This is a genomic window from Enterobacter sp. JBIWA003, assembly GCF_019968825.1.
In the GTDB taxonomy this organism is placed as follows: domain Bacteria; phylum Pseudomonadota; class Gammaproteobacteria; order Enterobacterales; family Enterobacteriaceae; genus Enterobacter; species Enterobacter quasiroggenkampii.
The window spans coordinates 1,087,371-1,145,041 of record NZ_CP074170.1 but is presented as its reverse complement, the minus strand read 5'-3'; the positions used below and the strand labels follow the sequence as shown (position 1 = coordinate 1,145,041).

54 protein-coding genes (2 of these 54 cut by a window edge) are annotated in these 57,671 nt (G+C 55.9%); 22 read left to right on the top strand and 32 right to left on the bottom strand.

The features are described from left to right. Both KGP25_RS05420 and queC read left to right on the top strand, forming a co-directional pair. Positions 1-724 carry the 3' portion of an SgrR family transcriptional regulator gene (locus tag KGP25_RS05420; RefSeq protein ID WP_045909772.1) on the top strand. Its footprint begins 977 nt before the window's first position, so only the last 724 of its 1,701 coding nucleotides appear in the window; its start codon lies beyond the left edge, outside the window; the stop codon is at positions 722-724. A gap of 66 nt (positions 725-790) precedes the next feature. Continuing rightward, on the top strand, positions 791-1,486 hold the full coding sequence (gene queC / locus KGP25_RS05415; protein ID WP_155020534.1) for a 7-cyano-7-deazaguanine synthase QueC: 696 nt from the start codon (positions 791-793) through the stop codon (positions 1,484-1,486). 2 nt (positions 1,487-1,488) lie between these two features. On the opposite strand, the gene KGP25_RS05410 is transcribed toward queC, so the two are convergent. The 11 genes from KGP25_RS05410 to bolA form a co-directional block, all read right to left on the bottom strand. Beyond that, entirely contained in the window at positions 1,489-1,818 is a 330-nt protein-coding gene (locus tag KGP25_RS05410) for an addiction module antidote protein (protein WP_028012165.1), read from the bottom strand. Continuing rightward, positions 1,805-2,158, bottom strand: coding sequence for a type II toxin-antitoxin system RelE/ParE family toxin (locus KGP25_RS05405; protein WP_069720235.1), 354 nt, complete (start codon positions 2,156-2,158; stop codon positions 1,805-1,807). The genes KGP25_RS05410 and KGP25_RS05405 overlap by 14 nt, the downstream gene beginning before the upstream one ends. A gap of 47 nt (positions 2,159-2,205) precedes the next feature. Then, positions 2,206-2,604 (bottom strand): YbgC/FadM family acyl-CoA thioesterase, encoded by a 399-nt coding sequence (locus tag KGP25_RS05400; RefSeq protein WP_024906822.1) that lies wholly within the window; start codon positions 2,602-2,604, stop codon positions 2,206-2,208. Between the two features lie 99 nt (positions 2,605-2,703). Further along, positions 2,704-3,084, bottom strand: coding sequence for a helix-hairpin-helix domain-containing protein (locus KGP25_RS05395; protein WP_045909776.1), 381 nt, complete (start codon positions 3,082-3,084; stop codon positions 2,704-2,706). A gap of 148 nt (positions 3,085-3,232) precedes the next feature. Further along, positions 3,233-5,104 carry a peptidylprolyl isomerase gene (ppiD, locus tag KGP25_RS05390; RefSeq protein WP_223540077.1) on the bottom strand — a complete coding sequence of 624 codons (1,872 nt, stop codon included), beginning with the start codon at positions 5,102-5,104 and terminating at the stop codon, positions 3,233-3,235. Positions 5,105-5,316: 212 nt separating this feature from the next. Continuing rightward, positions 5,317-5,589, bottom strand: coding sequence for a nucleoid-associated protein HU-beta (gene hupB, locus KGP25_RS05385; RefSeq protein WP_002444653.1), 273 nt, complete (start codon positions 5,587-5,589; stop codon positions 5,317-5,319). A gap of 210 nt (positions 5,590-5,799) precedes the next feature. Further along, entirely contained in the window at positions 5,800-8,154 is a 2,355-nt protein-coding gene (lon, locus tag KGP25_RS05380) for an endopeptidase La (protein ID WP_045400678.1), read from the bottom strand. A gap of 182 nt (positions 8,155-8,336) precedes the next feature. Then, positions 8,337-9,611: an ATP-dependent protease ATP-binding subunit ClpX gene (clpX, locus tag KGP25_RS05375; protein WP_045909778.1), complete on the bottom strand. Its 1,275-nt coding sequence runs from the start codon at positions 9,609-9,611 to the stop codon at positions 8,337-8,339. A 126-nt stretch (positions 9,612-9,737) separates the two neighbouring features. Continuing rightward, positions 9,738-10,361 (bottom strand): ATP-dependent Clp endopeptidase proteolytic subunit ClpP, encoded by a 624-nt coding sequence (gene clpP, locus KGP25_RS05370; protein ID WP_008503317.1) that lies wholly within the window; start codon positions 10,359-10,361, stop codon positions 9,738-9,740. Between the two features lie 260 nt (positions 10,362-10,621). Then, positions 10,622-11,920: a trigger factor gene (tig, locus tag KGP25_RS05365; RefSeq protein WP_008503318.1), complete on the bottom strand. Its 1,299-nt coding sequence runs from the start codon at positions 11,918-11,920 to the stop codon at positions 10,622-10,624. A gap of 330 nt (positions 11,921-12,250) precedes the next feature. Continuing rightward, on the bottom strand, positions 12,251-12,568 hold the full coding sequence (gene bolA / locus KGP25_RS05360) for a transcriptional regulator BolA (protein WP_021241655.1): 318 nt from the start codon (positions 12,566-12,568) through the stop codon (positions 12,251-12,253). 305 nt (positions 12,569-12,873) lie between these two features. Between bolA and KGP25_RS05355 the strand changes: the two genes are divergently transcribed. The 8 genes from KGP25_RS05355 to KGP25_RS05320 all read left to right on the top strand — a co-directional run bounded on the left by KGP25_RS05355 (position 12,874) and on the right by KGP25_RS05320 (position 21,749). Further along, complete coding sequence (locus KGP25_RS05355; protein ID WP_028017643.1) at positions 12,874-13,452, top strand: lipoprotein; 579 nt, start codon at positions 12,874-12,876, stop codon at positions 13,450-13,452. A gap of 46 nt (positions 13,453-13,498) precedes the next feature. Continuing rightward, complete coding sequence (gene ampG, locus KGP25_RS05350; RefSeq protein WP_223540076.1) at positions 13,499-14,974, top strand: muropeptide MFS transporter AmpG; 1,476 nt, start codon at positions 13,499-13,501, stop codon at positions 14,972-14,974. 479 nt (positions 14,975-15,453) lie between these two features. After that, positions 15,454-16,401: a cytochrome o ubiquinol oxidase subunit II gene (cyoA, locus tag KGP25_RS05345; RefSeq protein WP_008503322.1), complete on the top strand. Its 948-nt coding sequence runs from the start codon at positions 15,454-15,456 to the stop codon at positions 16,399-16,401. A gap of 16 nt (positions 16,402-16,417) precedes the next feature. Then, positions 16,418-18,409 carry a cytochrome o ubiquinol oxidase subunit I gene (cyoB, locus tag KGP25_RS05340; RefSeq protein WP_014168864.1) on the top strand — a complete coding sequence of 664 codons (1,992 nt, stop codon included), beginning with the start codon at positions 16,418-16,420 and terminating at the stop codon, positions 18,407-18,409. Then, positions 18,399-19,013 carry a cytochrome o ubiquinol oxidase subunit III gene (locus KGP25_RS05335; protein ID WP_008503324.1) on the top strand — a complete coding sequence of 205 codons (615 nt, stop codon included), beginning with the start codon at positions 18,399-18,401 and terminating at the stop codon, positions 19,011-19,013. Before cyoB ends, KGP25_RS05335 begins: the two co-directional genes overlap by 11 nt. Next, positions 19,013-19,339, top strand: coding sequence for a cytochrome o ubiquinol oxidase subunit IV (locus KGP25_RS05330; protein WP_006176899.1), 327 nt, complete (start codon positions 19,013-19,015; stop codon positions 19,337-19,339). Before KGP25_RS05335 ends, KGP25_RS05330 begins: the two co-directional genes overlap by 1 nt. Positions 19,340-19,350: 11 nt before the next feature. Next, the gene (gene cyoE / locus KGP25_RS05325) at positions 19,351-20,238 is read left to right on the top strand and encodes a heme o synthase (RefSeq protein ID WP_013095848.1); all 888 of its coding nucleotides are present in this window, start codon (positions 19,351-19,353) and stop codon (positions 20,236-20,238) included. A 149-nt stretch (positions 20,239-20,387) separates the two neighbouring features. Further along, positions 20,388-21,749, top strand: a complete 1,362-nt coding sequence (locus KGP25_RS05320; protein WP_223540075.1) for an MFS transporter — start codon at positions 20,388-20,390, stop codon at positions 21,747-21,749. Between the two features lie 31 nt (positions 21,750-21,780). Here the strand turns inward: KGP25_RS05320 and KGP25_RS05315 are convergent, their stop codons facing one another. Then, positions 21,781-22,272: a YajQ family cyclic di-GMP-binding protein gene (locus KGP25_RS05315; protein ID WP_023334701.1), complete on the bottom strand. Its 492-nt coding sequence runs from the start codon at positions 22,270-22,272 to the stop codon at positions 21,781-21,783. A 121-nt stretch (positions 22,273-22,393) separates the two neighbouring features. On the opposite strand from KGP25_RS05315, the gene panE reads away from it, so the two are divergent. Together panE and yajL are read left to right on the top strand one after the other, a co-directional pair. After that, positions 22,394-23,305: a 2-dehydropantoate 2-reductase gene (gene panE, locus KGP25_RS05310; protein WP_023616113.1), complete on the top strand. Its 912-nt coding sequence runs from the start codon at positions 22,394-22,396 to the stop codon at positions 23,303-23,305. Further along, a complete protein-coding gene (gene yajL, locus KGP25_RS05305; RefSeq protein ID WP_048225880.1) occupies positions 23,268-23,861 on the top strand; it encodes a protein deglycase YajL in 594 nt (197 codons plus the stop codon). The genes panE and yajL overlap by 38 nt, the downstream gene beginning before the upstream one ends. Before the next feature lie 120 nt (positions 23,862-23,981). Here yajL and thiI read toward each other — a convergent pair whose 3' ends face one another. Next, a complete protein-coding gene (thiI, locus tag KGP25_RS05300) occupies positions 23,982-25,430 on the bottom strand; it encodes a tRNA uracil 4-sulfurtransferase ThiI (RefSeq protein ID WP_048030084.1) in 1,449 nt (482 codons plus the stop codon). A gap of 191 nt (positions 25,431-25,621) precedes the next feature. On the opposite strand from thiI, the gene xseB reads away from it, so the two are divergent. From xseB to KGP25_RS05280, 4 genes are all read left to right on the top strand, one after another. Continuing rightward, positions 25,622-25,864, top strand: a complete 243-nt coding sequence (xseB, locus tag KGP25_RS05295) for an exodeoxyribonuclease VII small subunit (protein WP_045909783.1) — start codon at positions 25,622-25,624, stop codon at positions 25,862-25,864. Beyond that, positions 25,865-26,764, top strand: a complete 900-nt coding sequence (gene ispA / locus KGP25_RS05290) for a (2E,6E)-farnesyl diphosphate synthase (protein ID WP_196345865.1) — start codon at positions 25,865-25,867, stop codon at positions 26,762-26,764. It begins immediately after the preceding gene. Between the two features lie 24 nt (positions 26,765-26,788). After that, positions 26,789-28,651 carry a 1-deoxy-D-xylulose-5-phosphate synthase gene (gene dxs, locus KGP25_RS05285; RefSeq protein ID WP_048030083.1) on the top strand — a complete coding sequence of 621 codons (1,863 nt, stop codon included), beginning with the start codon at positions 26,789-26,791 and terminating at the stop codon, positions 28,649-28,651. Between the two features lie 61 nt (positions 28,652-28,712). After that, positions 28,713-29,687 carry an aldo/keto reductase gene (locus KGP25_RS05280; protein ID WP_223540074.1) on the top strand — a complete coding sequence of 325 codons (975 nt, stop codon included), beginning with the start codon at positions 28,713-28,715 and terminating at the stop codon, positions 29,685-29,687. A 62-nt stretch (positions 29,688-29,749) separates the two neighbouring features. Here KGP25_RS05280 and thiL read toward each other — a convergent pair whose 3' ends face one another. The 5 genes from thiL to nrdR all read right to left on the bottom strand — a co-directional run bounded on the left by thiL (position 29,750) and on the right by nrdR (position 33,355). Then, positions 29,750-30,721, bottom strand: coding sequence for a thiamine-phosphate kinase (thiL, locus tag KGP25_RS05275; RefSeq protein ID WP_223540073.1), 972 nt, complete (start codon positions 30,719-30,721; stop codon positions 29,750-29,752). Between the two features lie 77 nt (positions 30,722-30,798). Further along, a complete protein-coding gene (gene nusB, locus KGP25_RS05270) occupies positions 30,799-31,218 on the bottom strand; it encodes a transcription antitermination factor NusB (protein WP_006809908.1) in 420 nt (139 codons plus the stop codon). 21 nt (positions 31,219-31,239) lie between these two features. Beyond that, positions 31,240-31,710, bottom strand: a complete 471-nt coding sequence (gene ribE, locus KGP25_RS05265) for a 6,7-dimethyl-8-ribityllumazine synthase (RefSeq protein ID WP_006176874.1) — start codon at positions 31,708-31,710, stop codon at positions 31,240-31,242. Between the two features lie 87 nt (positions 31,711-31,797). Beyond that, on the bottom strand, positions 31,798-32,901 hold the full coding sequence (gene ribD / locus KGP25_RS05260; protein WP_223540072.1) for a bifunctional diaminohydroxyphosphoribosylaminopyrimidine deaminase/5-amino-6-(5-phosphoribosylamino)uracil reductase RibD: 1,104 nt from the start codon (positions 32,899-32,901) through the stop codon (positions 31,798-31,800). Positions 32,902-32,905: 4 nt separating this feature from the next. Continuing rightward, positions 32,906-33,355, bottom strand: coding sequence for a transcriptional regulator NrdR (nrdR, locus tag KGP25_RS05255; RefSeq protein WP_008503337.1), 450 nt, complete (start codon positions 33,353-33,355; stop codon positions 32,906-32,908). Between the two features lie 152 nt (positions 33,356-33,507). Here nrdR and KGP25_RS05250 point away from each other — a divergent pair, with 152 nt between their 5' ends. Then, positions 33,508-34,047, top strand: coding sequence for a DUF3251 domain-containing protein (locus KGP25_RS05250; RefSeq protein ID WP_045909789.1), 540 nt, complete (start codon positions 33,508-33,510; stop codon positions 34,045-34,047). Positions 34,048-34,317: 270 nt separating this feature from the next. Continuing rightward, entirely contained in the window at positions 34,318-35,196 is an 879-nt protein-coding gene (locus KGP25_RS05245) for a nucleoside-specific channel-forming protein Tsx (protein ID WP_025912622.1), read from the top strand. 88 nt (positions 35,197-35,284) lie between these two features. Here KGP25_RS05245 and KGP25_RS05240 read toward each other — a convergent pair whose 3' ends face one another. The 7 genes from KGP25_RS05240 to queA form a co-directional block, all read right to left on the bottom strand. Continuing rightward, positions 35,285-35,965 carry a YafY family protein gene (locus KGP25_RS05240; protein ID WP_032646151.1) on the bottom strand — a complete coding sequence of 227 codons (681 nt, stop codon included), beginning with the start codon at positions 35,963-35,965 and terminating at the stop codon, positions 35,285-35,287. Between the two features lie 14 nt (positions 35,966-35,979). Further along, entirely contained in the window at positions 35,980-36,345 is a 366-nt protein-coding gene (locus tag KGP25_RS05235) for a VOC family protein (RefSeq protein WP_008503341.1), read from the bottom strand. 142 nt (positions 36,346-36,487) lie between these two features. Beyond that, positions 36,488-37,459 (bottom strand): protein translocase subunit SecF, encoded by a 972-nt coding sequence (gene secF / locus KGP25_RS05230; RefSeq protein WP_048225871.1) that lies wholly within the window; start codon positions 37,457-37,459, stop codon positions 36,488-36,490. 10 nt (positions 37,460-37,469) lie between these two features. Then, on the bottom strand, positions 37,470-39,317 hold the full coding sequence (secD, locus tag KGP25_RS05225; RefSeq protein WP_072052285.1) for a protein translocase subunit SecD: 1,848 nt from the start codon (positions 39,315-39,317) through the stop codon (positions 37,470-37,472). A 27-nt stretch (positions 39,318-39,344) separates the two neighbouring features. Further along, complete coding sequence (gene yajC / locus KGP25_RS05220; protein WP_003859109.1) at positions 39,345-39,677, bottom strand: preprotein translocase subunit YajC; 333 nt, start codon at positions 39,675-39,677, stop codon at positions 39,345-39,347. Positions 39,678-39,699: 22 nt separating this feature from the next. Next, positions 39,700-40,827 carry a tRNA guanosine(34) transglycosylase Tgt gene (gene tgt / locus KGP25_RS05215; protein ID WP_003859110.1) on the bottom strand — a complete coding sequence of 376 codons (1,128 nt, stop codon included), beginning with the start codon at positions 40,825-40,827 and terminating at the stop codon, positions 39,700-39,702. Between the two features lie 53 nt (positions 40,828-40,880). Continuing rightward, positions 40,881-41,951 carry a tRNA preQ1(34) S-adenosylmethionine ribosyltransferase-isomerase QueA gene (gene queA, locus KGP25_RS05210; RefSeq protein ID WP_045909793.1) on the bottom strand — a complete coding sequence of 357 codons (1,071 nt, stop codon included), beginning with the start codon at positions 41,949-41,951 and terminating at the stop codon, positions 40,881-40,883. Positions 41,952-42,043: 92 nt separating this feature from the next. On the opposite strand from queA, the gene acpH reads away from it, so the two are divergent. Continuing rightward, on the top strand, positions 42,044-42,625 hold the full coding sequence (acpH, locus tag KGP25_RS05205) for an ACP phosphodiesterase (protein ID WP_115874336.1): 582 nt from the start codon (positions 42,044-42,046) through the stop codon (positions 42,623-42,625). 127 nt (positions 42,626-42,752) lie between these two features. Next, positions 42,753-43,355, top strand: coding sequence for a peroxiredoxin C (locus tag KGP25_RS05200; RefSeq protein ID WP_223540071.1), 603 nt, complete (start codon positions 42,753-42,755; stop codon positions 43,353-43,355). Between the two features lie 43 nt (positions 43,356-43,398). On the opposite strand, the gene KGP25_RS05195 is transcribed toward KGP25_RS05200, so the two are convergent. The 7 genes from KGP25_RS05195 to phoB form a co-directional block, all read right to left on the bottom strand. Further along, complete coding sequence (locus KGP25_RS05195) at positions 43,399-44,784, bottom strand: DUF3999 domain-containing protein (RefSeq protein WP_223540070.1); 1,386 nt, start codon at positions 44,782-44,784, stop codon at positions 43,399-43,401. After that, the gene (locus tag KGP25_RS05190; RefSeq protein ID WP_223540069.1) at positions 44,781-47,396 is read right to left on the bottom strand and encodes a DUF2339 domain-containing protein; all 2,616 of its coding nucleotides are present in this window, start codon (positions 47,394-47,396) and stop codon (positions 44,781-44,783) included. The genes KGP25_RS05195 and KGP25_RS05190 overlap by 4 nt, the downstream gene beginning before the upstream one ends. A gap of 86 nt (positions 47,397-47,482) precedes the next feature. Continuing rightward, positions 47,483-49,300, bottom strand: a complete 1,818-nt coding sequence (malZ, locus tag KGP25_RS05185; RefSeq protein ID WP_223540068.1) for a maltodextrin glucosidase — start codon at positions 49,298-49,300, stop codon at positions 47,483-47,485. A gap of 162 nt (positions 49,301-49,462) precedes the next feature. Further along, complete coding sequence (proY, locus tag KGP25_RS05180; protein WP_008503261.1) at positions 49,463-50,836, bottom strand: proline-specific permease ProY; 1,374 nt, start codon at positions 50,834-50,836, stop codon at positions 49,463-49,465. Positions 50,837-50,917: 81 nt separating this feature from the next. Further along, positions 50,918-52,237 (bottom strand): branched-chain amino acid transporter carrier protein BrnQ, encoded by a 1,320-nt coding sequence (gene brnQ, locus KGP25_RS05175; RefSeq protein ID WP_223540067.1) that lies wholly within the window; start codon positions 52,235-52,237, stop codon positions 50,918-50,920. Positions 52,238-52,646: 409 nt separating this feature from the next. Beyond that, positions 52,647-53,942 (bottom strand): phosphate regulon sensor histidine kinase PhoR, encoded by a 1,296-nt coding sequence (gene phoR / locus KGP25_RS05170; RefSeq protein ID WP_045909799.1) that lies wholly within the window; start codon positions 53,940-53,942, stop codon positions 52,647-52,649. A 21-nt stretch (positions 53,943-53,963) separates the two neighbouring features. Beyond that, the gene (gene phoB / locus KGP25_RS05165; protein ID WP_008503265.1) at positions 53,964-54,653 is read right to left on the bottom strand and encodes a phosphate response regulator transcription factor PhoB; all 690 of its coding nucleotides are present in this window, start codon (positions 54,651-54,653) and stop codon (positions 53,964-53,966) included. 187 nt (positions 54,654-54,840) lie between these two features. Between phoB and sbcD the strand changes: the two genes are divergently transcribed. After that, positions 54,841-56,046 (top strand): exonuclease subunit SbcD, encoded by a 1,206-nt coding sequence (gene sbcD, locus KGP25_RS05160; RefSeq protein ID WP_223540066.1) that lies wholly within the window; start codon positions 54,841-54,843, stop codon positions 56,044-56,046. Then, positions 56,043-57,671, top strand: the 5' portion of a protein-coding gene (gene sbcC / locus KGP25_RS05155) for an exonuclease subunit SbcC (RefSeq protein WP_223540065.1). It continues 1,503 nt past the right edge of the window; 1,629 of the gene's 3,132 nt are visible here — the first part of the coding sequence; its start codon is at positions 56,043-56,045; its stop codon lies beyond the right edge, outside the window. Before sbcD ends, sbcC begins: the two co-directional genes overlap by 4 nt.

Here is a 57,671-nt window from a genome sequence, read left to right as displayed (position 1 = left end):
TGAACTTGAAAGCCTGCGCCTGGTGACGAACAGTACCAGTCTTGGCTTTTGCTATCTCACCCTGAAGCAAAGCCCGCGGCTGAGTGAAATGCAGGCACGACGGCTCATCAACATCATTCATCTCTCATCGCTTCTGCATACGCTACCGCTTAACGAGGGGCTGATTACCCCAACAGAGGAATTACTGCCCGGATGGGCGATCCCTCAGTGGTCGGATCTGGCACATGTCCCCCTGCCGGAGACCTTAACCCTGATTTACCATTTGCCAGTTGAGTTGCACACGATGGCGCGTCAGCTAAAACAGTACCTTGCACAGCAGGGCTGCGAGCTAACGGTTATCTTTCACGACGCAAAAACCTGGGACGGATGCCAGCAACTGGCGGACGCGGATCTCATGATGGGTGACAGGCTGATTGGCGAAGCGCCGGAATATACGCTTGAGCAGTGGCTACGCTGTGATGCCCTCTGGCCACACCTGCTGAGCGCGCCGCAATATGCCCATCTGCAGGCCACGCTGGATGCGGTACAGACTCAGTCTGATGAGCAGGCCAGACATGCCGGACTGAGGGCCATTTTCTCCGGACTCATGGAAAAGGCGGTGATCACCCCACTGTTCAATTATCAATACCAGATCAGCGCCCCGCCGGGTGTCAACGGCATACGCCTCAACACTCGCGGCTGGTTTGACTTTACCGAAGCCTGGCTGCCCGCCCCCAAAGCGTGAAGAAGCTGGTCGCCGTCGTGGTCAGACGGTAACATAACGTTTTTACCGTAACAGTCGAGATGATTTATGAAACGTGCCGTCGTCGTGTTCAGCGGAGGACAAGATTCTACTACCTGCCTGGTTCAGGCTCTTCATCAGTACGATGAAGTTCACTGTGTGACTTTCGATTATGGTCAGCGTCATCGCGCTGAGATCGACGTTGCCCGTGAACTGACCCTGAAACTGGGGGCACGCGCGCACAAGGTGCTGGACGTTACGCTGTTAAATGAACTGGCCGTGAGTAGCCTCACCCGGGACAGTATTCCCGTCCCGGACTACGAACCCGATGCCAGCGGCATTCCGAATACCTTCGTGCCGGGCCGTAATATCCTCTTCCTGACCCTGACGGCGATCTACGCCTACCAGGTGAAAGCCGAAGCGGTGATCACGGGCGTGTGTGAAACAGATTTCTCCGGCTACCCGGACTGTCGTGATGAGTTCGTGAAGGCGTTAAACCACGCCGTCAATCTGGGGATGGCGAAAGAGACGCGCTTTGAAACCCCGCTGATGTGGCTGGATAAAGCCGAAACCTGGGCGCTGGCGGACTACTGGGGCAAGCTGGACCTGGTTCGCAGCGAAACCCTCACCTGCTATAACGGCATCAAAGGCGACGGTTGCGGCCAGTGCGCCGCCTGTAATCTGCGCGCGAATGGGCTGAATCACTATCTGGCCGATAAAGCCGGCGTGATGGCCGCTATGCAGAAAAAAACCGGGCTTAAATAGGGCTACTTAACCGTGCTGTCGAACAGTTTCACGCCGGCAGCACGGGTGACTTTCATCAGCGTTGTCAGCGTTGGGTTGCCGTTGTCTGATAAGGTTCGGTATAGCTGCTGACGAGACAGGCCTGATTTAGCAGAAATTTCTCCGATGCCACCTCGTGCTTCGATCACCTGGCGGAGTGCAATGAGATAGGCAGGGATCCCCTGGTCTTCATAGATTTCTTCCAGGGCTGTTTGCAAATAACGCTGAGCGTAGGAAGGATTCTCTCGTAGCATTTTCACAACAGCATCATGATGGCTAACAGAACTCGAATATTTTCGTTCAGTGGCGCTCATTCGATTGTCCTTTTATTTGATGATCTTTCCAGTAATCTATTGCCAGTTTGATATCCGCTTTTTGGCTCTTTTTGTCACCACCGATAAGTAACAATAAAACCTGCCGATTCTCTACTGCAAAATAGATTCTGTAGCCGGGGCCACTGTCGACTCGCATCTCCCAAACACCTTCCCTGAGGTATCTGTAATCGCCAAAATTACGTTTTATTGCACGGTTGATCCGCATAAGGATCCGGAAAACCGTATCCGGATCCCTTCTATTCATTCTGGCTACCCACTCCTCAAACGGCACTTTCCCGTCACGGGTCCGGTAACGTTCAACAACGTAGTCCCTGTCCATTATTCTATCCCTGAAAAACTCTTTTGTCTTTTATAAAAGACAAATTCCTACGCGATCATCAGCTCCAGCTTTTCGCGCAATTCCCCTTCCAGCGGCAGCGCTTTCTGCGTTTTCAGATCGATGCAGACAAAAGTAATCAGCGCATCAGCGACCACCTGCCCTTCGGGATCGAGCGTCACCACCTGGCTTAACACGCCGCTTTTGCCATTGATCTGCTGCACCTGGCTGGTCACCGTGAGTACATCGCCCAGCACGGCCGGACGACGGTAGTTGATGTTGATATTGACGACCACGAACGCGATGTTATGCGCGGTCAGCCACTGAAAGCTTTCGCTGTTTTCCAGCCCGTCCCAGCGCGCTTCCTCAAGAAACTCCAGGTAGCGGGCATTGTTCACATGCTGGTAAACGTCGAGGTGAAAACCGCGTACTTTAATTTTTGTCTGCATAGCGCAATAGCCTTTACTGTTATTGTAGGATGAGAGGTCATAACTGGTATGACCTCTTTATCCTGGCAAATTTTTGCCGCAGTGCAAGAAATTGCGTGATTACAACGTCAGGTGTGAGAGGTTGCGCTCAACCAGCGCGCTCCCCATGCCCGGAACCTGTTTGAGATCGTCGACCGTTTTGAAAGGACCATACTCTTCACGATAGCTGACGATAGCCTGCGCTTTTTTCAGTCCGACGCCATTCATCACGCGGGCGAGATCCTCGGCAGAGGCTGAATTGATGCTGACCCGCGTACCATCATCGTCCGCATTTTTACCGGCTTCGGTCGCTTTAGTCTGCCCTTGCGCCGGCATCGCTGCGTCGGATTTGCTCTGTGTCGTCTGTTGTTTGGCGGCAGGCGTCGCCGCCAGCGCCCCCGCGCTCATCCCGGTGGTGGCAATAGCCAGCGTAATTAACAGTGCTTTGATTCCACATTTCATGCTGTTATCTCCTTGTTTGTTGACAGCCCCGTCACGATAGCCGCCCGAGAAAACCGGCACAAACAGCAGAGTGCAGAAATGGAAAAGGCCGCGAAAGCGGCCTTTAGTTATTGCAGAGCGTTACGAAAATCTGCGAGCAGATACGTAATTATTGCTGCTGAGTGATGATGTCGCCCAGCTTAATTTTGGCATCTTTACGCAGGTTGCTCATCATGGCTTCGAAGGCAATCTGAGCATTGTTCTGGGTAATCCCCTGGACCATCGCCTTCTTCTGCGCGTCTGGCAGGGTACCGGCTTTCACTTCATCCAGCGCCAGCAGAACGACGTTACCCTGCGCATCGGTGGTAGTACCGAAGCTTGGCTTGTCCTTCGCAGGCAGAGTCAGGCCAAACGCGGCCTGGCTGATTGGATCCTGACCGGTACGGCTCAGCGTTTTCGCTTCACCGAAGCTCAGGCCAGCCGCTTTCAGCGCATCCTCTTTACCCGCTTTCAGATCGGCCAGAATCTTCTCAGCATCCAGCTTCGCCTGCTGTTCCGCTTTGTTGTGCTTAACCTGAGCGACGACCTGATCCTTCACTTCCGCCAGCGGTTTGACCGCTTCTGGCTTGTGCTCGCTGACGCGCAGCACAAACGCACGATCGCCATCGACGGTAATGATGTCAGAGTTACTGCCCGGCGTGCCGTTCTCGCCGACCAGACCACCGTTGAAGATGGCATCTGAAACCGGTTTGAAGTTCAGCTCTTCCGGCAGGTTGTCACGGCCAAACCAGCCCGTCTCAACCGCTTTCACCCCAGCCGCCTGCTCGGCACCCGCCAGAGATTCGTTGTCGTTGCTGGCAGCATCGCTCACCTTCTGCTGCAGTGCATAGTAGGCATCCAGCGCTTTTTCCTGTTTCACTTTCGCCGCGATATCGTCGCGAACCTCAGCCAGCGGCTTGGTTTTCGCCGCGGTGATGTCGTCCAGACGCACGACCAGGAAACCTACGGAAGATTTAATGACGCCAGACAGTTGGCCTTTCTCTTTCAGGCCGGCATTTTTCAGCTCGTCCGGCGTGGTCGCGTCTTCCAGCCAGCCCATATCGCCGCCGTTTTTCGCAGAGATAATGTCGGTGGATTTCGCTTTCGCGACGGTCGCGAAATCAGCGCCTTTGTTCAGCTCATCCAGTACCGCTTTGGCATCCGCCTCGGTTTTGGTCTGAATCACGCTGTAGCGGTTACGCTGCGGCTGTGTGAACTGATCCTGATGCTGGTCATAGTAAGACTGGATTTCCGCGTCAGACGCGGTTTCCTGCAGCGCGGCCGCATCCAGCTTGATGTAGCTCACACGGAACTGCTCTGGAGAAACAAAGGTATTCTTGTTCTGCTCGTAATAAGCGTTAACGTCAGCGTCGCTCACCTGCTGTTTCGCGGCAAGGGCGTTCACATCAATGGTCGCTTCACGTACAACGCGCTGCTGTGCTACCAGCGCGGCCAGTTCATCCGTTTCACCTTTGAGCATGAAATCAGTGCCGACAACGGCATTGATGAGCTGCTGAGTGGTCAGCTGGTTACGCAGAGCCTGCGCGTACTGATCGGCCGTCATCCCCATCTGGTTAACGATGCTGTTGTAACGCGCGTTGTCGAATTTACCGTTAGACTGGAAGGCTTGCGTGGAGAAAATGGCTTTTTTCACCTGCTCATCGCTGATGCCAAGGCCCAGTTTTTTGGCATACTGATCCAGCAGCGCTTCGTCGATAAGACGGTTCAGAGTCTGTTGGCGCAGGGTTTTCATGTACCCTTCGTTCGCTGCCAGTTCAGAGAATTGGTTGCCCAGCTGTTGCTGCATACGGTTACGTTCACCGGCAAAAGCATTCTCGAACTGACCGCGGCTGATCTCCTGGCCATTCACTTTTGCGGCATAGTTCGCGCCACCGCCAATAAGGTAACTGCTCACGCCGGTCAATATGAACGACACGATAATGATACCGAAAATAATCTTGAGCACGAGACTGTTAGCAGCCGTGCGTAAGCTGTCCATCATGGTGTAACAACACTCCGCTGTAGGTGACTGGTTACCTGACGCTGACGGAAAATCCTGCCCGTCGCGCGTAAAGTCGTATTGTGACAAGAAAACGGGGCGATTGTCAGCCCACAACTCGCATAAACTCGCACAAATCAGGTCTGGACAAACAAAAAAGGCACATCAAACGATGCGCCCTTGTACTATCCGGCTTCCCTGAAACGGGAAAGCAATCAGTTTACTGCGTCTTTCAGCGCTTTACCTGCACGGAAACCCGGCACTTTAGCGGCAGCAATGGTGATCTCTTTACCGGTCTGAGGGTTGCGGCCAGTACGGGCAGCACGCTCTTTAACAGCAAAAGTACCGAAGCCTACCAGTGCAACGTCGTCCCCAGCCTGCAGAGATTCAGTAACAGAAGCAATTAATGCATCTAACGCACGTCCAGCTGCAGCTTTAGAAATATCAGCACCAGCAGCAATTTTGTCAATCAGTTGAGATTTATTCACTGTTCTCTTCCTCTCTTTATAATTTATATCGCGCCTGAATCCTTCACAACGCGACCGCGCAGCAGTTATATCAGGCCTGCCATGACCTTACAACACCCGTTGTTGATGGCTGACCTAATCAGCAATCTAAATTAGCTATACAAAAAAAGGCTGGCAAGTGCGAAATGACTTACCAGCCTTGTTTTTATTGACGCTCTTTGCGCGAGGTCACTATTTTGCGGTTACAACCTGCATTCCTGACGGTTCATTCTGCAATGCGAGACTAAGAACTTCCTCAATTCGCTTAACAGGATGAATCTGCAGGTCGGCAATCACGTTGTCCGGAATCTCTTCCAGATCGCGTTTATTTTCGTAAGGGATCAATACGGTTTTGATCCCACCGCGGTGTGCCGCCAGCAGTTTTTCTTTTAAGCCGCCAATCGGCAGAACCTGGCCACGCAGCGTAATCTCACCGGTCATCGCCACATCGGCACGCACCGGGTTCCCTGTCAGGCAAGAAACCAGAGCGGTACACATGGCAATACCCGCGCTTGGACCATCTTTCGGCGTCGCCCCTTCAGGTACGTGCACGTGGATGTCGCGTTTTTCGTAGAAATCAGGGTTGATCCCCAGTTTCTCCGCGCGCGCGCGCACCACGGTCAGCGCCGCCTGAATGGACTCCTGCATCACTTCACCCAGCGAGCCGGTGTAGGTCAGTTTACCTTTACCCGGTACACAGGCGGTTTCGATGGTCAGCAGATCGCCGCCCACTTCCGTCCATGCCAGACCGGTCACCTGGCCAACGCGGTTTTCGTTGTCCGCGCGACCGTAGTCGAAGCGCTGAACACCGAGATAGGCATGCAGATTATCGCCGTTAATCACAATGTGTTTCAGGCTCTTATCCAGCAGCAACTGTTTCACCGCCTTACGGCACAGTTTAGAGATTTCACGCTCAAGGCTACGCACGCCCGCTTCACGGGTGTAGTAGCGAATGATGCCAATAATCGCGCTGTCCTCGACGGTCAGCTCGTTGGATTTCAGCGCGTTACGCTCAATCTGTTTCGGCAGCAGGTGCTGTTTAGCAATGTTCAGCTTCTCGTCTTCGGTGTAACCGGAGAGACGGATCACTTCCATACGGTCCAGCAGCGGGGCCGGAATGTTCATGGAGTTCGACGTCGCCACGAACATGACGTCGCTCAGGTCGTAGTCCACTTCCAGGTAGTGATCGCTGAACGCCACGTTCTGTTCTGGATCAAGCACTTCCAGCAGGGCAGACGCTGGATCGCCACGCATGTCCGACGACATCTTGTCGATCTCATCCAGCAGGAACAGCGGGTTTTTAACGCCCACTTTCGCCATCTTCTGGATCAATTTACCCGGCATAGAACCGATGTAGGTACGGCGGTGACCGCGGATTTCCGCTTCATCGCGCACGCCACCCAGCGCCATACGGATATACTTACGTCCGGTCGCTTTAGCGATGGACTGACCCAGAGAGGTTTTACCCACCCCTGGCGGTCCTACCAGGCACAGAATTGGGCCTTTGATTTTGTTTACACGGCTTTGAACCGCGAGGTACTCAAGAATGCGGTCTTTCACGCGTTCCAGGCCGTAGTGGTCGGTATCGAGGATTTCCTGCGCCTGACGCAGGTCTTTTTTGACCTTGCTGCGGGCGTTCCACGGAACCTGCACCATCCACTCAATGTAGCCGCGTACGACGGTCGCTTCAGCCGACATTGGAGACATCATTTTCAGCTTCTGCAGCTCGGCTTCGGCTTTCTCTTTCGCCTCTTTCGGCATCTTGGCCGCGTCGATCTTACGCTTCAGCGCTTCGTTTTCGTCCGGCGCATCGTCCATCTCGCCCAGTTCTTTCTGAATGGCCTTCATTTGCTCATTCAGATAGTACTCACGCTGAGATTTTTCCATCTGCTTTTTCACGCGGTTGCGAATACGCTTCTCAACCTGCAGCAGATCGATTTCGGACTCCATCATCGCCATCAGGTATTCCAGACGTTCGTTAACGTCGGACATTTCCAGCACAGACTGTTTGTCAGCCAGCTTCAGCGGCATATGTGCAGCGATGGTGTCCGCCAGACGTGCAGGATCGTCGATGCTGTTCAGCGACGTCAGCACTTCTGGTGGGATTTTCTTGTTCAGCTTGATGTAGCCTTCAAACTGGCTAATCGCGGTGCGAACCAGTACTTCCTGCTCGCGCTCATCAAGTTCAGGCGAATCAAGGTACTCTGCCTTGGCAGAGAAATGTTCGCCGTCGTCTGACAGAGTGGTAATACGCGCACGCTGCAGGCCTTCAACCAGCACCTTCACGGTGCCGTCAGGCAGCTTCAGCATCTGCAAAATAGAGGCCACGGTCCCGACGGTGAAAAGATCGTTTACACCCGGCTCATCCGTTGATGCTTCTTTCTGCGCCACCAGCATGATTTTTTTATCATGATCCATAGCGGCTTCGAGGCAACGGATAGATTTTTCCCGCCCTACAAATAAGGGTATGACCATGTGCGGATAAACCACCACATCGCGCAACGGCAATACGGGGATTTCAATGCGTTCAGAACGCTCAGGATTCATAGAGCTCTCTCTTAGTTAGTGTCCGCCAGGTAAGCTGGTCATGTCACTGTGCTTCACATAACCATTAACATGTATCCAGTATATGGGGATGTTTCCCACACATTCAACGCTATGAATACGGAAAAAGTAAAGGGGAGATAAAATCCCCCCTTTTTGATTAACTGCTTGTATGATTTGGTGAATTATTCGCCAGATGCCTGCTGGGCTTCCGGTTTACCGTAAATCAGTAGCGGCTTGGTTTGACCACTGATGACGGACTCGTCAATCACCACTTTCTCAACGTCTTCCATCGACGGCAGATCGTACATGGTGTCGAGCAGTGCCGCTTCAACGATAGAACGCAGACCACGAGCACCGGTTTTACGGACCATCGCTTTTTTGGCAATGGCATCCAGCGCTTCGTCGCGGAATTCCAGGTCAACGCCTTCCAGATTGAACAGCGCCTGATACTGCTTGGTCAGCGCATTTTTTGGCTCTTTCAGGATCTGGATCAGCGCGTCTTCACTCAGCTCATTCAGCGTTGCCACAACCGGCAGACGACCGATGAACTCAGGGATCAGACCGAATTTGATCAGATCTTCCGGTTCAACCTGAGACAGCAGCTCGCCTTCGTTCGGTTTTTCAGCCGTCGATTTCACCGTTGCGCCAAAACCAATGCCAGAGCCGGTTTCAACACGGTGGGAGATGACTTTATCCAGACCGGCAAACGCACCGCCACAGATGAACAGGATCTTGGAGGTATCAACCTGCAGGAACTCCTGCTGAGGATGTTTACGACCACCCTGTGGTGGAACGGCGGCTACCGTACCTTCAATCAGCTTCAGCAGTGCCTGCTGTACGCCTTCACCCGATACGTCACGGGTGATGGACGGGTTGTCGGATTTACGGGAGATCTTGTCGATCTCATCGATGTAAACAATCCCGCGCTGGGCTTTCTGTACGTCGTAATCGCACTTCTGCAGCAGTTTCTGGATGATGTTTTCGACGTCCTCACCCACGTAACCGGCCTCGGTCAGGGTGGTGGCATCCGCCATGGTGAACGGAACATCAAGCAGACGCGCCAGGGTTTCAGCCAGCAGCGTTTTACCGGAACCGGTTGGACCGATCAGCAGAATGTTACTTTTACCCAGTTCTACGCCATTGCTGGTGTCGCCGTTACGCAGGCGTTTGTAGTGGTTATAGACCGCTACCGCCAGCACTTTCTTGGCCTGCTCCTGACCGATGACGTAGTCGTCAAGGTGATGACGAATTTCATGCGGCGTTGGCAGCGCGCTGCGCTCACGGTGCGGTGCGACTTCTTTAATCTCTTCGCGAATGATGTCGTTACATAAATCGACACATTCGTCGCAGATATACACGGACGGCCCGGCAATCAGTTTACGCACTTCATGCTGGCTTTTGCCGCAAAAAGAGCAGTACAGCAGTTTGCCCGAACCATCTTTGCGTTTATCTGTCATGAGTCCAAACCTCTTTTTAAGTTCTTTGTGCCGCACATGACGACGCAAATGCCATTCTAAGACGCAAGCTGCATCAAGCAGCGTGCCGCCCTACCTTAGTATAGCGGCACACTCGCGTCGCGGGCATCAATTACGATGGGTCAACACGGAGTCGACTAAGCCGTACTCAACTGCCTCTGAAGCAGAGAGGAAGCGATCGCGCTCGGTATCGCGCTCGATCTGCTCGAGAGGTTGACCCGTATGCTGCGCCATAAGTTCATTCATGCGCGCTTTTACTTTCAGAATTTCGCGGGCGTGGATTTCGATATCCGTCGCCTGCCCCTGGTAACCGCCCAGCGGCTGGTGAATCATCACGCGGGAATTTGGCAAGCAGAAACGCTTACCCTTCGCCCCTGCGGTTAACAGGAACGCGCCCATAGATGCTGCCTGACCCATACAGATCGTGCTGACATCCGGTTTGATGAATTGCATGGTGTCATAAATGGACATCCCTGCTGTAATCACGCCACCCGGGGAGTTAATGTACAGGTAAATGTCTTTTTCCGGGTTTTCCGCTTCCAGAAACAGCATCTGCGCCACGATCAGGTTAGCCATGTGGTCTTCCACCTGGCCGGTCAGAAAGATAACGCGTTCCTTGAGCAGACGGGAATAGATATCAAAAGAACGCTCACCACGTGAGGTCTGTTCAATAACCATTGGCACCAGAGCCATATGGGGTGCAAAGTTATCTCGTTCGCCACTGTATGACATTTCCGTCTCCTGGATCAAAATTGAAAACACCTGCTGTACTGATTGTAACCTTACGGACGGATTATCAGCCAGTCTCATTCATCATGATTACGTACTTATGGGGTTCACAGTGCCCTATTTCAAGCATAACAACCTTTTGTTGTTACGCTAACACCGAAAGGGCGTTTTAGCACTCTTCCTGGGCTCTGGCTGCGATAAAAAAAACCCGCTGCCGCAAGGCAACGGGTTTTCTGTTCAAACTTTAAACCGTTGGGGCGAAATTACGCCTGCTGGTTCATCAGTTCGTTGAAAGAGGTCGCTTTTTCGGTCACTTTCGCTTTCGCCAGTACCGCTTCAACCGCCTGCTCTTCCAGGGCTACGTTGCGCATGTTGTCCATCAACTCTTTGTTCTTACCGTAGAACTCGATCACTTCTGATGGATCTTCGTATGCAGAAGCCATCTCTTCGATCAGGCCTTTCACACGCTCTTCGTCAGCTTTCAGCTCGTGGGTACGAATCACTTCGCCCAACAGCAGGCCAACCACAACGCGACGTTTCGCTTGCTCTTCGAACAGCTCGCGTGGCAGTTCCATCGCTTGCTGCTGGTTGCCACCGAAACGCTGAGCAGCCTGACGGCGCAGAACGTCGATTTCGCTGTCGATCAGGGCAGCAGGAACGTCGATTTCGTTGGCTTTCACCAGACCTTCGATCGCCTGAGACTTCACGCGGTTGCGCACAGCGCCGTTCAGCTCGCGCTCCATGTTTTTACGCACTTCGGTACGCAGGCCAGCAACAGAACCGTCTTCCACGCCGAAACGCTTGATGAACTCTTCAGTCAGTTCTGGCAGTTCGCGCTCTTCCACTTTCTTCAGGTTGATCACGAACTTCGCTGCTTTACCCTTCAGGTTTTCAGCGTGGTACTCTTCAGGGAAGGTCACGTCGATGGTGAACTCTTCGCCCGCTTTGTGGCCTTTGATACCGTCTTCGAAGCCTGGGATCATACGCCCCTGGCCCATTGCCAGTACGAAGTCAGACGCTTTGCCGCCTTCGAACTCTTCGCCGTCTACAGAACCGGTGAAGTCGATGGTCACACGGTCTTCCGCGTCAACAGCGCCTTCTTTCTCTTTCCAGTTCGCCTGCTGCTTACGCAGGGTGTCCAGCATGCCGTCAACGTCTTCGTCAGTCACGGAGACAATCGGTTTTTCAACTTCGATAGATTCCAGACCTTTCAGCTCAACTTCCGGGTACACTTCGAACTCTACGGAGTAGGTGAAGTCTTCGCCCAGTTTGTATTCGCCTGGAACGTAGTTTGGCGCACCGGCCGGATTGATTTTTTCTTTGATGATCGCATCGATAAAGTTGCGGCTCATCAGTTCACCCAGCACATCCTGACGCACGGAAGCGCCATAACGCTGAGCAACAACATTCATTGGTACTTTGCCCTTACGGAAGCCGTCAATACGTACTTTTTTTGCTACGTTGACCAGCTCGCTTTTCACAGCAGTTTCGATGCTGTCAGCAGCGATAGTAATCGTTACACGGCGGCCAAGGCCTTGAGTGGTTTCAACTGAAACTTGCATCTTGTTACCTCAAAAAAATCACAGTGCTCGGTCAACTCTGAATCTGTCTGTTATACCGGGATGCTCTCTTAGTGCAGATTCACATTCCCTGTCGCCAGAATCATCCCGAAGACATTCAATAAGACGCGGCATTATAGCGGCATCACTTAGGTGAGTCGAGAACGGTTGGGGCATGTTGCTGCGGCTTTTTTCACACTTTAAGGCTATTTTTAGCCTTAAAATCGCACCATCCGCTCAAAACTCAGACAAAACAAAACGGCCCGGAGGCCGTTTTGAGGAAATCTGTAAGCAACATACTGGAAAAGCTCCAGCCGTTGCAAATCCGATTTATCAGGCGATAGTGCCTGCACCGCGACAGGGCGGCGATGCGAAAACCGTATCCTGCAAGCCTTCCCATTCCTTAATGGTGTAGGTATGCAGTGCCAGCGCATGCACGGTCGTGGAGAGCTCTTCCGTCAAGGTGCTGTAGATCAAGCGATGTCGGTTCAGGAAACGTTCTCCCGTGAAGCGATCGCTAACCAGAACCACTTTAAAGTGGCTTTCAGAACCTGCCGGTACGTTATGACGATAGCTTTCGTCGACGACTTCGAGGAACACAGGGTTGAACGCTGCCCTTAATTTATCTTCTATATGCTCACGTATCATCATGAAATTACTCCTCCGACAACGCCAGGATGTCACCCATCCCTTTAAATGTTAGCCGCTTTTACCGTTTCCATTACACCTTGACAACAAATATTTAGCTTTCGTCTGATTTTCTCATTCAAACGAATGAAGTTCACTGTGAGCCTCATACCTTTTGTCATCCGTGGAAGGAGAAAATGGGTGAGCTGGTCAGTTTTCGGACAAGACGATGAATTTACATGCGTTGACCACTTCCCCTGACCGTTGGCGATGTTATGATGGCGGCAATTTTTCTCTCTATTATGCTTACGATTCGTGAGAACCTTAAAATGTTAAAAAAACTCTTCTTTCCATTGGTAGCCCTTTTTATGCTGGCAGGCTGCGCTACCCCGCCGACCACCATTGATGTCTCACCGAAAATCACCCTGCCTCAGCAGGACCCAAGCCTGATGGGCGTTACCGTGAGCATTAACGGCGCCGACCAGCGTCAGGATCAGGCTCTGGCAAAAGTGACCCGCGATAACCAGCAGGTGACGCTCACCGCCTCCCGCGACCTGCGCTTCCTGCTGCAGGAAGTGCTGGAGAAACAGATGACCTCCCGTGGCTATATGGTTGGCCCAAGCGGCGCGGTGGATCTGCAGATCATCGTGAACAACCTGTACGCTGATGTGTCTCAGGGCAACGTGCGCTACAACATCGCCACCAAAGCGGATATCGCCATCATCGCGACCGCGAAGAACGGTAACAAGATGACCAAGAACTATCGCGCGAGCTACTCTGTAGAAGGCGCGTTCCAGGCATCGAATAAAAATATTGCTGATGCGGTTAACAGCGTGCTGACGGATACCATTTCCGACATGGCGCAGGACACCAGCATTCACGACTTCATCAAGCAGAACGCGCGTTAATCCTGCCCGCAGACCCGGTCTATCGCCGGGTCAGTTTTATAAGAACATGTCCAGCCATTACTTACGCATTTTCCAGCAACCGAAATCAGCGATTCTGCTGATCCTCGGCTTTGCCTCGGGTTTACCCCTCGCGCTCACCTCCGGCACGCTTCAGGCGTGGATGACGGTCGAGAACATCGATCTGAAAACCATTGGCTTCTTCTCGCTTGTGGGTCAGGCCTATGTATTCAAGTTTCTGTGGTCTCCGGTCATGGATCGTTACACGCCGCCTTTCCTCGGGCGTCGTCGCGGCTGGCTGGTGATGACGCAGCTCCTGCTGCTGCTGGCCATTGCGGCGATGGGTTTTCTTGAACCCGCCACGCAGCTGCGCTGGATGGCCGCGCTTGCGGTGGTGATTGCCTTCTGTTCTGCCTCTCAGGATATTGTGTTCGACGCCTGGAAGACGGACGTGTTACCAGCGGAAGAGCGCGGTGCCGGTGCGGCCATCAGCGTGCTGGGCTATCGCCTCGGGATGCTGGTCTCCGGCGGGCTGGCGCTGTGGCTGGCAGACCGTTACCTAGGCTGGCAGGGGATGTACTGGCTAATGGCTGCTCTGCTGATCCCCTGCATTATCGCGACGCTATTGGCGCCCGAACCGAGTGACGTTATCCCGGTTCCCCGCTCGCTGGAGCAGGCCGTCGCCGAACCGCTGCGTGACTTCTTTGGCCGCAACAACGCCTGGCTGATCCTGCTGCTTATCGTCCTTTATAAGCTGGGTGACGCTTTTGCCATGAGCCTGACCACCACCTTCCTGATCAGGGGTGTCGGCTTTGACGCCGGTGAAGTGGGCGTGGTGAATAAAACGCTGGGGCTGTTTGCGACCATTGTCGGGGCACTGTATGGCGGCGTGCTGATGCAGCGCCTGACGCTGTTCCGCGCGCTGCTGATCTTCGGCATTCTGCAAGGCGCCTCTAACGCAGGCTATTGGCTGCTGTCGATTACCGACAAACATACGATCAGCATGGCTGCGGCGGTATTTTTTGAAAATCTCTGCGGCGGTATGGGGACTGCGGCCTTTGTCGCCCTGCTGATGACCCTGTGCAACAAGTCATTTTCCGCTACGCAGTTCGCACTGCTCTCGGCGCTCTCTGCCGTAGGCCGCGTTTATGTAGGCCCAATTGCCGGCTGGTTCGTGGAAGCCCACGGTTGGCCAACATTTTATCTCTTCTCGGTCGTGGCTGCCGTGCCGGGGATTTTATTGTTGCTGGTGTGTCGCCAGACGCTGGAATATACCCAGCGGACCGAACACTTTATGCCGCGCACCGAATATCACCGCGCCTACCGTTTTGCGTTACGACTGTTAATGGTGGGCTGCATTGCGCTGGCACTCTGGCTTGTGGTGCTCATTATTAATGCCAGCACGTCTCTGGCACTCCCCTTCGGGGCCCTTCTGCTGGACGCCGGTGCCCTGCTGGCCATCGTTGGGATCCTGACCGGGGGTCTGCTCGATTTCATGGCGTTGCGTAAAACGCAGCTGACCTGAAGAAAAATACGAAAGGTTATTTCCCGTTGTAATCACTAACCGAAATTATAACGGTGAAATAGCCACCAGCGACGAAAAAAAATATTTGTTGTTTTGTGCGGGATAGGATTTGGAAATTATTGGCTCCGGTTCCAAAACGCTATTTTTCATTAAACGATTCAGCATGTGATAGTTTGATTTTTCGTTTTTTAGATGTCTTTTTATTGATAATTAATTGTTAATTTTTTGTTTATTTTTAACAATGGTTATACCAATTGCCCCTTTTAGGGTATGCTTGGGGGTCCTTTCGTTATAAAGCCCATCTCATGCGGCTTCGGTCATAAAAACCGACATAATTTGCAACACTTGTGACACGTGCGGCAGAACCCGGTAACACCTTCCTGACACAGGCCTAATGATGTTTACAGTAATGTAACCTTCCCGTAAAATGCCCGCACACTTTAAACGCCACCAGACTCCCGTGGAATTGAGGTCGTTAAATGAGACTCAGGAAATACAATAAAAGTTTGGGATGGTTGTCATTATTCGCAGGCACTGTATTACTCAGTGGCTGTGATTCTGCACTACTAGACCCCAAAGGACAGATTGGACTGGAACAACGTTCACTGATATTGACGGCTTTTGGCCTGATGTTGATTGTGGTTATTCCAGCCATTTTGATGGCTGTTGGTTTCGCCTGGAAGTATCGTGCGAGCAATAAAGATGCGAAGTATAGCCCGAACTGGTCACACTCCAATAAAGTGGAAGCTGTGGTCTGGACGGTACCTATCCTGATCATCCTGTTCCTTGCCGTACTGACCTGGAAAACCACTCACGCACTTGAGCCGAGCAAGCCGCTGGTTCACGATGAAAAACCTATTACCATCGAAGTGGTCTCCATGGACTGGAAATGGTTCTTCATCTATCCAGAGCAGGGTATTGCTACCGTGAATGAAATCGCCTTCCCGGCGAACACTCCGGTTCAGTTCAAAGTGACCTCCAACTCCGTAATGAACTCCTTCTTCATCCCACGTCTGGGTAGCCAGATTTACGCGATGGCCGGTATGCAGACTAACCTGCACCTGATCGCGAATGAAGCAGGCACCTATGATGGTATCTCCGCCAGCTATAGCGGCCCGGGCTTCTCAGGTATGAAGTTCAAAGCTATTGCAACGCCAGACCGTGCCGCTTTCGACCAGTGGGTTGAAAAAGCGAAGCAGTCTCCAAACACCATGTCTGACATGGCGGCGTTCGAAAAAGTGGCTGCACCTAGCGAATACAACAAGGTGGAGTACTTCTCTAACGTGAAACCCGATTTGTTCAAAGATGTGATTGGCAAATTTATGGATCACGGCAAGAGCATGGACATGACCCAGCCTGAAGGCGAGCACAGCGCGCACGAAGGTATGGAAGGCATGGACATGAGCCACGCGGAAACCGCTCACTAAGGGGCCGAGGAAGAAAATGTTCGGAAAATTGACACTGGATGCAGTGCCCTACCATGAACCGATTATCGTGGTTACGGTGGCTGCAATTATCATTGGTGGCGCGGCCTTACTGGCCTTAATCACTTACTTCGGTAAGTGGAGCTACCTGTGGAACGAGTGGCTGACTTCGGTTGACCACAAAAAACTCGGTATCATGTACTGCATCGTCGGTATCGTCATGTTAATTCGTGGCTTTGCGGATGCAATCATGATGCGTAGCCAGCAGGCACTCGCCTCTGCGGGTGAAGCCGGCTTCCTGCCACCGCACCACTACGATCAGATCTTTACCGCCCACGGCGTTATCATGATCTTCTTCGTGGCGATGCCGCTGGTTATCGGTCTGATGAACGTTGTCGTTCCGCTGCAAATCGGCGCGCGCGACGTGGCGTTCCCGTTCCTGAACAACCTGAGCTTCTGGTTCACGGTTGTCGGCGTTATCCTGGTTAACCTGTCACTGGGTGTGGGCGAATTCGCGCAGACCGGCTGGCTGGCTTACCCACCGCTGTCAGGAATTGAGTACAGTCCGGGCGTTGGCGTCGACTACTGGATTTGGGCGCTTCAGCTCTCCGGTGTCGGTACAACCCTGACCGGTATCAACTTCTTCGTGACCATTATCAAGATGCGTGCCCCTGGCATGACCATGTTCAAGATGCCGGTATTTACCTGGGCATCTCTGTGCGCCAACATCCTGATTATTGCCTCCTTCCCAATCCTGACCGTCACCATCGCGCTGCTGACCCTGGACCGCTACCTGGGCACCCATTTCTTCACGAACGATATGGGTGGCAACATGATGATGTACATCAACCTGATTTGGGCCTGGGGTCACCCGGAAGTGTACATCCTGGTTCTGCCTGTGTTCGGTGTGTTCTCCGAAATCGCAGCAACCTTCTCGCGTAAACGTCTGTTTGGTTACACCTCTCTGGTGTGGGCAACCGTGTGTATTACCGTTCTGTCGTTCATCGTTTGGCTGCACCACTTCTTCACCATGGGTGCGGGCGCGAACGTAAACGCCTTCTTCGGTATTACCACCATGATTATCGCCATCCCGACCGGGGTGAAGATCTTCAACTGGCTGTTCACCATGTACCAGGGCCGTATCGTGTTCCACTCAGCAATGCTGTGGACCATCGGCTTCATCGTGACCTTCTCCGTAGGTGGGATGACCGGCGTACTGCTGGCGGTACCGGGTGCTGACTTCGTTCTGCACAACAGTCTGTTCCTGATTGCGCACTTCCATAACGTTATCATCGGTGGCGTGGTCTTCGGCTGCTTCGCTGGCGTAACCTACTGGTGGCCAAAAGCGTTCGGCTTCACGCTGAACGAGAAATGGGGTAAACGCGCGTTCTGGTTCTGGATCATCGGCTTCTTCGTAGCATTTATGCCGCTGTACGTGCTGGGCTTCATGGGTATGACCCGTCGTCTGAGCCAGCAGATCGATCCGCAGTTCCACCCAATGCTGATGGTTGCAGCGGGCGGTGCCGTGCTGATTGCCTGTGGTATCGCATCTCAGCTGATTCAGTTCTACGTGTCTATTCGCGACCGCGACCAGAACCGTGACCTGACCGGTGACCCATGGGGTGGCCGTACGCTGGAGTGGGCGACCTCTTCTCCACCGCCTTTCTATAACTTTGCCATCGTGCCGCAGGTTCATGAACGCGACGCATTCTGGGAAATGAAAGAAAAAGGTGAAGCGTACAAGCAACCTGCTCATTACGAAGAGATCCACATGCCGAAAAACAGCGGTGCGGGCATTGTGATTGCCGCTTTCGCAACGGTATTTGGTTTCGCAATGATCTGGCACATCTGGTGGATGGCGATTGTTGGCTTCGCTGGCATCGTAATCAGCTGGATTGTGAAGAGCTTTGACGAGGACGTGGACTACTACGTACCAGTCCGTGAAGTTGAGAAGCTGGAAAATCAGCATTTCGACGAGATTTCTAAAGCGGGGCTGAAAAATGGCAACTGATACTCTGGCGCACTCAACTGCCCACGCGCATGAGCATGCGCACCACGATACAGGACCGACCAAAGTATTCGGTTTCTGGATCTACCTGATGAGCGACTGCATTCTGTTCTGCTGTCTGTTCGCGACCTATGCCGTTCTGGTGAACGGCACAGCGGGCGGTCCGACCGGCAAGGACATCTTTGAACTGCCGTTCGTTCTGGTTGAAACCGCACTGCTGTTATTCAGCTCCATCACCTACGGCATGGCGGCTATCGCCATGTACAAAAACAACAAGAGCCAGGTTGTGTCCTGGCTGGCGTTGACCTGGCTGTTTGGTGCTGGATTTATCGGGATGGAAATCTATGAATTCCATCACCTGATCATGGAAGGCTTCGGCCCGGATCGCAGTGGCTTCCTGTCCGCGTTCTTCGCGCTGGTCGGCACCCACGGTCTGCACGTGACCTCCGGTCTGATCTGGATGGCAGTACTGATGTTCCAGATCTCCCGTCGCGGCCTGACCAGTACTAACCGTACCCGTATCCTGTGCCTGAGCCTGTTCTGGCACTTCCTGGACGTGGTGTGGATCTGTGTGTTCTCTGTAGTCTATCTGATGGGGGCGATGTAATGAGTCATTCTAACGATCATGGCGCTTCCCACGGCAGCGTAAAAACCTACATGACAGGTTTCATCCTGTCGATCATCCTGACGGTGATCCCGTTCTGGATGGTGATGAGCGGTTCTGCGTCTAAGCCGGTTATCCTGGGTGCAATCCTGGTGACCGCGGTGATTCAGATTCTGGTGCATCTGGTTTGCTTCCTGCACATGAACACCAAGTCCGATGAAGGCTGGAACATGACCGCCTTTATCTTTACCGTGATTATCATCGCTATCCTGGTAGTCGGTTCCATCTGGATTATGTGGAACCTCAACTACAACATGATGGTTCACTAAGAGCGGCGAGTATGTTTAAGCAATACCTGCAAGTAACGAAACCAGGCATCATCTTTGGCAACCTGATCTCCGTGATCGGAGGGTTCCTGCTGGCCTCCAAAGGCAGCATTGATTACACCCTCTTTATCTACACGCTGGTCGGTGTGTCACTGGTTGTTGCGTCCGGTTGTGTATTTAACAACTACATCGACATGGATATCGACAAGAAGATGGAAAGGACCAAAAATCGGGTGCTGGTGAAAGGCCTGATCGCCCCTTCCGTCTCGCTGGTGTACGCCACCTTGCTGGGTATTGCTGGCTTTATGCTGCTGTGGTTTGGTGCTAACCCGCTAGCCTGCTGGCTGGGGGTGATGGGGTTCGTGGTGTATGTGGGCGTCTACAGCCTGTATATGAAGCGTCACTCCGTCTACGGCACGCTGATTGGTTCTCTCTCCGGCGCTGCGCCGCCGGTGATTGGCTACTGCGCGGTCACGAATGAGTTCGACAGCGGTGCGCTGATCCTGCTGGCTATCTTTAGCCTGTGGCAGATGCCGCACTCCTATGCCATCGCGATTTTCCGCTTTAAGGATTATCAGGCAGCGAACATCCCGGTTCTGCCGGTCGTGAAAGGCATCTCCGTTGCCAAGAACCACATCACGCTGTACATCATCGCCTTTGCCGTGGCAACGCTGATGCTCTCTCTGGGTGGTTACGCTGGATACAAATATCTGGCGGTAGCGGCTGCGGTGAGCGTCTGGTGGCTCGGCATGGCGCTGCGCGGTTACAAAGTGGAAGATGACAAAGTCTGGGCGCGCAAGCTGTTTGTGTTCTCGATTGTGGCCATTACTTCACTGTCCGTGATGATGTCCGTGGACTTCATGGTGCCGGATTCACATAACCTGCTGACTTACGTCTGGTAAGCCACAACAGGTGAATAAAGGGGTGCTTCGGCACCCTTTTTTATTCACTGAATCTATTAATAACGCATGTAATATTTGTTAAATAACCCTTTATTTACCCCGCCCCTTCCCCGCACTACACTATGGCCTGCTTTTGAACTGAGGTGGTAATGAACGATTATAAAATGACGCCAGGCGAGCTACGCGCGACCTGGGGCTTAGGGACTGTCTTCTCGCTACGGATGCTTGGCATGTTTATGGTCCTGCCTGTTCTGACCACGTACGGTATGGCGCTGCAGGGGGCCAGCGAGGCGCTGATTGGCCTCGCCATTGGCATTTATGGTCTGGCGCAGGCGGTGTTCCAGATCCCGTTTGGCCTGCTCTCTGACCGGGTGGGCCGCAAGCCGCTGATTGTCGGCGGGCTGCTGGTCTTTGTGCTCGGGAGCGTTATTGCCGCCCTCTCCCACTCCATCTGGGGGATTATTCTTGGCCGCGCTCTGCAGGGCTCCGGTGCGATTGCCGCCGCGGTGATGGCGCTGCTGTCAGACTTAACCCGCGAGCAGAACCGTACCAAAGCGATGGCGTTCATCGGCGTGAGCTTTGGCGTGACGTTTGCGATTGCGATGGTGCTGGGCCCCATCATTACGCACACGTTGGGTCTGCACGCCCTGTTCTGGATGATTGCCGTGCTGGCAACCATCGGTATAGCCTTAACCTTGTGGGTGGTTCCGGACAGCAAAAACCACGTCCTCAACCGTGAGTCGGGGATGGTAAAAGGCTGCTTCAGCAAAGTGATTGTCGAGCCGCGCCTGCTTAAGCTGAATTTTGGCATTATGTGTCTGCACATTCTGCTGATGTCGACCTTTGTTGCCCTGCCCGGCCAGCTTGCCGCAGCGGGTTTCCCGGCGGCTGAGCACTGGAAAATCTATCTGGTTACGATGCTGATTTCGTTTGTCTCCGTCGTGCCGTTCATCATCTACGCCGAAGTGAAGCGCAAAATGAAGCGCGTCTTCGTGGGCTGCGTGGCGGTCCTGCTGATTGCCGAGATCGTGCTCTGGGGTGCCGGCCCGCACTTCTGGGAGCTGATTGCCGGCGTGCAGCTGTTCTTCCTGGCATTTAACCTGATGGAAGCCCTGCTGCCGTCGCTGATCAGCAAAGAGTCCCCCGCCGGTTACAAAGGCACGGCAATGGGCATTTACTCCACCAGCCAGTTTCTCGGCGTGGCGATCGGCGGCTCGCTTGGCGGCTGGGTGGACGGACTCTTTGATTCACAAACCGTGTTTCTCGCGGGGGCGCTGCTGGCGACAGTCTGGCTGCTGGTCGCCGGTACCATGAAAGAGCCGCGCTACGTGAGCAGCCTGCGCGTAGAAATTCCGGATGATGTGGAGATTAGCGATGTGCTGAAACAGCGTCTGGAAGCTAAAGACGGGGTCACAGAGGTGCTGATTGTTCCCGAAGAGCGCAGCGCTTACGTCAAAATTGACAGTAAGGTGACTAACCGTTTCGAGGTCGAGCAGGCGTTCAAGGCGTGAAAAAAAGCCCGGTTAAACCGGGCTTTTTATATTAATCGCGGAAGTTTTTAAACTGGAACGGCTGCCCCAGATCGCCGCCGCGCACCAGCGCCATCACCGACTGGAGGTCATCGCGGGACTTACCGGTCACGCGAATCTCTTCGCCCTGGATCTGCGCCTGCACCTTCAGCTTGCTGTCTTTGATGAGCTTCACAATCTTCTTCTGCACCGCGCTCTCAATGCCCTGCTTCAACTTGGCTTCCACAAACCAGTTCTTGCCGCTGTGCACAAACTCTTCCGGCACATCCAGAGACGTCCCTTCGATGCCGCGCTTTAACAGCTTGGCGCGCAGAATGTCGAGCAGCTGATTTACCTGGAAATCAGACTCGCTCAGCACCTTAATGGTCTTATTTGCGTCGTTCAGCTCAAACGACGCCTCAACGCCACGAAAATCGAAACGTGACTCAACTTCGCGGGTTGCGTTCTCAACGCCGTTGCGAACTTCCTGGATATCAACTTCGGAAACAATATCGAAAGATGGCATCTTTTCTTCTCCCTTCACTTTTGTTGCGTTGCATAATACCCGCTACGAGGCATAACTCAACAGAAGCTTAGCTGTATAATTAAGCTGTAACACCTGGCGCAGTTGCAGGTGAGGAGGAACAATGAAAATTACAGTGCTCGGATGTGGAGCCCTTGGTCAGCTATGGCTGACCGCGCTGTGCAAGCACGGACATGAGGTTCAGGGCTGGCTCCGCGTGCCCCAGCCCTATTGCAGTGTAAACCTGATTGGTGAAGACGGAAGCATCTTTAACGAATCCCTCACCGCGAACGATCCTGATTTCCTGGCGCAAAGCGACCTTTTACTGGTGACGCTCAAAGCGTGGCAGGTTTCAGACGCGGTCAAGACACTGGCCGCCCAGCTCCCCCCCACTTCGCCCATACTGCTGCTGCATAACGGCATGGGGACCCTTGACGAGCTGAAAAGCGTTCCGCAGCCCCTGCTGATGGCGACAACCACGCACGCAGCCCGTCGCGACGGCAACATCATCGTGCATGTCGCCAGCGGGGTGACCCACATCGGGCCTGCCAGAACGCAGGATGGGGACTACAGCTATCTTGCCGATGTGTTGCAGAAGGTGCTGCCAGACGTGGCCTGGCATAACCATATTCGTCCACAACTCTGGCGCAAGCTGGCCGTCAACTGCGTGATCAATCCGCTGACGGCGCTGTGGAACTGCCCGAACGGAGAGCTGAAAAATCATCCACAGGAAGTTGCACTGCTCTGTGCGGAAGTCGCGGCGGTCGTTGAGCGGGAAGGCCTGCATACCTCGGCAGACGATTTGCGCTGTTATGTCGAGCAGGTTATTGAGAGTACGGCTGAGAACATCTCCTCAATGCTGCAGGATGTTCGGGCATTACGCCACACGGAGATCGACTACATCACCGGATATCTGCTCAAACGCGCCCGCGCGCACGGCATCGCGGTGCCGGAAAACGCCCGTCTGTATGACCTGGTTAAACGTAAGGAGAGTGAATATGAGCGCGTCGGCACTGATCTGCCTCGCCCCTGGTAGCGAAGAGATGGAAGCGGTCACCACCATCGATCTGATGGTGCGCGGCGGCATTAACGTGACAACCGCCAGCGTCGCCAGCGACGGCAGCCTGGCGATTACCTGCTCGCGCGGCGTGAAGCTGCTCGCCGATGCCCCGCTCGTGCAGGTGGCCGACGGGGATTACGACATCATCGTCCTGCCCGGAGGCCTGAAGGGCGCGGAGTATTTTCGCGACAGCCCGCTGCTGGTTGAGACCGTGCGTCAGTTTCATTTATCCGGGCGCATTGTCGCGGCAATCTGCGCCGCCGCCGGCACGGTGCTGGTTCCCCATGACATCTTCCCCATCGGCAATATGACCGGCTTCCCGGGGCTGAAAGACACCATTCCGGAAGATCAGTGGGTGGACAAACGCGTCGTCTGGGATCCGCGCGTCAACCTGCTGACCAGCCAGGGCCCGGGCACCGCGATTGATTTTGGCTTAAAGATTATCGACCTGCTGGTCGGGCGCGAGAAGGCGTACGAAGTGGCGTCATCGCTGGTGATACCAGCGGGGATTTATAATTACTATGAAGAGTAGTGCATAAAAAAAGCCGGGTGGCGCGAGGTAAAAGCAAAACGGCAACCAAAGGTTGCCGTTTTTAATGTTTGCGCCCTCTCCCTGTGGGAGAGGGTCGGGGTGAGGGCATCAGGCCGCACGCTACGGACGATACACCTTCACATTCGCAAAGCCCTGCTCGCGCAGATACAGCGCCTGCAGGCGACTCATCACCCCACGCTCACACCACAGCAGGTACGTTTTGCTCTGGTCGAGGTCGCCAAACTTCGTGCTCAGCTTATAGAACGGCAGAGAAACCACTTCCACGCCATCCACCTGCAGCGGCTTGTCATCCTGCTCGTCAATGGAGCGGATATCCAGAATCGCGTCGTTCGCGCCGAAACCGCTCACGGTCTCCACTTCAACCACGTCCTGCTCGGTCTGCTGAGCGATCTCGCGGATATCAATGTTGGACGCTTCTTCCACCACTTTATCCAGAATGCTGAAATCGAAGTTCTCTTCTTCCGCTTCGATCTTCGCCTTCACCGCTTTCACCGTTGGGCTTTTTGAGATCACGCCGCAGTATTCCGGCATGGTGCGGGCAAAATCTTCGGTGCCGATTTCGCGCGCCAGATCGATGATGTGTTCTTTATCGTGAGAGATCAGCGGACGCAGGATCAGCGTATCAGACACGTTGTCGATCAGGCGCAGGTTGGTCAGCGTCTGGCTGGAGACCTGGCCCAGCGCTTCGCCGGTGACCAGCGCCTGCACGCCGTAGCGTTCAGCCACTTTGGACGCCGCACGGACCATCATGCGCTTCAGGATGACGCCCATCTGGCCGTCGTCCACTTTCTCCAGAATCTCGCCGACCACCGGTTCGAAATTAATTGCCACGAAACGCACGCGGTGGGAGCTGCCGAAGCGGTTCCACAGGTAATGTGCCACCTGACGAACGCCGATCTCGTGCGCCGCGCCGCCCAGGTTGAAGAAGCAGTAGTGTACGCGGCAGCCGCGGCGCATCAGCATATAGCTGGAGACGCCGGAGTCGAAGCCGCCGGAGATCAGGGACAGGACGTCTTCCTGGGTGCCGATCGGGAAGCCGCCGATGCCTTCATAGCGGCCTTTCACCAGCAGCAGGCGATCGTTTTCGATCTCCAGATTAACGGTTACGTCCGGGTTGGTCAGGCGCACGCGCGCAGACTCGACGTGCTGGTTCAGACCGCCGCCGACGTAACGCTCCACTTCAATGGAGCTGAACTCGTGCTTGCCGCGACGCTTCACGCGCACGCAGAAGGTTTTGCCTTCGATCTGGTCGCGGTACTGGACCAGCGCTTTCTCGAAGATGTCGTGCATATCGCTAAACGGGACATCTTCCACTTCCAGAATATGGTGAATACCCGGAATACGGGTCAGGGCGTCGCGAATATCCTGACGTTTGTTTTCGTCTTTGGCACGGACCTCAACGTGGTCCCAGTGGCGCACCACGGCGAGGGTTTCGTCGTAGTGCTTTAATACGTTACGAATGTTCCCGGTGAGAATTTTAATAAAGCGCAAACGCACAGATTGGCTTTTGATGGTGATTTCAGGGAACAATTTAATGATAAACTTCATGGCGGCAATGTTTCTTAGGCAAGCCTGTTAAGGCTTGTAATGGAAAAGAGTACAGCAGCCCACACCCGTGGCTGCATCCAGGCGCGCAAGTATACCACCATCGCGCCGCTCCTGTGCACATTGCGCGTTATTTGCTTATCCGCCCGAGTCCGTTACCATGTCGGGGCGAAGAATATAAGAGTCAATTCACTATGCCGAAGAAGAACGACGCACCGGCCAGTTTCGAAACTGCGCTGAGTGAACTGGAGCAAATTGTTACCCGCCTCGAGAGTGGCGATCTCCCGCTGGAAGAGGCGCTCAACGAATTCGAGCGCGGCGTCCAGCTGGCGCGCCAGGGTCAGGTTAAGCTGCAACAGGCCGAACAGCGCGTGCAGATCCTGCTGTCCGACAGCGAAGAGGCGAAAACCACGCCTTTCACACCGGACGCCGAGTAAATGGATTTTGCCAACGAGCTTCAGGCGCGTGTCATGCGCGCCAACGACGCCCTGCGCCGTTTTATTGCGCCACAGCCTTTTCAGAACACTCCACTGGTTGAAGCCATGCACTATGGCGCACTCTTGGGTGGAAAGCGCCTGCGCCCGTTCCTGGTGTACGCCACAGGCAACATGTTTGGCATCAGCGATAACACGCTGGACGCCCCGGCAGCCGCCGTTGAGTGCATCCATGCCTACTCGCTGATCCACGACGATCTCCCGGCCATGGACGACGACGACTTGCGTCGGGGTCAACCCACCTGCCATATCAAGTTTGGCGAAGCGAATGCCATTCTGGCGGGTGATGCCCTGCAGACGCTGGCGTTCTCGATTCTGAGCGACGCGCCGATGGCCGAAGTGGCTGACCGTGACCGGCTGGCAATGATTTCCGAACTGGCCATGGCCAGCGGCGTGGCGGGCATGTGCGGCGGACAGGCCCTGGATCTTGAAGCCGAAGGACGTCAGGTTAATCTGGAACAGCTGGAGCGTATTCATCGCCATAAAACCGGGGCATTGATTCGTTCAGCCGTTCGTCTTGGCGCACTAAGCGCGGGTGAGCAAGGGCGCAAAGCCCTGCCGATTCTGGACAGATACGCAGAAAGTATCGGTCTGGCATTCCAGGTTCAGGATGACATTCTGGATGTGGTGGGCGATACTGCAACATTGGGTAAACGTCAGGGTGCGGACCAGCAGCTTGGCAAAAGTACCTACCCCGCCCTGCTGGGTCTTGAGCAAGCCCAACGTAAAGCCCGGGATCTGATTGACGATGCCCGCCAGTCGCTGAATCAGCTGGCCGCGCAATCGCTGGATACCTCGGCACTGGAAGCGCTAGCGGACTATATAATCCAGCGTGATAAATAAACTATATATCTCGATGAGCCTTTGATGAGTTTTGATATTGCCAAATACCCGACACTGGCGTTAGTTGACTCCACCCAGGAGTTACGTCTGTTGCCGAAAGAGAGCCTGCCGAAGCTGTGCGACGAACTGCGTCGCTACCTGCTCGACAGCGTAAGCCGCTCCAGCGGCCATTTCGCCTCCGGGCTTGGCACGGTAGAGCTGACCGTGGCGCTGCACTACGTCTATAACACGCCGTTCGATCAGCTGATCTGGGACGTGGGTCACCAGGCTTATCCGCACAAAATTCTAACCGGACGTCGCGATAAAATTGGCACCATTCGTCAGAAAGGCGGTCTGCACCCGTTCCCGTGGCGCGGGGAGAGCGAGTACGACGTATTGAGCGTCGGGCACTCCTCCACCTCTATTTCTGCAGGCATCGGGATTGCCGTTGCCGCCGAAAAAGAGAACAAGCAGCGCCGCACCGTCTGCGTGATTGGCGACGGCGCCATCACTGCCGGTATGGCCTTTGAGGCCATGAACCATGCGGGCGACATCAAGCCGGACATGCTGGTTGTGCTTAACGATAACGAAATGTCGATTTCCGAAAACGTTGGCGCGCTGAACAACCATCTGGCGCAGCTGCTCTCCGGCAAGCTTTACTCCTCGCTGCGTGAAGGCGGCAAGAAAGTCTTCTCCGGCGTACCGCCGATCAAAGAGTTGCTCAAGCGTACTGAAGAGCACATCAAAGGCATGGTCGTGCCGGGCACCCTGTTTGAAGAGCTGGGCTTTAACTATATCGGCCCGGTTGACGGCCATGACGTGCTGGGACTGGTGACCACGCTCAAGAACATGCGTGACCTGAAAGGCCCGCAGTTCCTGCACATCATGACCAAAAAAGGGCGTGGCTACGAGCCGGCGGAAAAAGATCCGATTACCTTCCACGCGGTACCGAAATTTGACCCGTCCAGCGGCTGTCTGCCAAAAAGCAGCGGCGGCATGCCGAGCTATTCAAAAATCTTCGGCGACTGGCTGTGTGAAACAGCCGCAAAAGACAACAAGCTGATGGCGATCACCCCGGCCATGCGCGAAGGCTCCGGCATGGTGGAGTTCTCCAGAAAATACCCTGACCAGTATTTCGACGTGGCCATTGCCGAGCAGCACGCGGTAACGTTTGCCGCGGGCCTGGCGATCGGCGGCTACAAACCGGTTGTCGCTATCTATTCCACCTTCCTGCAGCGCGCCTACGATCAGGTGATCCACGACGTGGCGATCCAGAAGCTGCCGGTGCTGTTTGCTATCGATCGTGCGGGCATCGTCGGCGCCGACGGCCAGACGCACCAGGGCGCGTTTGACCTGTCGTTCCTGCGCTGCATTCCGGATATGGTGATTATGACGCCAAGCGACGAGAACGAATGTCGTCAGATGCTGTTTACCGGCTACCACTATCAGGATGGCCCTAGCGCCGTTCGCTACCCGCGCGGCAATGCGGTGGGCGTTGAGCTGCAGCCGCTGGAGAAGCTGGCGATCGGTAAAGGTCTGGTCAAACGTCGCGGTGAAAAAGTGGCGATTCTGAACTTCGGCACGCTGATGCCTGAGGCGGCGAAAGTGGCTGAAACGCTGAACGCCACCCTGGTCGATATGCGCTTTGTGAAACCGCTCGACGAATCCCTGATCCTGAGTATGGCTGAGGCGCATGACGTGCTGGTCACGCTGGAAGAGAACGCGATTATGGGCGGTGCGGGCAGCGGCGTGAACGAGGTGCTGATGGCAAACCGTAAAGCCGTTCCGGTGCTGAACCTCGGCCTGCCGGACCATTTCATCCCGCAAGGTACCCAGGACGAAGCCCGCGCGGCGATTGGCCTGGACGCTGCCGGTATCGAAGCTAAAATCCGCGCCTGGCTGGACTGAACCCTCCCCTTTTCCGCTCCTGCTATGCTTAAACGTATTGTTTAAACAGCAGGAGCGGACCGTGCAATACACAACATTAGGAAAAACAGACCTTAAGGTATCCCGGCTTTGCCTGGGATGCATGACCTTTGGCGAACCCGATCGGGGAAACCACGCCTGGACGCTGCCGGAAGAGAGCAGCCGTCCGATTATCAAACGCGCCATCGAGGGCGGCATTAACTTCTTTGACACCGCCAACAGCTATTCCGACGGCAGCAGCGAGGAGATTGTCGGCCGCGCCCTGCGTGATTTTGTCCGTCGGGAAGACATCGTGGTTGCCACCAAGGTGTACTATCCAGTGGGCGACCTGGCTCAGGGACTTTCTCGCGCGCAGATCCTGCGTTCCATTGATGATAGCCTCAGGCGTCTGAACATGGATTACGTCGACCTGCTGCAAATTCACCGCTGGGATTACAACACGCCCATTGAGGAGACGCTGGAAGCACTCAACGACGTCGTCAAAGCCGGTAAAGCGCGCTATATCGGCGCGTCATCTATGCATGCCTCGCAGTTTGCTCAGGCTCTGGATCTGCAGGCACAGCACGGCTGGGCGCGCTTCGTCACCATGCAGGACCACTACAATCTGATCTACCGTGAAGAAGAACGTGAGATGCTGCCGCTGTGCCATCAGGAAGGCGTGGCGGTGATCCCGTGGAGCCCGCTCGCACGCGGCCGCCTGACCCGTCCGTGGGGAGAAACCACGGCCCGTCTGGTCTCGGATGAAGTGGGAAAAAATCTCTACGAAGGAACAGAGGCCAGGGATGCCCTGATCGCTGAACGCTTAGCCGGAATTGCCGACGATACCGGCGCAACCCGCGCCCAGGTAGCGCTGGCGTGGCTGCTGGGTAAACGCGGCGTCGCGGCGCCGATTATCGGCACATCCCGGGAAGAGCAGCTTGATGAACTGCTGAATGCAGTGGATATCACGCTGACGCCGGAGCAGGTTGCCGAGCTGGAGACGCCGTATCAGCAGCATCCGGTGGTGGGTTTTAAGTAAGCCCCATCTTTTGTAGGCCGGGTAAGGTGGAACCGCCCCCCGGCAATACAGAGCGAACAAACTCACGCGAAGTGATCGTACCCTTTCCAGTCCAGCGTAACCGGCTCACCGTCTTTCACAAACTTCAGCCCTTCACTTTCCGGCATGATCTGCCCGATACAGGTGAATTTCGCGCCGAGGTGCGCTAATGCCACGTCGAGCGTTCCACGGTTGAGCTCAGGCACCGTGAAGCACAGTTCGTAGTCTTCGCCACCGGACAGCGCCCAGCGCAGCGCCTGCTCAGGTTCGACATGACGAAGCAGTTCCTCTGACAGCGGGAACAGATCCAGGTCAACACGCGCGCCGACACCGCTGGCCTTCAGAATATGGCCGAGGTCTGAGATCAGCCCGTCAGAGAGATCGATAGCCGAGCTTGCCCGCTCGCGCATCGCCTGACCGTGCAGAATACGCGGCGTCGGGCGCAGATGGCGTTTCACCAGATACGCCGCATCGTCGGCATCCTTCACGGTTAAGCGATCCTGGAGGATCGCCAGCCCTGCCGCGCTGTCGCCCGGCGTACCGGTCACATAGATCCAGTCGCCGGGTTTTGCGCCTGAGCGCTTCAGCGCGCGGCCGAGCGGCACATAGCCGTGGATCGCCAGCGTCATCGACAGCGGTCCGGCAGTGGTATCACCGCCAATCAGCTGCATATCGTAGTAGTTAAGCTGCTCAAACAGCGCATCGCTAAAGGCTTCAAGCCAGGCTTCGTCTACCTCAGGCAGCGTCAGCGCCAGGGTTAACCACGCGGGATCGGCCCCCATCGCCGCCAGATCGCTGACGTTAACCGCCAGCGCCTTATACGCCAGATCGGCAGGATCGATATCCGGTAAAAAATGACGTCCGCACACTAAGGTGTCGGTGCTGATTGCCAGCGTCTGTTTTTCGGGAATATTGAGAAGTGCACAGTCATCGCCGATGCCGGTTTCAACATCAAGACGAGAGGTTCTGACACGGTCGAAATAACGGGCAATCAGGGAAAATTCGCCGCATGCCATACGTTATGCCTCAGCAAATAAAAGAAAAAACCGGAGCCGCACTGCCCGTCAGGCAATGCAGAACTCCGGTTTGCGGATCACTTTTTGTGGGGACGGATCGCAGGTGCTGCTTTATCAAGTACGCCGTTTACAAACTTGTGGCTGTCTTCAGCACCGAAGGTTTTCGCCAGTTCGATCGCTTCGTTAATGGCCACTTTGTACGGCACATCATCACGTTTAGACAGCTCAAACAGCGCGATACGCAACACTGCTTTTTCTACCTGACCCAGCTCTTCGAGCAGACGGGACAGGTAAGGTTTCATCAGACCATCGAGATACGCGCTATTAGTCGCCACTCCCGACAGCAGTTCACGGAAGTACAGAACGTCAACGTCTTTCACGTCCTGTTCTGACAGGAACTGGTATTCAACATCAGCGATGTCGTTCTGGGACAACTGCCAGGAGTAAAGTGCCTGGACGGCACATTCACGGGCGCGGCGACGAGCAGCAGGTTTCACGGAATTCCCCTTACAAAAAAATCAGGCCTTGATGGCTTTCAATACATTGATCATTTCAAGCGCGGTCAGTGCAGCTTCTGCACCTTTGTTACCGGCTTTGGTGCCAGCACGTTCGATGGCTTGTTCAATACTTTCGGTAGTCAGCACGCCGAACGCGACAGGAATTTCAGCATCCTGCGCAACGTGTGCCAGACCATTGCTTGCACCGCCCGCAACGTATTCGAAGTGCGCAGTGCCGCCACGAATAACGGTACCCAGCGCAATCACCGCGTCGTATTTACCGGTTTTCGCCAGCGCGCCCGCCGCCAGTGGCAGTTCGTAAGCGCCTGGAACCCAAACAACGGTAATGTTGTCATCCTTAACCTGGCCGATACGTTTCAGGGCGTCAATGGCACCTTCCAGCAGGCTGTCGTTGATGAAGTTGTTGAAACGCGCAATGGTGATGGCGACGCGAGCGTCCGGGGTAGCTACAGCAGCTTCAATAATGTTCATACTCTTCCTTTACGGGTTCATTTGGCCCCGCAGGGGGGCGGATTTTATCATAATACTTTGCGCACTGCTTCCCTATTTCGGGAGCAATTACGCTGTCGTTAAGTGGAGGCAGACATCCGGACCAACCGGACGAATCTCGCTGAATTTGAGTTGTGGTGCATCGGCCAGTTTTTCAAGGCCGGGCAGCACAAACAGGCCGCGCGCGTCGTGACCTAACAGTTTAGGCGCAACGTAAACAAGCAGTTCATCCACCAGTCCGGCCTGTAAGAGCGCACCGGCGAGCGTTGGCCCCGCTTCCACCCAGATACTGTTCACCTGTTGCTTGCCGAGCAGCATCATCAGCACCACGAGATCCAGATGGCCGTTATGCTCCGGCACCATGATGCTGCGCACGCCTTCCGGCCATGTGCGCGTATCGTCCTTCGTGCGGGCAATCCAGGTTTCACCCGGCTGCTGGACGATGCGGTGCTCCGGCGTCACGCGGTTCTGACTATCAATGATAATACGCAGCGGCTGACGCAGGTTCTCCTGCGGGTACAGGGCCTGGGTATCGGCATTCAGCTCGTCCCAGCGCACGGTCATGGCCGGATCGTCAGCCAGAACGGTTTCACTGCTGGTGAGAATAGCATGGCTTTGCGCGCGCAGACGTTGCACATCGCGCCTTGCCTGTGGCGAGGTGATCCACTGACTCTCGCCGTTTGCCATCGCCGTACGACCGTCCAGCGAGGCGCCCAGCTTAAGCTGGATATACGGGAACCCGGTGCGCATGCGCTTCAGGAAACCTTTGTTGAGCGCTTCCGCGTCCTGCATCATCAGGCCATGGCTGACGTCAATGCCTTCCTGCTGCAGGCGATACAGACCACGACCGGCCACCTGCGGATTCGGATCCTGCATCGATGCGACCACGCGCGAAACCCCCGCGGCAATCAACGCGTCGCAGCACGGCGGCGTACGCCCATGATGGCTGCAGGGCTCCAGCGTAACGTAGGCCGTAGCGCCGCGCGCCTTCTCGCCGGCCATGCGCAGCGCATGAACCTCAGCATGCGGTTCGCCTGCGCGATAGTGAAAGCCCTCCCCCACGATCTCGCCATCTTTAACGATAACGCACCCGACATTCGGGTTGGGATGGGTCGTAAAACGACCGCGCTGCGCCAGCTTCAGGGCTCGCGCCATGTACATCTCATCGTGCATGAGCTTAATCCTGTAAGCGGGCGATCTCTTCGCCAAACTCTTTGATATCTTCGAAGCTGCGGTAGACCGAAGCAAAGCGGATATAGGCGACCTTATCGAGCTTTTTCAGCTGCTCCATCACCAGGTTACCGATCATTTTGCTCGGCACTTCACGCTCACCCAAACCACGAAGGTAAGATTTTATGTGGTTTAACGCCATCTCCACGTCGTCCGCGCTGACAGGACGTTTTTCAAGGGCCTTCAGCATTCCGCTGCGCAGTTTCTCTTCGTTAAACGGCTCACGCACGTCGTTACTTTTTACCACGCGCGGCATGACCAGCTCTGCCACCTCAAAGGTCGTAAAACGCTCGTTGCACACCAGACACTGCCGACGACGGCGTACGGATGATCCTTCGCCCACCAGGCGAGAGTCGATGACTTTGGTATCCACAGCGGAGCAGAATGGGCAATGCATACGGTATCCCTGTTATCTGGTTAACTGATTTTCATTTTACCCTGATCTGGCCTGACAACAAAGGAAGAGCTTTTTGAGACAAAGGATCTATGTCTGACACAATGATGCTGGCTACCATTAGGACGATCCGTTATTTCAAGGAAATAAACGCAATGACAAGACGTTACCTGAAAATATTGCTGGTGGGGAGCCTCTTCACCCTTAGCGCCTGTGCACAGCAAACCGAAGTCCGCCAGTTGAAACAGAGCGTCAATACGCTCAATACGGCGATGGACAAGCTGAACAAAGAAACGGTGAAAATCACCCAGCAAAACGCGCTGAATGCCAAATCCAGCAGCGGGGTTTATCTGCTGCCGGGCGCGAATACGCCTGCGCGGCTCAATAGTCAGATCGGCACGCTAAAAATGTCTCTGGTGAATGTGGCGGCGAATGCAGATGGTACTCGCGCAACATTACGTATACAGGGAGAGTCCAACGATCCGCTTCCGGCCTTCAGCGGCACTGTCGAGTGGGGCCAGATCCAGGGCACCACGGAGAATTACCAGGAGGTGAACGTGAAGAATCAACTCTTCACCGCCCCGGCCAGTGTTTTAGCACCAAGCGATGTGGATATCCCGCTTCAGTTAAGCGGTCTTACGCCGGAACAGTTAGGCTTTATCCGCATTCACGACATTCAACCCGCCGCGCACTAATCCCCTCCTTTTTAGCGGAGTGAAATGTCACTCCGCTAACATTTACATTTCGTATGGATTGGCAACATAAATGATTGCCGCTACAATCCCGGCCGTTTAATGTACGCAAACGTGAACGCAATCGATTACGCGTGTGAGAGATATGTGAAACAACACATATTTTTGTGAGCAGGGATTCCTATAATAGGCACCGCAGAAACACGAAATATTTAGAAACGCAATTCGCGCATTTTTCACTCCCGGAAGGGAATTTCAATCAGTGGCATGATTATGAAAAAAACATTACTCGCAGCTGGCGCCGTGCTGGCACTGTCCTCTTCTTTCACTGTTAACGCAGCGGAAAACGACAAACCACAATACCTCTCCGACTGGTGGCACCAGAGCGTTAACGTGGTGGGCAGCTACCACACGCGTTTCGGACCACAGATTCGTAACGATACCTACCTGGAATATGAAGCCTTCGCCAAGAAAGACTGGTTTGATTTCTACGGTTACATGGATGCACCGGTCTTCTTCGGTGGTAACTCTCAGGCTAAAGGTATCTGGAACCACGGCTCCCCTCTGTTCATGGAAATCGAACCACGCTTCTCCATCGACAAGCTGACCGGCACCGATCTGAGCTTCGGCCCGTTCAAAGAGTGGTACTTCGCGAACAACTACATTTACGATATGGGCCGCAATGAGTCCGGTCGTCAGAGCACCTGGTATATGGGTCTGGGTACGGACATCGACACCGGCCTGCCAATGAGCCTGTCTCTGAACGTCTATGCCAAATATCAGTGGCAGAACTATGGCGCTGAAAACCAGAACGAATGGGATGGCTATCGTTTCAAAGTGAAATACTTTGTGCCAATCACCCAGCTGTGGGGCGGTAACCTGAGCTATATCGGCTTCACCAACTTCGACTGGGGTTCAGATCTGGGCGATAAGAGCGGTTACGCAGAGAACGGTATTAAGCAGCGTACCAATGACTCCATCGCCTCCAGCCACATCCTGGCGCTGAACTATGATCACTGGCATTACTCTGTTGTGGCACGTTACTGGCACAACGGCGGCCAGTGGAACGACGACGCGAAACTGGTATGGATGAACGAACACGTCCGTTCTACCGGTTGGGGTGGTTACCTGGTTGTAGGTTACAACTTCTAATCAGTGCGGGTTTCGCCCGGTGGCGCTACGCTTACCGGGCCTACGACCCAAATGTAGGCCGGGTAAGGCGTAGCCGCCACCCGGCTTTTTACTGCCTCACCTTGCGCAAAAAATCCGCCAAAGACCTGTCCGCACTCTCGCTAAACCGCCTTTCCGTAGTCACAATATTGAGGCATCTGTCGAGCCGGAAACAGCGATAGTCATCGCGCCGTTCACACCACGCGGCCAGCAGCCAGCGCTCTCCCCAGAAGAACAGCCCCAGCGGCTGAACCTCACGATTAGACAGCTGTCCTGCTTCATCACGGTAATGCAATGCCAGCACCTGCTGGGCGGAAATTGCCTGATGAATCCTGTCAAAATCGCTGCGGGAGTGGCTTTGCATGCAAAAATCCGGGGCGTAGATCCGCGTCTGCTCCGCCTTTCGACGACTCTCCTCGGGCAGAATCGCCAGCACCTTTTCCTGAGCCGACTCCAGCTCGCGCGACAGCGATTCCCCACCCCAGGTTTTGAGCAGGCGAATCGCGACGATCAGCGCCTCGGACTCCTTATTTGTCAGCATCAGTGGCGGCAGGTCGAAGCCCGACATGAGGCGATATCCGCTTCCCGCCTCACCTTCCACCGGCACGCCGGAAAGCGACAGGTCGCGGATATCGCGATAGACCGTACGCTCGGACACGCCAAGCCGGTCCGCCAGATGCGCTGCCGTTGTCAGACGCCTGCCCCGCAGGATCTGCACAATCTGAAACAAACGGTCAGCGCGTCGGGTCATATCTTTGTCCGCTCTCAGGCAGGTTGATGGAGCCCGACGCGGTTGCCCTCGCTGTCGGTAAATAAGGCGATAGTGCCAATGCCATGCGGCAGTTCCAGCGGACCAAACACGCACTCGCCGCCCGCAGAGGCGATGCGATCGAGCGTGGCCGCCAGATTGTCAGTATGCAGGTAAATAATAGCGCCTTGCAAAGACGGTGTAACGCCGTCAAATTTTGCCAGTGCGCCTCCGGTGGCGGGATCCTCATGCGGGAAAACGGCCAGCTCCGCGCAGTCCATTTTCTCGCGACGCAGCGCAAGCTGCATGACCGGCTCATAAAATTTAATCGCGCGATCCATATCCGAGACCGGAATTTCAAACCAGTTAATAACGCTTTTCATACATCCTCCTGCCTGTTGTTTGGGTTCAGAAGGAGTCTACGACAGGGCTCCTGACAGCATACTGTCAGGAGTGTTTGTCAGGAGGAGATAAAAAAAATCCCGGTCAACCGACCGGGATTTCGATAACGCGCTAAACGTCGCCTTACGGCAGAATGGACGGCTGATCCGCCCCTTCTTTCTCGACTTTCTGCTGGAGCAGGTGCTCGCGCTTCATGCCGAGTTTCAGTGCCAGTGCGGACGCGACGTAGATAGACGACGCCGTACCGATGGTGACACCAATCAACATGGTCAGCGAGAAGCCTTCCAGTACCGGACCACCGAAGAGGAACAGCATCAGGATCACCATCAGGGTAGTACCGGAGGTGATCAAGGTACGGTGCAGCGTCTGGGTCAACGACACGTTAAAGATTTCGTACGGCGTACCGCGACGGATCTTACGGAAGTTTTCACGAATACGGTCAGATACCACGATACTGTCGTTCAGTGAGTAACCGATAACGGACATCAGGGATGCCACAATCGTCAGGTCAATCTCAATGTGGAACAGCGACAGTATGCCCATGGTGATCACCACGTCGTGCGCCAGGGCGATAACCACACCGGCCGCCAGTCGCCACTCAAAGCGGAAACCGACGTACACCAGGATGGAAATCAACGCCACCAGCAGCGCCATCGCGCCGGTCTGCGCCAGGTCAGCACCCACGCTTGGGCCGACGAACTCAATACGCTTAACCGCTGCGTTCTGGCTGGTTGTTTCGTTAATCACGCTAACAACCTTACTGCCCAGCTCCTGGCTGCCGTTGGCATCGTGCACCGGCGGCATACGTACCATGATGTCGCGGCTGCTTCCGAAGTTCTGCAGCAGAGGCTCTTCAAAGCCCGCTTTCTGCAGCGATTCGCGCATCTGGTCCATATCGACCGGTTTTTCCAGGGAGATCTCGATGACCGTACCACCGGTGAAATCGAGACCCCAGTTAAAGCCTTTCACGCCCATAATGATGATGGACAGAATCAGCAGGAAACCTGAAATGCCGAAGGCCCAGTAGTCCCAGCGCATAAAGTCCCAGACTTTACGGCCGTGGTTCAATTGTTCAACAGTATATTCCTGTGCCACAACGCACTCCTCAGATAGACAGCTTTTTGACGCGCTTGCCGCCGTACAGCAGGTTCACGATGGCACGGGTGCCGACAATAGCGGTAAACATTGACGTTGCGACACCGATACCGGTTGTAATCGCAAAGCCTTTGATCGCGCCAGTACCCACTGCATACAGGATAAGAACCTTAATCAGTGTTGTTACGTTCGCATCGAAGATAGAGCTGAACGCGCCTTTATAACCTTCATCAATCGCCTGCTGAACAGAGCGACCGTTGCTCAACTCTTCTTTGATACGTTCGTTAATCAGTACGTTGGCGTCGACCGCCACCGCAAGGGTCAGAACGATACCCGCAATACCCGGCATGGTCAGCGTCGCCCCCGGCAGCAGGGACATAATGCCGATAATCAGCACCAGGTTCGCGATCAGCGCGGAGGTCGCAATCAGACCAAACTTCTTATAGAAGAAGATCATGAAGAGGATAGAGACCACCAGACCGGCCAGACACGCTTCCAGGCCCTGCTGGATGTTTTGCATCCCCAGCGTTGGACCAATGGTACGTTCTTCAACAATCTGAATTGGCGCAATCAGCGCACCGGCACGCAGCAGCAGAGAGAGCTGACGCGCTTCGTTCGGGTTGCTAATACCGGTAATACGGAAGCTGTTACCCAGACGAGACTGGATATTGGCGATGTTAATCACCTCTTCCTCTTTCACCAGCACCGCACGACCATTTGCATCTTTCTTACCGCTGTCTTTGTACTCCACGAACAGGGTTGCCATCGGCTTGCCGATGTTGTCCTTGGTGAAGTTAGACATGATGTTACCACCCGCGCTATCAAGCGAGATGTTAACCTGCGGCTGGTTGTATTCGTCCTGGCTCGACGTGGAGTCGGTGATATGGTCACCGGTAAGAATCACGCGTTTGTACAGCACAACAGGCTGACCTTCGCGAGTCTGTTTCACTTCGGAATCACCCGGAATACGCCCTGCTGCGGCAGCGGACTGATCGACGTTGGAATTGACCAGACGGAATTCCAGCGTGGCGGTCGCCCCCAGAATCTCTTTCGCACGCGCGGTGTCCTGGATACCCGGCAGTTCAACCACGATACGGTCAGCACCCTGGCGCTGCACCAGCGGCTCAGCTACACCCAGCTGGTTTACACGGTTACGCAGAATGTTGATGTTCTGCTGAACGGCATATTCACGCGCTTCTTTCAGACGCGCATCGGTCATCACCGCGCGCAGCTGGTTGCTGCCCTGCGAGGAGATCACCAGGTCACGGTGACGTTGGGTCAGGTAATCTACAGCCTGATCGCGCGCCGCGCTGTCGCGGAACGTGATGCTCATGCCGTAGTTATCTTCTTTACGCACGGTGGTGTAAGCGATGCCTTTATCACGCAGATCGCTGCGCAGGCTGTCGATATTCTGTTCCTGCAGCTTGCCGAGCGCGGTATCCATATCCACTTCCATCAGGAAGTGAACGCCGCCACGCAGGTCAAGACCGAGTTTCATTGGCTCTGCATTCATCGCAGCCAGCCAACGCGGGGTTGCAGGGGCAAGGTTAAGCGCCACGACGTATTTATCACCCAGCACGCCCATCAGCGCTTCACGTGCGCGGAGCTGCGTGTCGGTGGTGTCGAAGCGAGCAAGAATTGCACCCTCTTCCAGAGCCACAGACTTAGCGGTAATTTTTTCTTCTTGTAACGTTTTCTGGACCTGGATCAGCGTTTGCTCACTGGCGGCGACACCGCGCGCGCCAGTGATTTGAACAGCCGGATCCTCACCATACAGGTTGGGAAGCGCGTACAGCAGGCCGACGAGAATCACGACGACCAGCATGATGTACTTCCACAAAGGATAACGGTTTAACACGGCAGTTCCCTTTGGGAAAAGTTGGGATTACAGCGCCTTCATGGTGCCTTTCGGCAGAACGGCAGCTACGAAGTCACGTTTGATGACCACTTCAGTGGTGTCGTTCAGGGCGATAGCAATGTAGCCGTTTTCAGCCACTTTGGTTACGCGACCGACCAGACCACCGTTAGTCAGCACTTCATCGCCTTTCGCAATGGAGTTCATCAGGTTTTTGTGCTCTTTGGTGCGCTTCTGCTGTGGACGCAGGATCATGAAGTAGAAGATCAGACCGAACACAACCAGCATCAGAATCAGAGACATCGGGCTGCCCTGCGCTGGAGCACCTGTTGCCGCTACCGCATCAGAAATAAAAAAGCTCATTCAAATTCCCTCATTATTAAAATTAATCAACGTTCAACGGTGGAACATCCCGCCCCTGACGTTGGTAGAAATCGGTCACGAAGCTCTCTAATTTACCCTCTTCGATAGCCTTACGTAAACCAGCCATTAAGCGCTGATAATAACGAAGATTATGAATGGTATTGAGACGCGCGCCCAAAATCTCATTGCAACGATCGAGATGATGCAGGTACGCGCGAGAATAATTGCGACAGGTATAGCAATCGCACTCGGAATCGAGCGGGCTGGTGTCACTCTTATGCTTCGCGTTACGGATTTTCACCACGCCATCGGTAACGAACAAATGGCCGTTACGCGCGTTGCGGGTTGGCATGACGCAGTCGAACATATCAATGCCGCGGCGTACGCCTTCAACCAGATCTTCCGGTTTACCCACGCCCATCAGGTATCGTGGTTTATCCGCCGGGATTTGCGGGCAGACATGTTCCAGAATACGGTGCATGTCTTCCTTCGGCTCACCCACAGCCAAACCGCCGACAGCGTAGCCATCAAAACCTATCTCTACCAGACCTTTAACCGAGATATCGCGTAAATCTTCGTAAACGCTGCCCTGGATAATGCCGAACAGCGCATTTTTGTTCTGCAGGGAGTCAAAACGGTCACGGCTACGCTTCGCCCAGCGCAGAGACATTTCCATAGAACGCTTGGCGTAGTCCCAGTCGGCCGGATACGGCGTGCATTCGTCGAAGATCATCACGATGTCAGAGCCGAGATCGTACTGAATCTCCATCGATTTTTCTGGATCGAGGAAAATCGGATCGCCGTTGATCGGGTTACGGAAGTGAACGCCCTGCTCGGTGATCTTGCGGATATCGCCCAGGCTGAAGACCTGGAAGCCGCCGGAGTCGGTCAGGATGGGGCCTTTCCACTGCATGAAGTCGTGCAGGTCGCCGTGGAGCTTCATGATCTCCTGGCCCGGACGCAGCCACAGGTGGAAGGTATTGCCGAGGATAATCTGCGCGCCAGTGGCTTCAACTTCTTCCGGCGTCATCCCTTTTACGGTGCCGTACGTACCCACAGGCATAAACGCGGGGGTTTCCACCACGCCGCGATCAAACACCAGGCGACCGCGACGCGCGCGACCGTCGGTGGTATCGAGTTCAAATTTCATTTTTTCTCCGACGTCAGAAAAACAGTCCAACGTTGTAACACGGTGCCGCGGACTTATTCCCCGACACGCTCATTCAAAGCCTGCGGATTGTACGTGATAAACATCGCGTCACCGTAGCTAAAAAAGCGATATTTTTGTTCTACCGCAGACTTGTAGGCATTCATCGTATGCTGATAGCCCGCGAATGCGGAGACCAGCATAATCAGCGTCGATTCAGGCAGATGGAAGTTGGTCACCAGCGCATCAATCACTTTGTACTGGTAGCCCGGGTAGATAAAGATCTGCGTATCGCCAAAGAATGGCTCAATAAGATCGTTCTTCGCCGCCTGCGCGGCGCTCTCAAGTGAGCGCACAGACGTCGTACCGACCGCCACGACGCGGCTGCCGCGCGCTTTCGCCGCCAGCACCGCGTCCACCACGTCCTGAGGCACTTCAGCATACTCAGAGTGCATGATGTGATCTTCAATGCTGTCCACGCGCACCGGCTGGAAGGTACCCGCGCCGACGTGCAGCGTCACGAACGCCATCTCAATGCCTTTCGCGCGCAGTTTTTCCAGCAGCGGCTCATCAAAGTGCAGACCTGCCGTTGGGGCCGCGACCGCGCCAGGCTTCTGGCTGTAGACGGTCTGATACAGCTCGCGGTCAGCCTCTTCGTCCGGACGCTCAATATACGGCGGCAGCGGCATGTGGCCAATGGCGTTCAGGATATCAAGCACCGTCCGCTCGTCGTTAAACGCCACTTCGAACAGCGCGTCGTGGCGCGCGGTCATAGTCGCCTTGATGCTCTCATCATCGCCCAGCAGCAGCTCCGCGCCCGGCTTCGGGGCTTTGGAGGCGCGAATATGTGCCAGAATACGTTTATCATCGAGCATACGTTCGACCAGCACTTCAATCTTGCCGCCGCTGGCCTTACGGCCAAACAGGCGCGCCGGGATCACGCGGGTATTGTTAAAGACCAGCAGATCGCCAGGGTTGAGCTTGTCGAGCAAATCGGTGAAAGTACCGTGCGTCAGCTCGCCCGTTGGCCCATCCAGTGACAGTAAGCGACAGCTGCTGCGCTCAGGCATGGGATAGTGAGCAATCAGGGATTCAGGTAGTTCAAAGGAGAAATCGGCGACGCGCATGACGTATACTCGTGACTTAAAAACAGGCGGCATAGTCTAGTGCTCACACCCTTTTGCTGCAACAACTAGCCGCCCCCGGACAAATAAAACGCATGAATTTTCTCGCTCACCTGCATCTCGCGCACCTCGCTGACAGCTCCCTCTCGGGCAATTTGCTGGCCGATTTCGTACGCGGTAATCCCGCAGAAGACTACTCCCCTGAGGTTGTCGACGGGATTTTTATGCACCGCCGCATCGACGTGCTGACGGATAAACTGCCGGAAGTGACGGAAGCCAAAGCGTGGTTCCGCCCTGAAACGCGCCGCGTTGCGCCGATCACGCTTGACGTGATGTGGGATCACTTCCTGTCGCGCCACTGGGCACAACTCTCGCCGGAGCTACCCCTGCCCGAATTTGTGCGCTATGCCCACCAGCAGGTGTCGATCATTCTGCCCGACTCGCCGCCGCGCTTTGTCAATCTGAACAACTATCTGTGGTCGGAACGCTGGCTGGAGCGTTATCGCGAGATGGACTTCATCCAGAACGTGTTGAATGGGATGGCGAGCCGTCGCCCACGCCTGGATGCGCTGCGGGATTCCTGGTATGACCTGGATGAACATTACGATGCGCTGGAAACGCGTTTCTGGCAGTTTTATCCGCGCATGATGGTGCAGGCGAAAAACAAACAGCTGTAACAGAAATTACATTGATAGGTAAAAGCTGGCGGAACGATTGTCACCACCTCTTTGTCTTATCCATGAACACTCTCTATACTGGCTCGCGTTGCGTTCCAAATAACCTTAGTATCTACAGGAGAATCATATGGTTCTGGTAACTCGTCCGGCTCCGGATTTTACAGCTGCAGCAGTTCTGGGCAACGGTGAAATCGTTGAAAACTTCAACTTCAAAAAGCACACCAACGGTAAAGCGACCGTTCTGTTCTTCTGGCCAATGGACTTCACTTTCGTTTGCCCGTCTGAGCTGATCGCGTTCGACAAACGTTATGAAGAATTCCAGAAGCGTGGCGTAGAAGTGGTTGGCGTCTCCTTCGACTCTGAGTTTGTACACAACGCATGGCGTAACACCCCTGTCGACAAAGGCGGCATCGGTGCGGTGAAATACGCAATGGTTGCGGACATCAAACGCGAAATCCAGCAGGCTTACGGTATCGAACATCCGGACGCTGGCGTTGCGCTGCGCGGTTCCTTCCTGATCGACGCGAACGGCATCGTTCGTCACCAGGTTGTGAACGATCTGCCGCTGGGTCGTAACATCGACGAAATGCTGCGTATGGTTGACGCGCTGCAGTTCCACGAAGAGCACGGCGAAGTGTGCCCGGCTCAGTGGGAAAAAGGTAAAGAAGGTATGGCTGCTTCCCCAGACGGCGTGGCTAAATACCTGTCTGAGAACGTATCCAGCCTGTAATCGGCACGGTTTACGAGAAAGGCCCGCTTATGCGGGCCTTTTTTTATGCCTTACGCTGCGTTTCCCGCCAGATACGCCAGGCCATGCCCGCCAGCAGGAGCACGCCCGCAATCAGCACGCCCCACACCAGCAGGGCGTTCATCCAGCTCGCCCGATCGGCCGCAGAGGTGGCGGTCAGACGCCCCTCGCCGCCTAACGCAACGTCATCCACAATGTCGGCCTGCGGCAGGTTCGCCATTGCATAGGTCTTACGCAGGTCGGCGGGGATCAGCATGTCGGGCTCCACGCTGGCAGGCTTTGCGGCGCCGTTGCCCCAGGCAAGCACGTACGGCGCTTTCCCCTGCGCGTTGAACACCAGGTCATAGCGGTCGCGATGCCCCGTGACGCTCGGCAGGTATTCTGGCAGACGCGCATTCAGCGTCGTGATTTTCACGGCCTGCACCAGGCCCCCGCTAAGCGAAACCGGTCCGGACGTTTTTCCCTCCAGGCGATAAATCACCTCTTTTTTCAGGGGGTGCCATGCGTCTTTTTCCGTACTGCGCCACGCGATCTCCACGGGAAGGACACCATCACCGTTCAGCGAAATGCTGACAGCACTCAGCGGCTGCGGGCGCACCCAGCGCCACTGCGCTTCGCTTGTCGATAGCGGCTCCCCTTCTCCCTCAAGATTGATCTCTTCCGGGGCAGCCTGCGCAGGTGCGCTGATTGCGTTTACGCCGGTCAACGTTATCCCCTTGCTCTGCGTATTCAGCACCACCATGAGATAGCGATTCGCCTCGGGAGATAAAACCGTATCGGTATCGATCCGATCGAGTTTAAGGCGATCCTGACCGCTGGCGACGTCCAGCAGCGGCATATCTTCGCGCAGGGTATACCAGCGCTTAAGATCCTCGCTGTAATAGACCGACGCCGTTCCCTGCCAGGGCGACTGCGGGGTATTCCAGAGCAGCTGCAGCTGGGATATGGCCAGCTCACCCGTCGTCTGCTCCGGCAAGGTCAGCAGGTAATGTTGCCCGACGGCGGCGGCTTTTTGCCCCTCCAGCACAATCTCAACGCCGTTTCGGGAACGGAGCAGGATCTTATCGCTGTCACCGGTGTCTGAGCCAGCCGCGAGCGGCGAGGCGTCCAGCGGAAAGAGACGCAGCGCCGTGGAGTGCGCTGTGTCCTGCGGGCGCGTTGCGGCGATCAGGCTAAAGGGAACCGGCTCGCCCGACTGGTTAAAGACGCGAACATCATGCAGATCCGCTGACGTGCTCTGCTCATAGACGGCAAGCGGCAGCATCACCCGATACCACCGGGAAGGAACGGACGTGTCGAGTGAACGACCAAAGGCATAGTCCCGGGGCGATTCCGCGGGTACCTCGTCGCAGAACGCCGGGCCGGAAAGCGCCAGCAGCGCGGTACACGCTACCGCTTTCATCCATTTCATTTTTCATCTCCTGTTTTTGGCGGTAGCGGCGAGAAATAGCCCACTATCAACACCAGTATCGCCACACCGATAAACGCCACCGCGCGCGACAGACCGCCTCCGCCCGCGCTGTCCACCAGCATCAGCTTAACCATCACCACACCCAGCAGCGCGGCCCCGCAGAGCCACTCCTGCCGGGAAGCCTGACGGGTGGCATGGATCATGACCACCAGCGCGCTCAACATCCAGAACAGGGCAAAGCTGGTCTGGATAAGCCGCGAATCCCACAGCGATGCCATATTCCAGGCCACGTCGCCGTACCAGGCCAGGGCGCGCATCAGCGCACCGTTTAGCCACCAGAAGCCAAACGCCATGAGCGCGACGGCAGGCCACGGGCGCGCTTGCGCAAGCCACGCCGGGTAGTAGCGATCCACCGCCCGATAAAAGACCACCAGACCCAGCAACGCGAACGCGGCACCTTCCTCAAGCGGGTTCACCAGCGGCAGCCAGGTCTGACGATAGACCACGCCGTCCTGGAAATTGGTCACCACCAGCAATACCAGCAGCGCCACGACTACGGGAATCGGTGCCAGGCAGGCGTAGAGCGCAGGCCACTCCCGGAACGGCCACACGCGACGCCGTACCGCAGCAGAGAGCACCATAATCACCCCGCCGCCTGCGGCCATCGCTAATCCGCTACCCCAGGCCGCCATGCCCCATGGCAGAGACCGGGCAAACCAGTAAAGCTCGGCGGCCAGCGCCAGTAAAATCATCCAGAACAGCAACAGATGCAGCCCCATCGCGATGCGCGGCAGGAGTCTTTCACCGTCGCGCCGCAGCAGCATTAGCGCGGCAGGAAGCGCAACGCACCAGGCCAGGTTTGACCAGCCGGCGGAGACGATCTGCTGGTGCCAGAGCTGATAACCCACCATCAGCAGCATAACCGGCCAGAGCAGCCATTTGCTGGCGTCCAGCTCCCGCCACGCCAGACGAGCGGCCACCTGCCGCCAGCCCCAGACCGACGCCGCCGTCAGCGCCAGCACGCCCGCCAGAATCGGTAATTCCTTCGTCAATGCCAGCCGCGATGCGCCCAATAGCGCCACGAGCCAGAACAGCAGACCACCTGCCAGCAGCGCCCAGCTGACCGGCAGGAAGAGAGTCCGCCACAGCCAGGCCGCAGCCAGCCAGCAAAGGCTAAGGATGGCGAAGATAAGGAGCAGGCTCAGCGGCGTAACGCCGTTTGTTTGCGCCCACAGCGCGCTGCCGAGCGCCAGCACCAGCAGCGCCGTCCCGCTATAGCTCATCCGCCGCTGCTGCTGTTGCACGCCCAGCCAGAGGATACCCAGCCCCTCCAACGCCCAGGCCATTGCCGTCCAGCGCGCCGACAGCGCCAGCGGAATGGCGAGCGTGGCAAACCCGCCGCCGATCGCCAGCGCCGCCATGACCAGCGGCCGTCCGAGGGAGGGATAGCGCCGCAGCGCGAGGTACGCGAGGGTGAGATAAAATGCGCCGTATCCCAGCGCGCTCAGCGCCGGGCCATATTCCCAGTGTCGGGTCATGCCGTACTGCATCCCGAAGCCGATCAGCGGCGGGGCAAAAAGCAGCACGCCGTCAACGATCTGCTTCCCTCTCTCCTGCGCCCGCAGCGACAGCGCCACGCTCAGCACGCCGAATATCAGCGTATTGGCAATCAGGAACAGCTGGCAGATCCAATAGTCTTCAGGCTGGTAGTCATTCAGCCCCCACAGGCCGCCCACGCCGAACGTAAACAGCAGCCCGAGCAGGTTCAGCTCTCGCCAGTGCTGCCAGATGCTGATAGCAAGAATGCCGATGGACAGCAGGAGGTAGAAAGAGAACAGCGCGACAAAGCTGCCGCCCCCGGTAGACAGCAGGAGCGGCGCAAGATAGCCGCCGAGGCTCGCCAGCATGGCAAGGCTCAGCGCCTTCTGCAGCACCGCCAGCCCGACGCTCGCCGCGCAAATCACCACCAGCAGCGCAAAAGCCAGCGTCATCGGCAACATTTGCCAGAGCCGGAAGGCGCCAAACACCGTCAGGTAGAGCACGCCGGTCGCCCCGCCCTGGAGGATCAACGCATAGACGCGCTGCCTGTGCCGCAGTCGCCACCCGACAGCCAGCAGAACAATGGCAAACAGCGCGGTTGCCACGAGGCGCAGCTCAAGCGGGAACAGGGAATGTTCGACGGTATAGCGCAGCAGGAAAGAGAGGCCGAGGAAGAGCAGCAGGATCCCCAGCTTCGCCAGCGGATTACCCTGCATGAACCAGCGCGCCAGCGACGTCAGGATGCCGCCAAAGGCTGAAGGCGGTTTTGCCACTGGCGCAGGAGCCTGAGCGGGTTCTGCCACCGCAGCGGGAATATCGGGGCGCCAGGGGTCGACAGACGCGGGAGCGTCCTCCACCACCGGCGCGGTCATAGCCACCGGCGCGGCGGTCTGCACCGGCTCCGGCGCGTTCTCAGGCACGCCGCGCTGCTCAAGCGCCTCTATGCGCTGGCGCAGCCGGGCAATCTCCTGCCGCGCTACCGTACTTCGGTTAAACCCGATAACCGCAAGCACGGGCGCAACCAGCAGCGCAAAAACCAGGAATAAACAGCCAAGGATGTAAAGCTCGTCCATGTTTCCACCTTCACCGTAAACGATCCGTTAAGATTGACACAAATCGTTGCATTTGCGCCATCTTAAAAGGTGGAAACATTAGCGCATTAGCTGCCGAACCAGATCGTCGCGGATACCGCAGGCAGCGCCAGCACGCCGTCCTGTATCGTCGCCTTGCCCTCTTTGCTCTTCCACGCAGCCACCTTCAGCAGCGGTGAATCATCCAGCACCACTTCGCAGGCCTCGCCCCGGTTGATCGCCACCAGCACGCGCTGCTGGTTATAGACGCGAGCAAACACCACCACGTTATCGTGGGCGTACACCACCTGACAGCCGCCGTACCGCAGGGCGAGACTCTGCTTACGCAACTTCGCCAGGCGCTGATACAGGCTGAACAGCACCTTGTCCTGTTTCTCCGGCGCCCACGGGAAGGTTTTGCGACAGAACGGATCGTTGTTGCCGTCCAGCCCCACCTCGTCTCCGTAGTAGATGCACGGTACGCCCGGCCAGGTGAAGAGCCAGGTCACCGCCAGCGGCAGACGCGCGATATCCTTGCCGAGCAGGGATTTAAAGCGCGCGGTGTCGTGGCTATCGAGCTGGTTAAACATCCGCAGCTGCTGCTGATGCGACAGACCAGCGCGGTAGTTCTCCATCCACGCCATGCAGGTTTCAGCGTCGATATGATTCGGATCGTAGGAGATATCGGTGTTGGCGAGGAATCCCCACAGCGGGAAGGTAAAGCCGCGATAGTTCATCGCCGCATCTTCCGCATCGTTCTGCAGCCACTGGCGCGCGTCGCCAAAGTGTTCGCCGAAGACAAACGCCTCCGGCTGGGCCGCTTTTGCCGAGCGCGTAATCCCGGCGACGTGCTGAAGGTTATTCCGCGCCCCGCCCGCTTCGCCGAGCATATGCACTACGTCCAGACGCCAGCCGTCCATATTCCACGGCGCCTTCAGCCAGTGGCGCACGATGCTGTCTTCCCCGCCGTAAATCTCGTTCACAAGCGTTGGCGACTGGAAATCCAGCTTCGGCAGGCTCGGGTAGCCCAGCCAGTCCAGCGCACGCCCCTCCTCATTAAAGCTATACCAGTCGCGCTGCGGCGAATCCGGGTTATGACATGCCCCGCCCATCGACTGATTATGCCGATCAAACCACGCATGCGAATCTCCGCTGTGGTTGAACACGCCGTCCAGAATGAGGCGCATACCTTCGTTTTGGGTGTTCTTACGCAGGCGCAGCAGCGCCTCGTCACCGCCAAACTGCGCGTCGACGTGGCGATAATCTTCGGTATCGTATTTATGTACGCTCGGGGCCTTGAACACCGGGTTGAGATAGAGCGCCGTCACGCCCAGTTTTTTCAGGTACGGCAGCTTTTCGCTGATGCCGTCGAGATCGCCCCCGTAGAAAGTCGATCCGCCCGCCTGCGCGGTCAGCGGCTCATCCCACGCTTTCAGGATAATGTCGTGGCCCGCTGCATGGTGGTAATAGATCTTATCCTGGTCGGCAGTGCGTTTTTCGCTGCGCGCAAAACGGTCCGGGAAAATCTGGTAAAAGACCTGATCGTTAACCCACTGCGGGCCGTTATCCGGGTAATCCACAGCAAACTGCTCCAGCCGTGCAGGCGGGAAACGGCTAAACCCCTGCGGGGTAAACCACAGCTGACGGTTGTTCCACAAAAGCTTAAAGCTGTAGCGGCGACGCGGCTGTCCGCTACGCAGGTCGATATTCGCACGCCAGGCGGTGATCCCCGGCTGCGGCTGGCTGCGCAGCTTGTGCATTTTCAGCCCGGTCTCTTCGTTATCGATTTCGGCGCGGAGCGTCACGCGTTCAGGCTGATTTTCACCCGCCAGCCAGAGCGTAATCACCAGGTTGTCTTTGTTTTGCTTAACAAATGGGGCAACCGGAAGGTGCCAGGCGTTTAACATCACGAATCCCCTTTGATGAAATTGACGTCACCTTGCCACAGGGTGGTTAAGGATAGCTCACCATGATGGGATTTATTGGGGGAGGAGGACGGGGGATGAGGCACCAGTGCGGCCTGATGCCCTCACCCTAACCCTCTCCCACGGGGAGAGGGGAAAAGGATGTTACTGCGCTTCCGCCAGTTGACGGTCGCGGCGGCATTTAAACACCCAGCCCACCAGCAGCAGCACGATCCACGCGCAGCCCACGTAGAGCGAAATGCGGGTGTCCGGATGGTAGCCAATCAGGCCAATGATAAACACCAGGAAGATCAGCCCCACGACGGTGGTCGCAACGCCGCCCGGTACTTTGAACTTCAGCGCTTTCGCCTCATCCGGTGACAGGCGACGGCGGAAGGCAATCTGCGACAGCAGAATCATGATCCACACCCACACCGTCGCGAAGGTTGCCAGGGACGCAATCACCAGGAAGACGTTCTCCGGCATGATGTAGTTCAGGTAAACCGAGAACAGCAGCGCCACGGTCATCACCACGACGGTCACCCACGGCGTGCCGCGGCGTGAGGTTTTGGCGAACACCTTCGGCGCACTGCCCTGCTCCGCCATGCCGTGCAGCATACGGCCCACGCCAAAGACGTCACTGTTGATCGCCGAAAGCGACGCGGTCAGCACCACAAAGTTGAGAATGCTGGCGGCAAACGCAATACCCATATGCTGGAAAGTCAGGACAAACGGGCTACCGTTGGTACCCACCTGATTCCACGGGTAAATGGACATGATCACGAACAGCGTACCCACGTAAAACACCAGAATACGCATCGGCACCGAGTTGATCGCACGCGGAATGGATTTCTCCGGGTCTTTCGCTTCACCAGCGGTGATACCGATAATCTCGATACCGCCGTAGGCGAACATCACCATCTGCAGCGACATCACCATCCCGAGCCAGCCGTTGCTGAAGAAGCCACCGTTGCTCCAGAGGTTGTGGATCCCGGTCGGCTGCCCGCCGTTGCCAATCCCCCAGATGATAATCCCGAAACCGGCCACAATCATGATGATGATGGTGGCGACCTTGAAGAAGGAGAACCAGAACTCCAGCTCGCCAAACACCTTCACGCTCATCAGGTTGACGGCGCAAATGATCAGCACCACGCTCAGCACCCAAATCCAGTGCGGTACCGCCGGGAACCAGACGCCCATGTAGATGCCAAATGCCGTCACGTCGGCAATCGCCACAATCAGGATTTCGAAGCAGTAGGTCCAGCCGGTGATAAACCCGGCCAGCGGGCCGAGGTTTTCCTGCGCGTAGCGGGAGAATGAGCTGGCGGAGGGGTTGTGAACCGACATTTCGCCGAGGGCGCGCATGATGATATACGCCGCCACGCCGCCGATGATGTACGCCAGCAGCACGCTGGGACCGGCCATTTTGATGGCATCTGCCGAGCCATAAAAAAGACCGGTGCCGATAGCCGAGCCCAGCGCCATAAAGCGGATGTGGCGCGTGCTCAATCCACGTTTAAGTTTGTTAGTGCTTTCCATTTAAATCTTGCCATTCAACACGAAAAAAACAAAAAACCACGGGGCCTTAAGCCCCGTGGTTAAACAGTTTGTTGCCGTTGATTAATGGGCGTTCGATGCGACCTGACGCCCTGCGGCACGGTCCCAGATAATCGCCAGAATCAGCGCAACAACGGTAGGCATCAGCCAGGCCAGACCCTGCTCGGACAGCGGCAGACGCTGTGTCCAGGCTGGCAGAACTTCAGCGAACGCTGATGCTTTAATCCCGTCAAGGATACCAAAAATCAGGCTGATAAACATGGCTGGTGCAATAATTCGTGAGGAGTTGTTCCACCACGGGCGGGTGAAGCTCAGCACCACCAGCACGATGCACGGCGGATAAATCGCCGTCAGTACCGGAATAGAGACCTGAATCAGGTGGCTCAGACCGAGGTTGGACACCGCCATGGAGAAGATACCAAGGATAAACACCAGGGTACGGTAAGAGAGCGGCAGATACTGCGCAAAGAACTCAGCACAGGCGCAGGTCAGGCCAACGGCGGTAACCAGACAGGCCAGGAAGATAAGCGCCGCCAGCAGCATACTGCCCGCACCACCGAAGGTGTGCTGAACGTAGGCGTGCAGGATAGCCGCACCGTTGGCGTTCTGATCGACCAGCATGGCGCTATCGGAGCCCAGACGGAACAGCGCCAGATACAGCAGCGTCAGCCCTACGCCAGCCATCAGACCGGCCCAAATGGTATAGCGGGTCAGCAGACGTGCTTCGGTCACCCCGCGGGAACGCGCGGCGTTAACGATAACGATACCAAACACCATCGCGCCCAGCGTATCCATCGTCAGGTAGCCGTTCACGAAGCCGTTAGAGAACGCGGCGTTTTTATAGGCGTCCATCGCGTCGCTAATCGGGCCGGCGGGCCAGACGATGGCCGCCACCGCCAGGACAATCAGCGCCACAATTTTCAGCGGAGCCAGGAAGTTACCCACGGTATCCAGCAGTTTGCCAGGATAGAGGGAAACCAGAATCACGATAGCGAAGTAGATCAGGCTGTAGATGAACAGCGGCATCGCGCCGTCACCGGTCAGGGGAGCAATCCCCACTTCAAAGGAAACGGTCGCGGTACGCGGGGTGGCAAACAGCGGCCCCACGGCCAGATAGCAGACGGTTGCCAGCAGAACGCCTGCCACTTTGCCGATCGGGGAGCTGAGGCTATCCACACCGCCACCGACTTTCGCCAGCGCGATGACGGTCAGCACCGGCAGACCCACGGCAGTAATCAGGAAACCAAACGCGGCGGTCCAGACGTGTTCACCCGCCTGTAAGCCAACCATTGGAGGGAAAATGATGTTGCCTGCGCCAACGAACAGCGCAAATGTCATAAAGCCCAGCGCGATGATGTCACGCGATTTTAAGTGATGGGTCATAAAACCTTACTGCCTGTGGATGTGGTGTTGAAAACATTGAGATTTTCGATATCCCTGACGGGACGATACAGCCGAAAATTTGCTCAATTTCAGCGGGAAATGCTCCCGTCCTGGCGTGGAGAAGAATAGTTTTTCGATTTACCACGCAAATACAGTCGGTCTGACAGTATCTGGGGCGCAATTTAAACGCTTATAACGTTTAAAGGCAAGGTGGGATCGTAAAACCAGAACAATATGCCAGCATGAAAATACACACCAGCACAATACGCTGTTTATAAGAAAAACCCATGGCTAATCATGCGAACAAAAAACAGCCAGCCGTATAAAATTCATCCGCGTTTCGCTTGACTGCAAAGCAAACGGGCCAGCGATGGCTGACCCGTGGAAAGGTAAAATGACACGCCCGCCGTCAGGCGATCTTTTTGGCAATTAATCGTTCCGGGATAACGAAGCTGAAGCGGGTTCCTTTGCCCAGGGTACTCTGAATATCGAGACGGCTTTCATGGTGATTGACCGCGTGTTTCACTATCGCCAGCCCCAGACCGCTTCCGCCCGTCTGCCGCGATCGTGCTTTATCCACACGGTAGAAACGCTCGGTCAGGCGCGGAATATGCTCCGGCGCAATCCCCGGCCCGTTGTCCTCCACGCTAAACTCGGCCCCCGTTGGGGTATGGTGCCAGCGCACCACGATATCCGTCCCCTCCGGCGTATGATTCACCGCGTTATACACCAGGTTGGAAATGGCGCTGCGCAGCTCATCTTCACTGCCCAGCACCTTCAACGTGTTGTCGACGTCAAAGGTCAGGTGATGCTTTTTGTGGCTTAACGTCTGCGCTTCACGCTCCACGACCCGCAGCATCATCGGAACATCAATGGTGTCATTCAGCGCGAGCGTTGGCGCCGCTTCAATCTTCGAGAGCGTCAGCAGCTGCTTCACCAGGCCTTCCATCCGGTGCGTTTGCTCGCGCATGGTGTGCAGCGCTTTTTCACGCGGCGCACCTTCCAGCGTTTGCTCCTGCATCATCTCCAGGTAGCCCTGCAGCACGGTCAACGGGGTTCGCAGTTCGTGGCTGACGTTGGCGAAGAAGTTACGACGCGCCCCTTCCAGTTGGTGCATCTGGGTGACATCGCGCGCCACCATCAGCCACTGCTTATCGCTGTAGGGCATCACGCGGATCTCCAGATGGCGACCATTATTGAGCTTGAGATTGTGCGGACGGGTGAAATCACGCTTTTTCAGGTACAGCGTGAACTCGGGATAACGCAGAAGGTTGAGGATATTCTGTCCATTGTCATCCGGCCAGCGCAGGCCCAGCAGCTGCTGCGCCAGGCCGTTACACCAGAAGATCGTCCCTTCTTCGGTCGTCAGGATCACGGCATCCGGCAGCGACTCTGCACCGCTGCGAAAACGCTTAATCAGGCTTCCCAGCTCGCGGCGGCGCTTTTTATTACGCATCTGCATCTGATGCAGACCGTACAGCAGCGGCTCCCAGCTGCCGCTTCCCGGCGGCGGCGTCATGCTTCGGTCAACCCACAGCCACCAGGAGAGGCGCAGCAGGTTCCAGAAATGCCAGATGAGCAGCCCGGTGACCGACGCCAGCAGAAACCACGGCAGGTGTCCAAGAAAGGCCCCCAAAATGAAGGCCGGAATACAGCATAAGATCAGTTCAAAGACGAGCCTTTTCCATGACAGACGTTCCAGCACGCGTCACACTCCTGTCATTGTTCAGAAACGGGTAGAAAAACGATAACCCGTACCGCGGACCGTCTGCACCATGCGATCGTGGCCGCTCAGTTCCAGTGCTTTTCGCAGGCGGCGGATATGTACGTCAACCGTCCGGTCTTCGACATACACGTTAGTTCCCCAGACGTTATTCAGCAACTGCTCGCGGCTGTAAACGCGCTCCGGGTGGGTCATAAAGAAGTGCAGGAGTTTAAATTCGGTAGGCCCCATGTCGAGGGGATTTTCACCGGTCATCACGCGGTGAGACGTCGGATCAAGGCTCAGTCCCTGCATTTCGATCACCTCTTCCACCGCCATCGGCGAAATACGGCGCATTACGGCTTTAATGCGGGCCACCAGCTCTTTGGGGGAGAACGGTTTGGTAATGTAATCGTCCGCGCCGGTCTCCAGACCACGCACGCGATCCTCTTCTTCTCCGCGCGCCGTAAGCATCACCACCGGGATGTCGCGGGTCAGCGCTTCACGCTTCAGATGTTTGATAAACTGCAGTCCGGAGCCGCCGGGCAACATCCAGTCCAGCAGAATCAGATCGGGCCAGGGTTCATTCAGCTGGTTCACTGCACTGTCATAATCTTCTGCTTCAACCGGCTGGAAGCCATTTTGTTCGAGCACGAAGCACACCATTTCACGAATTGGAGCTTCATCTTCTACGACCAGAATACGTCTCGCCATACTTTGCCCTGTCTTATCTTATTTACGTTACAAGTTTGTAATTCGGCGCCATTATGCGTCAGATTTATGACAGATTTATGAAAAACAGTACCACGTTAACGGGCAAACCGTTGTTTTATTACAGCGGTTATTTTCCCTTCTCTGAACGTTTATAATCCTGCTTTCTCTTTTTTGCCACGGATCAGCTATGCGCATACTTCACACCTCGGACTGGCATCTGGGTCAAAATTTTTACAGCAAAAGCCGTGCGGTTGAACATGAAGCGTTCCTGGGCTGGCTGCTGGAAACGGCCCGGACGCACGAGGTGGACGCGATTATTGTGGCGGGTGACATCTTTGATACCGGCTCGCCGCCGAGCTATGCGCGCGAGCTGTATAACCGCTTCGTGGTGAATCTGCAGCAAACCGGCTGTCATCTGGTGATTGTCGCCGGCAACCATGATTCCGTCGCAACGCTGAATGAATCCCGTGACATCCTGGCGTTTCTCAATACCACCGTCGTCGCCAGCGCCGGGCACGGCCCGCAGATCCTGAAAAAGCGCGACGGGTCGCCGGGGGCGGTGCTGTGTCCGATACCGTTTTTACGTCCGCGCGACATCGTGCAAAGCCAGGCGGGGCTGTCGGGGGCGGAAAAGCAGCAACATTTATTGCAGGCCATCACCGACTATTACCACCAGCAGCACGCCGAAGCCTGTGCCCTGCGCGGTGACCAGTCGATTCCGGTGATTGCGACCGGGCACCTCACCACCGTCGGGGCCAGTAAAAGTGACGCCGTGCGTGACATCTATATCGGCACGCTGGATGCCTTTCCGGCGCAGCACTTCCCGCCCGCCGACTACATTGCGCTCGGGCACATTCACCGGGCGCAGATCGTCGGCGGCTGCGAGCACATCCGCTACTGCGGCTCCCCCCTTTCGCTCAGTTTTGACGAAACGGGCAAAGCCAAATCCGTACATCTGGTGACCTTCTCCGACGGGAAACTCAGCGCCGTCGACACGCTGGAGGTGCCCGTTACTCAGCCGCTGGCCGTGCTGAAAGGCGATCTCGATGCCATCACCGCCCAACTGGAGCAGTGGCGCGGCGTCGAGCAAGATCCCCCCATCTGGCTGGACATCGAAATCACCACCGACGACTACCTGCACGATATGCAGCGAAAAATCCAGGCGCTGACCGAAGATTTGCCGGTTGAGGTCTTGCTGGTGCGCCGCAGCCGCGAGCAGCGCGAGAAAATCCTGTTAAGCGCCCAACGCGAAACGCTCAGTGAACTGGGGGTCGAAGAGGTGTTTGAACGCAGACTCTCGCAGGAGGAAATCGACGAGGCGAAGCGCGCAAGGCTCAGCGAACTGTTCAGCCATACCCTGCATGCGCTCAATGATGAGGAAGAAAACGCGTGAAAATTTTGAGCCTGCGACTGAAAAATCTTAACTCCCTCAAGGGCGAGTGGAAAATTGATTTTACCGCTGAGCCGTTTGCCAGCAACGGGCTGTTTGCCATCACCGGCGCGACCGGGGCAGGTAAAACCACCCTGCTCGACGCCATCTGTCTGGCGCTTTATCACGAAACGCCGCGACTGCAGAAGGTCTCCCAGGCGCAAAACGACCTGATGACGCGCGACACCGCCGAGTGCCTGGCGGAAGTGGAGTTCGAGGTAAAAGGCACCGCCTATCGCGCCTTCTGGAGCCAGAACCGCGCGCGCAACCAGCCGGACGGGAACCTGCAGGCGCCGCGCGTGGAGCTGGCGCGCTGCGAAGATGGCAAAATCCTGGCCGACAAAGTGACGGATAAGCTGGAGCAAACCGCCGCGCTCACCGGGCTGGACTACGGGCGCTTTACCCGCTCCATGCTGCTTTCTCAGGGGCAGTTTGCTGCCTTTCTCAACGCCAAACCGAGCGATCGCGCCGAGCTGCTGGAAGAGCTGACCGGCACCGAAATCTACGGTCAGATTTCCGCCATGGTGTTTGAGAAACACAAAGCCGCCCGCAGCGTACTTGAAAAGTGCGAGGCGCAGGCGGCGGGCGTCGTGCTGTTGAGCGAAGAACAACAGCAGCAGTTACAGCAAAGTTTGCAGGCACTTACTGACGAAGAGAAAACCCTGCTGGAACAGCAGCAAAACCAACAGAAAGATTTTCAGTGGCTTACGCGCCATGATGAGCTCGTGCGCGAGCAACATCGCGTCACCGCGATGCAGCAGCAGACGCAACAGGCGCTGACGGACGCTGCGCCTGAGCTGGCAAAACTGCAGCTTGCTCTCCCCGCCGCCCAGCTTCGACCGCTCTGGGATCATCAGCAGGAACAAACCGCGCGCCTGACGCAAACGCAGCAGCGAATTATCGAAGTAAATACTCGCTTACAGGCCAGAACCGCGCTGCGTTCGCGTATCCGCAATACCGCCCTGCGTGACCACGAGCAGCGACAGGCCGAACTGTCGGCGCTGGCGCAGTGGCTGGCGGGGCACGAGCGCTATCGTCTGTTAGGCCAGGAGATTGCAGGCTGGCGTGCCCAGTTCTCGCAGCTTAACCGCGATAAAACGCAGTTAGCCTCGCTTGCTGCGCGGATAGGTGAATTACGCAACAGGCTGGCTGCGATGCCGGAAAATGCGCTGACGCTGACGGCGGATGAGGTCAGCGCGGCCATGGAGCAGCAGTCCCGGTTACGCCCGCTGCGCCAGCAGCTGACGTCGCTGCATGCCCGCTATCAGCCGCTGCAAAAGCGCCTGCGCCAGAGCAGTGAAAGCGTGCAGAAGGCGCAGGCCGAACAAAGTAAGCTTAATGAAACGCTGACGCTGCGCCGCCAGCAGTACAAAGAGAAAAACCAGCATTATCTCGATCTAAAAGCCCTGTGCGAAACAGAAGCAACAATTAAGAAGCTGGAGCATTACCGTTCCCAGCTTGAGGCGGGCAAACCCTGTCCGCTGTGCGGTTCCTGCGAACATCCGGCCGTTGATCAATATCAGTCGCTTGAGCTGACGGATAACCAGCGCCGCCGTGATGCCCTGGAAAAAGAGGTCGCCGCCCTTAAA

Coding starts and splice junctions, on each gene's coding strand:
- KGP25_RS05245 (WP_025912622.1), top strand. CDS start 34,318: ATGAAAAAAACATTACTCGCAGCTGGCGCCGTGCTGGCACTGTCCTCT.
- ampG (WP_223540076.1), top strand. CDS start 13,499: ATGTCCAGCCATTACTTACGCATTTTCCAGCAACCGAAATCAGCGATT.
- tgt (WP_003859110.1), bottom strand. CDS start 40,827: ATGAAATTTGAACTCGATACCACCGACGGTCGCGCGCGTCGCGGTCGC.
- ispA (WP_196345865.1), top strand. CDS start 25,865: ATGGATTTTGCCAACGAGCTTCAGGCGCGTGTCATGCGCGCCAACGAC.
- KGP25_RS05405 (WP_069720235.1), bottom strand. CDS start 2,158: ATGGACAGGGACTACGTTGTTGAACGTTACCGGACCCGTGACGGGAAA.
- tig (WP_008503318.1), bottom strand. CDS start 11,920: ATGCAAGTTTCAGTTGAAACCACTCAAGGCCTTGGCCGCCGTGTAACG.
- KGP25_RS05400 (WP_024906822.1), bottom strand. CDS start 2,604: ATGCAGACAAAAATTAAAGTACGCGGTTTTCACCTCGACGTTTACCAG.
- KGP25_RS05190 (WP_223540069.1), bottom strand. CDS start 47,396: ATGGACGAGCTTTACATCCTTGGCTGTTTATTCCTGGTTTTTGCGCTG.
- lon (WP_045400678.1), bottom strand. CDS start 8,154: ATGAATCCTGAGCGTTCTGAACGCATTGAAATCCCCGTATTGCCGTTG.
- sbcD (WP_223540066.1), top strand. CDS start 54,841: ATGCGCATACTTCACACCTCGGACTGGCATCTGGGTCAAAATTTTTAC.
- KGP25_RS05320 (WP_223540075.1), top strand. CDS start 20,388: ATGAACGATTATAAAATGACGCCAGGCGAGCTACGCGCGACCTGGGGC.
- thiI (WP_048030084.1), bottom strand. CDS start 25,430: ATGAAGTTTATCATTAAATTGTTCCCTGAAATCACCATCAAAAGCCAA.
- KGP25_RS05250 (WP_045909789.1), top strand. CDS start 33,508: ATGACAAGACGTTACCTGAAAATATTGCTGGTGGGGAGCCTCTTCACC.
- queC (WP_155020534.1), top strand. CDS start 791: ATGAAACGTGCCGTCGTCGTGTTCAGCGGAGGACAAGATTCTACTACC.
- bolA (WP_021241655.1), bottom strand. CDS start 12,568: ATGATGATACGTGAGCATATAGAAGATAAATTAAGGGCAGCGTTCAAC.
- clpX (WP_045909778.1), bottom strand. CDS start 9,611: ATGACAGATAAACGCAAAGATGGTTCGGGCAAACTGCTGTACTGCTCT.
- clpP (WP_008503317.1), bottom strand. CDS start 10,361: ATGTCATACAGTGGCGAACGAGATAACTTTGCACCCCATATGGCTCTG.
- xseB (WP_045909783.1), top strand. CDS start 25,622: ATGCCGAAGAAGAACGACGCACCGGCCAGTTTCGAAACTGCGCTGAGT.
- KGP25_RS05355 (WP_028017643.1), top strand. CDS start 12,874: ATGTTAAAAAAACTCTTCTTTCCATTGGTAGCCCTTTTTATGCTGGCA.
- KGP25_RS05395 (WP_045909776.1), bottom strand. CDS start 3,084: ATGAAATGTGGAATCAAAGCACTGTTAATTACGCTGGCTATTGCCACC.
- queA (WP_045909793.1), bottom strand. CDS start 41,951: ATGCGCGTCGCCGATTTCTCCTTTGAACTACCTGAATCCCTGATTGCT.
- dxs (WP_048030083.1), top strand. CDS start 26,789: ATGAGTTTTGATATTGCCAAATACCCGACACTGGCGTTAGTTGACTCC.
- panE (WP_023616113.1), top strand. CDS start 22,394: ATGAAAATTACAGTGCTCGGATGTGGAGCCCTTGGTCAGCTATGGCTG.
- yajL (WP_048225880.1), top strand. CDS start 23,268: ATGAGCGCGTCGGCACTGATCTGCCTCGCCCCTGGTAGCGAAGAGATG.
- thiL (WP_223540073.1), bottom strand. CDS start 30,721: ATGGCATGCGGCGAATTTTCCCTGATTGCCCGTTATTTCGACCGTGTC.
- cyoA (WP_008503322.1), top strand. CDS start 15,454: ATGAGACTCAGGAAATACAATAAAAGTTTGGGATGGTTGTCATTATTC.
- malZ (WP_223540068.1), bottom strand. CDS start 49,300: ATGTTAAACGCCTGGCACCTTCCGGTTGCCCCATTTGTTAAGCAAAAC.
- ribE (WP_006176874.1), bottom strand. CDS start 31,710: ATGAACATTATTGAAGCTGCTGTAGCTACCCCGGACGCTCGCGTCGCC.
- KGP25_RS05410 (WP_028012165.1), bottom strand. CDS start 1,818: ATGAGCGCCACTGAACGAAAATATTCGAGTTCTGTTAGCCATCATGAT.
- KGP25_RS05315 (WP_023334701.1), bottom strand. CDS start 22,272: ATGCCATCTTTCGATATTGTTTCCGAAGTTGATATCCAGGAAGTTCGC.
- KGP25_RS05240 (WP_032646151.1), bottom strand. CDS start 35,965: ATGACCCGACGCGCTGACCGTTTGTTTCAGATTGTGCAGATCCTGCGG.
- ppiD (WP_223540077.1), bottom strand. CDS start 5,104: ATGATGGACAGCTTACGCACGGCTGCTAACAGTCTCGTGCTCAAGATT.
- ribD (WP_223540072.1), bottom strand. CDS start 32,901: ATGCACGATGAGATGTACATGGCGCGAGCCCTGAAGCTGGCGCAGCGC.
- KGP25_RS05235 (WP_008503341.1), bottom strand. CDS start 36,345: ATGAAAAGCGTTATTAACTGGTTTGAAATTCCGGTCTCGGATATGGAT.
- cyoE (WP_013095848.1), top strand. CDS start 19,351: ATGTTTAAGCAATACCTGCAAGTAACGAAACCAGGCATCATCTTTGGC.
- nrdR (WP_008503337.1), bottom strand. CDS start 33,355: ATGCATTGCCCATTCTGCTCCGCTGTGGATACCAAAGTCATCGACTCT.
- cyoB (WP_014168864.1), top strand. CDS start 16,418: ATGTTCGGAAAATTGACACTGGATGCAGTGCCCTACCATGAACCGATT.
- brnQ (WP_223540067.1), bottom strand. CDS start 52,237: ATGACCCATCACTTAAAATCGCGTGACATCATCGCGCTGGGCTTTATG.
- KGP25_RS05335 (WP_008503324.1), top strand. CDS start 18,399: ATGGCAACTGATACTCTGGCGCACTCAACTGCCCACGCGCATGAGCAT.
- phoB (WP_008503265.1), bottom strand. CDS start 54,653: ATGGCGAGACGTATTCTGGTCGTAGAAGATGAAGCTCCAATTCGTGAA.
- KGP25_RS05200 (WP_223540071.1), top strand. CDS start 42,753: ATGGTTCTGGTAACTCGTCCGGCTCCGGATTTTACAGCTGCAGCAGTT.
- proY (WP_008503261.1), bottom strand. CDS start 50,836: ATGGAAAGCACTAACAAACTTAAACGTGGATTGAGCACGCGCCACATC.
- yajC (WP_003859109.1), bottom strand. CDS start 39,677: ATGAGCTTTTTTATTTCTGATGCGGTAGCGGCAACAGGTGCTCCAGCG.
- KGP25_RS05195 (WP_223540070.1), bottom strand. CDS start 44,784: ATGAAATGGATGAAAGCGGTAGCGTGTACCGCGCTGCTGGCGCTTTCC.
- KGP25_RS05330 (WP_006176899.1), top strand. CDS start 19,013: ATGAGTCATTCTAACGATCATGGCGCTTCCCACGGCAGCGTAAAAACC.
- acpH (WP_115874336.1), top strand. CDS start 42,044: ATGAATTTTCTCGCTCACCTGCATCTCGCGCACCTCGCTGACAGCTCC.